Origin of the sequence: Streptomyces tateyamensis, from assembly GCF_003205575.1 — a bacterium.
In the GTDB taxonomy this organism is placed as follows: domain Bacteria; phylum Actinomycetota; class Actinomycetes; order Streptomycetales; family Streptomycetaceae; genus Kitasatospora; species Kitasatospora tateyamensis.
In genome coordinates, this window is the sequence record NZ_PYBW01000033.1 from 1 (window position 1) to 42,816 (window position 42,816).

At 73.5% G+C, this 42,816-nt stretch carries 33 protein-coding genes; 8 read left to right on the plus strand and 25 right to left on the minus strand.

Annotated elements, in window-relative coordinates; genetic code table 11:
- A partial coding sequence (locus tag C7C46_RS35880) for a hypothetical protein (protein WP_220040593.1) occupies positions 1 to 183 on the plus strand: 183 nt, incomplete at its 5' end.
- A 145-nt stretch (positions 184 to 328) separates the two neighbouring features.
- On the opposite strand, the gene C7C46_RS10875 is transcribed toward C7C46_RS35880, so the two are convergent.
- The 9 genes from C7C46_RS10875 to eccD form a co-directional block, all read right to left on the minus strand.
- Entirely contained in the window at positions 329 to 2,014 is a 1,686-nt protein-coding gene (locus C7C46_RS10875) for a ribonuclease J (RefSeq protein WP_110668304.1), read from the minus strand.
- 210 nt (positions 2,015 to 2,224) lie between these two features.
- Entirely contained in the window at positions 2,225 to 3,124 is a 900-nt protein-coding gene (gene dapA / locus C7C46_RS10880; RefSeq protein ID WP_110668305.1) for a 4-hydroxy-tetrahydrodipicolinate synthase, read from the minus strand.
- Positions 3,125 to 3,352: 228 nt separating this feature from the next.
- Positions 3,353 to 4,081 (minus strand): FAD-dependent thymidylate synthase, encoded by a 729-nt coding sequence (gene thyX / locus C7C46_RS10885; protein ID WP_110668306.1) that lies wholly within the window; start codon positions 4,079 to 4,081, stop codon positions 3,353 to 3,355.
- Positions 4,078 to 4,518, minus strand: a complete 441-nt coding sequence (locus C7C46_RS10890) for a tetratricopeptide repeat protein (protein WP_110668307.1) — start codon at positions 4,516 to 4,518, stop codon at positions 4,078 to 4,080. The genes thyX and C7C46_RS10890 overlap by 4 nt, the downstream gene beginning before the upstream one ends.
- A complete protein-coding gene (gene dapB / locus C7C46_RS10895; protein WP_110668308.1) occupies positions 4,518 to 5,279 on the minus strand; it encodes a 4-hydroxy-tetrahydrodipicolinate reductase in 762 nt (253 codons plus the stop codon). The genes C7C46_RS10890 and dapB overlap by 1 nt, the downstream gene beginning before the upstream one ends.
- A gap of 12 nt (positions 5,280 to 5,291) precedes the next feature.
- Positions 5,292 to 6,641, minus strand: coding sequence for a M16 family metallopeptidase (locus C7C46_RS10900; RefSeq protein ID WP_110668309.1), 1,350 nt, complete (start codon positions 6,639 to 6,641; stop codon positions 5,292 to 5,294).
- An 88-nt stretch (positions 6,642 to 6,729) separates the two neighbouring features.
- Positions 6,730 to 8,937 carry a polyribonucleotide nucleotidyltransferase gene (locus C7C46_RS10905; RefSeq protein ID WP_110668310.1) on the minus strand — a complete coding sequence of 736 codons (2,208 nt, stop codon included), beginning with the start codon at positions 8,935 to 8,937 and terminating at the stop codon, positions 6,730 to 6,732.
- A gap of 437 nt (positions 8,938 to 9,374) precedes the next feature.
- Positions 9,375 to 9,665 (minus strand): 30S ribosomal protein S15, encoded by a 291-nt coding sequence (gene rpsO, locus C7C46_RS10910; protein WP_110668311.1) that lies wholly within the window; start codon positions 9,663 to 9,665, stop codon positions 9,375 to 9,377.
- A gap of 129 nt (positions 9,666 to 9,794) precedes the next feature.
- Positions 9,795 to 11,252 carry a type VII secretion integral membrane protein EccD gene (gene eccD, locus C7C46_RS10915; RefSeq protein WP_110668312.1) on the minus strand — a complete coding sequence of 486 codons (1,458 nt, stop codon included), beginning with the start codon at positions 11,250 to 11,252 and terminating at the stop codon, positions 9,795 to 9,797.
- Between the two features lie 160 nt (positions 11,253 to 11,412).
- On the opposite strand from eccD, the gene eccCa reads away from it, so the two are divergent.
- Both eccCa and C7C46_RS10925 read left to right on the plus strand, forming a co-directional pair.
- The gene (gene eccCa / locus C7C46_RS10920; protein WP_110668313.1) at positions 11,413 to 15,360 is read left to right on the plus strand and encodes a type VII secretion protein EccCa; all 3,948 of its coding nucleotides are present in this window, start codon (positions 11,413 to 11,415) and stop codon (positions 15,358 to 15,360) included.
- Between the two features lie 504 nt (positions 15,361 to 15,864).
- Positions 15,865 to 17,271 (plus strand): APC family permease, encoded by a 1,407-nt coding sequence (locus tag C7C46_RS10925; protein ID WP_110668314.1) that lies wholly within the window; start codon positions 15,865 to 15,867, stop codon positions 17,269 to 17,271.
- Between the two features lie 98 nt (positions 17,272 to 17,369).
- Here C7C46_RS10925 and mycP read toward each other — a convergent pair whose 3' ends face one another.
- The 4 genes from mycP to eccB form a co-directional block, all read right to left on the minus strand.
- Positions 17,370 to 18,620 carry a type VII secretion-associated serine protease mycosin gene (mycP, locus tag C7C46_RS10930; RefSeq protein WP_110668331.1) on the minus strand — a complete coding sequence of 417 codons (1,251 nt, stop codon included), beginning with the start codon at positions 18,618 to 18,620 and terminating at the stop codon, positions 17,370 to 17,372.
- A gap of 122 nt (positions 18,621 to 18,742) precedes the next feature.
- Positions 18,743 to 19,033, minus strand: a complete 291-nt coding sequence (locus C7C46_RS10935; protein WP_110668315.1) for a WXG100 family type VII secretion target — start codon at positions 19,031 to 19,033, stop codon at positions 18,743 to 18,745.
- Positions 19,034 to 19,123: 90 nt separating this feature from the next.
- Positions 19,124 to 19,429 carry a WXG100 family type VII secretion target gene (locus C7C46_RS10940; RefSeq protein WP_110668316.1) on the minus strand — a complete coding sequence of 102 codons (306 nt, stop codon included), beginning with the start codon at positions 19,427 to 19,429 and terminating at the stop codon, positions 19,124 to 19,126.
- Between the two features lie 201 nt (positions 19,430 to 19,630).
- A complete protein-coding gene (gene eccB, locus C7C46_RS10945) occupies positions 19,631 to 21,220 on the minus strand; it encodes a type VII secretion protein EccB (protein WP_110668317.1) in 1,590 nt (529 codons plus the stop codon).
- 154 nt (positions 21,221 to 21,374) lie between these two features.
- Between eccB and eccE the strand changes: the two genes are divergently transcribed.
- The 3 genes from eccE (at position 21,375) to C7C46_RS10960 (ending at position 25,614) form a co-directional block, all read left to right on the plus strand.
- A complete protein-coding gene (eccE, locus tag C7C46_RS10950) occupies positions 21,375 to 22,721 on the plus strand; it encodes a type VII secretion protein EccE (RefSeq protein WP_110668318.1) in 1,347 nt (448 codons plus the stop codon).
- 58 nt (positions 22,722 to 22,779) lie between these two features.
- Positions 22,780 to 23,550, plus strand: coding sequence for a hypothetical protein (locus tag C7C46_RS10955; RefSeq protein WP_181442294.1), 771 nt, complete (start codon positions 22,780 to 22,782; stop codon positions 23,548 to 23,550).
- A 99-nt stretch (positions 23,551 to 23,649) separates the two neighbouring features.
- Positions 23,650 to 25,614, plus strand: coding sequence for a MinD/ParA family ATP-binding protein (locus C7C46_RS10960; RefSeq protein ID WP_245984348.1), 1,965 nt, complete (start codon positions 23,650 to 23,652; stop codon positions 25,612 to 25,614).
- 51 nt (positions 25,615 to 25,665) lie between these two features.
- Here the strand turns inward: C7C46_RS10960 and C7C46_RS10965 are convergent, their stop codons facing one another.
- The 10 genes from C7C46_RS10965 to rimP all read right to left on the minus strand — a co-directional run bounded on the left by C7C46_RS10965 (position 25,666) and on the right by rimP (position 38,792).
- The gene (locus C7C46_RS10965) at positions 25,666 to 26,643 is read right to left on the minus strand and encodes a bifunctional riboflavin kinase/FAD synthetase (protein ID WP_110668319.1); all 978 of its coding nucleotides are present in this window, start codon (positions 26,641 to 26,643) and stop codon (positions 25,666 to 25,668) included.
- Positions 26,644 to 26,733: 90 nt separating this feature from the next.
- Complete coding sequence (locus C7C46_RS10970; RefSeq protein ID WP_110668320.1) at positions 26,734 to 30,096, minus strand: trypsin-like peptidase domain-containing protein; 3,363 nt, start codon at positions 30,094 to 30,096, stop codon at positions 26,734 to 26,736.
- Positions 30,097 to 30,286: 190 nt separating this feature from the next.
- A complete protein-coding gene (gene truB, locus C7C46_RS10975) occupies positions 30,287 to 31,192 on the minus strand; it encodes a tRNA pseudouridine(55) synthase TruB (RefSeq protein WP_110668321.1) in 906 nt (301 codons plus the stop codon).
- 61 nt (positions 31,193 to 31,253) lie between these two features.
- Positions 31,254 to 32,315, minus strand: a complete 1,062-nt coding sequence (locus tag C7C46_RS10980; RefSeq protein ID WP_245984349.1) for a DHH family phosphoesterase — start codon at positions 32,313 to 32,315, stop codon at positions 31,254 to 31,256.
- A gap of 173 nt (positions 32,316 to 32,488) precedes the next feature.
- On the minus strand, positions 32,489 to 32,938 hold the full coding sequence (gene rbfA, locus C7C46_RS10985) for a 30S ribosome-binding factor RbfA (RefSeq protein ID WP_110668323.1): 450 nt from the start codon (positions 32,936 to 32,938) through the stop codon (positions 32,489 to 32,491).
- Positions 32,939 to 33,091: 153 nt separating this feature from the next.
- The gene (locus tag C7C46_RS10990; protein WP_110668324.1) at positions 33,092 to 33,388 is read right to left on the minus strand and encodes a DUF503 domain-containing protein; all 297 of its coding nucleotides are present in this window, start codon (positions 33,386 to 33,388) and stop codon (positions 33,092 to 33,094) included.
- Positions 33,389 to 33,536: 148 nt separating this feature from the next.
- The gene (infB, locus tag C7C46_RS10995) at positions 33,537 to 36,647 is read right to left on the minus strand and encodes a translation initiation factor IF-2 (protein WP_110668325.1); all 3,111 of its coding nucleotides are present in this window, start codon (positions 36,645 to 36,647) and stop codon (positions 33,537 to 33,539) included.
- 192 nt (positions 36,648 to 36,839) lie between these two features.
- Positions 36,840 to 37,133, minus strand: a complete 294-nt coding sequence (locus C7C46_RS11000; RefSeq protein ID WP_110668334.1) for a YlxR family protein — start codon at positions 37,131 to 37,133, stop codon at positions 36,840 to 36,842.
- Positions 37,134 to 37,212: 79 nt separating this feature from the next.
- Entirely contained in the window at positions 37,213 to 38,226 is a 1,014-nt protein-coding gene (gene nusA / locus C7C46_RS11005) for a transcription termination factor NusA (RefSeq protein ID WP_110668326.1), read from the minus strand.
- Between the two features lie 2 nt (positions 38,227 to 38,228).
- Positions 38,229 to 38,792: a ribosome maturation factor RimP gene (gene rimP / locus C7C46_RS11010; protein WP_110668327.1), complete on the minus strand. Its 564-nt coding sequence runs from the start codon at positions 38,790 to 38,792 to the stop codon at positions 38,229 to 38,231.
- 249 nt (positions 38,793 to 39,041) lie between these two features.
- Here rimP and C7C46_RS36390 point away from each other — a divergent pair, with 249 nt between their 5' ends.
- Both C7C46_RS36390 and C7C46_RS11020 read left to right on the plus strand, forming a co-directional pair.
- On the plus strand, positions 39,042 to 40,184 hold the full coding sequence (locus C7C46_RS36390; protein ID WP_110668328.1) for a DUF4439 domain-containing protein: 1,143 nt from the start codon (positions 39,042 to 39,044) through the stop codon (positions 40,182 to 40,184).
- A 93-nt stretch (positions 40,185 to 40,277) separates the two neighbouring features.
- Entirely contained in the window at positions 40,278 to 41,201 is a 924-nt protein-coding gene (locus tag C7C46_RS11020) for an aminoglycoside phosphotransferase family protein (protein WP_110668329.1), read from the plus strand.
- A 13-nt stretch (positions 41,202 to 41,214) separates the two neighbouring features.
- Here C7C46_RS11020 and C7C46_RS11025 read toward each other — a convergent pair whose 3' ends face one another.
- Together C7C46_RS11025 and C7C46_RS11030 are read right to left on the minus strand one after the other, a co-directional pair.
- On the minus strand, positions 41,215 to 41,763 hold the full coding sequence (locus tag C7C46_RS11025; RefSeq protein ID WP_110668330.1) for a GNAT family N-acetyltransferase: 549 nt from the start codon (positions 41,761 to 41,763) through the stop codon (positions 41,215 to 41,217).
- 42 nt (positions 41,764 to 41,805) lie between these two features.
- On the minus strand, positions 41,806 to 42,681 hold the full coding sequence (locus tag C7C46_RS11030) for a GNAT family N-acetyltransferase (protein WP_181442295.1): 876 nt from the start codon (positions 42,679 to 42,681) through the stop codon (positions 41,806 to 41,808).
- Positions 42,682 to 42,816 lie beyond the last annotated feature (135 nt).

Here is a 42,816-nt window from a genome sequence, read left to right on the forward strand (position 1 = left end):
CTGGCGTTGACTTTTGGCACGCTGTTGAGTTCTCAAGGAACGGACGCTTCCTTTGCGCTGATCTCTCAGCTCTCCGGGCGCTTCGCTCTTTCGTGTTTCCAGCTTATCAGACGTTTTCCGTGCCGTTTCCGGCTCCGGATTTCATCGGATTTGCTTTCGCCTTTCGGCGCTCCCGAACTCTAGCAGAGTTCCTCGGTCCGTTTCCCCGCTCGAACGTCAATCGAAATTCTGAGCGGAGCCGCGCGACCGGAGCGGGGCAACTCGGAGAACCTTACGCACCGAGTCGCCCCGCGTCAAACCAGGTCGAGTGCCGCGGTCAGGTCCGGTCTCAGACCTCGACCACGACGGGCAGGATCATCGGCCGGCGACGGTAGTTGTCCGCCACCCACTTGCCGATGATGCGGCGCACCAGCTGCTGGACCTGGCGCACGTCCAGCACGCCGTTGTCGGCGGACTTGCGCAGCGCCTCCTCCAGCTTCTGCACCACGGGGCCGAAGGCGCCGTCGTCGATGCCGGAGCCGCGGGCCTGGATGGTCGGGCCGCTCACGATCTTGCCGCTGCTGGAGTCCACCACGACGAAGACCGAGATGAAGCCCTCCTCGCCGAGGATCCGACGGTCCTTCAGCGAGGACTCGGTGACGTCGCCGACCGAGGAGCCGTCGACGTACACGTAGCCCGCCTGGACCTTGCCGACGATCTTGGCGACACCGTTCTCCAGGTCGACCACCACGCCGTCCTCGGCGATGACCGTGCGGTTCTTCGGCACGCCGGTCTTGATGGCGAGGTCGGCGCAGGCGCGCAGGTGGCGCCACTCACCGTGCACCGGCATCAGGTTCTTCGGCTTGCAGATGTTGAAGAAGTACAGCAGCTCGCCGGCCGAGGCGTGCCCGGAGACGTGCACCTTGGCGTTGCCCTTGTGGACGACGTTCGCGCCCCAGCGGGTCAGGCCGTTGATGACCCGGTAGATCGCGGTCTCGTTGCCGGGGATCAGCGAGGAGGCCAGGATCACGGTGTCGCCCTCGACGATCCGGATCTGGTGGTCGCGGTTGGCCATCCGGGACAGCGCGGCCATCGGCTCGCCCTGCGAACCGGTGCAGACCAGCACGACCTCCTTGTCCGGCAGGTCGTCGAGCTGCTTCACGTCCACGATCAGGTTGCCGGGGACCTTCAGGTAGCCCAGGTCCCGGGCGATGCCCATGTTGCGGACCATCGAGCGGCCGACGAAGGCGACCTTGCGCTTGTACTCGTGCGCGGCGTCCAGCACCTGCTGGATGCGGTGCACGTGGCTGGCGAAGGAGGCCACGATGATGCGCTTGTCCGCGTTGGCGAAGACGTTGCGCAGCGCGGCGGAGATGTCCCGCTCGTGCGGGATGAAGCCGGGGACCTCGGCGTTGGTGGAGTCCACCAGTAGCAGGTCCATGCCCTCCTCGGCCAGCTTGGCGAAGGCGGGCAGGTCGGTCAGCCGGCCGTCCAGCGGGAGCTGGTCCATCTTGAAGTCGCCGGTGGCGACCACCATGCCCGCAGGGGTGCGGACCGCGACCGCCAGGGCGTCGGGGATGGAGTGGTTGACCGCGATGAACTCGCAGCTGAAGGGGCCGATCTGCTCCTTCTCGCCCTCCGCGACCTCGAGGACGTAGGGCCGGATCCGGTGCTCGGCGAGCTTGGCCTCGATCAGCGCCAGGGTCAGCTTCGAGCCGATCAGCGGGATGTCCGGGTTCTCCCGGAGCAGGTAGGGCACGGCGCCGATGTGGTCCTCGTGACCGTGCGTCAGGACGATGCCGTCGATCTTGTCGAGGCGGTCCCGGATCGAGGAGAAGTCCGGCAGGATCAGGTCGATGCCGGGCTGCTCGTCCTCGGGGAAGAGCACGCCGCAGTCGATGACCAGCAGCCGGCCCGCGTACTCCAGCAGCGTCATGTTGCGACCGATCTCCCCCAGACCGCCGAGCGGGGTGATCCGGATCGCGTTCGGCGCGAGTGCGGGCGGAGCGCCGAGTTCAGGGTGAGGATGACTCAAAAGATTCTCCGTTCACGCAGCACGCCATACACCGGGGGGTCTTCGCCCCACCGGCATATGGCGCGCGGCTTCGTCAGTACCTGTCAGGTCGGTCCGCTCGTCACCGAGCGGCTCGTTGCTGTGCCTCGCGCCGGTCGTCTCCGGTTCTGCGACGGACCCCGCTGGCGGTAGCGGGGCCCGGCGATCCGGGGGCGCGCACGTCGTGTGTTGTTACAGGTGTACCCCGCCCGCGGCGAGATCCTCCTTCAGGCGGGCGATCTCCTCCGGTGTGGCGTCGACCAGCGGCAGCCGGACCGGGCCGGCGGGCCGCCCGGCCAGCGCGAGCGCCGCCTTGGTGAGGATCAGGCCCTGGGTGCGGAACATGCCGGTGTAGACCGGCAGCAGGCTCTGGTGCACGGCGGTTGCCCGTGCGGTGTCACCCGCGGCGAAGGCCTCCGCCAGTTCCCGCAGCCGGTCGGCGACCAGGTGGCCGACCACGCTGACCATACCGACGGCTCCGACCGACAGCAGCGGCAGGTTCAGGATGTCGTCGCCGGAGTACCAGGCCAGCCCGGACCGGGCGATCGCCCAGGAGGCGGCGGCCAGGTCGCCCTTGGCGTCCTTGTTGGCCACGATCCGCGGGTGCTCGCCGAGCCGGACCAGGGTCTCGTGGCCGAGGGCCACACCGGCCCGGCCGGGGATGTCGTAGAGCATCACCGGCAGGCCGGTGGCGTCGGCCACCGCCACGTTGTGCCGGTAGAGACCCTCCTGCGGGGGCTTGCTGTAGTAGGGGGTGACCACCAGCAGGCCGTGGGCGCCGGCGGCCTCGGCCTGCCGGGCCAGCTCGACGCTGTGCGCGGTGTCGTTGGTGCCGCAGCCGGCGACCACGTGTGCCCGGTCCCCCACCGCCTCCACCACGGCGCGCACCAGCTGCGCCTTCTCGGCGTCGCTGGTGGTCGGGGACTCGCCGGTGGTGCCGTTCAGCACCAGGCCGTCGTTGCCCAGGTCCACCAGGTGGGAGGCCAGGCGCTGGGCGCCGTCGAGGTCGAGCCCGCCGTCGGCGGTGAACGGGGTCACCATCGCGGTCAGGACCCGGCCGAAGGGAGCGTGCGGAGTGGAGGTCGGAGCCATGGGTCCAAAAATACTCGTAGCCGATGAGGAGGCTGGGAGTCCGGTCCACGGTTCGGACAGCGGACCCCCTGACGAGGGGCCAGAAAGGCCGCAAATCATAGGATTCCGGTGCTACCTGCTCGGGGGTTCAAGCAGCACCGGAATCCGTGACCTGAGCCTAGGGAGCACCCGATTCTGTCGCAATCCAGACATGCCGGACCGATGCGCCCATATGGCAATCTGCCCAGGTCAGGGTGCGACCCGGCCGTGCGCGTTGAAGGCCGCATGGGTGAGCGGCATGAGCTTCGCCCACTGCTCCTCCATCTGCTCGGCCACCATCTCGATCTCGCGCTGCGGGAACGAGGGGACCTTGGCCCGCTCGTCCTTGGTCCGCAGCGAGAGGAAGTGCATCAGCGAGCGCGCGTTGCAGGTCGCGTACATCGAGGAGAAGAGCCCCACCGGCAGCACCGCCCGAGCCACCTCCCGGGCCACGCCCTCGGCCAGCATCTCCTGGTAGGCCGCGTAGGCCTCGCGGTAGGCCCGCTCCATCGCACCCGACACCGCCTCGTGCTGCTCGGGCGTGCCTTCGTGGAACTCGTACTTGCCGGGGCGGCCGACCTGCACCAGCTTGCGGTCCTGGCCCGGGACGTAGAAGACCGGCTGCAGCTCCCTGTAGCGGCCACTCTCCTCGTTGTAGGACCATCCGGCCCTGTGGCGTTGGAACTCACGGAAGACAAGAATCGGCGCGCTGACGAAGAAGGTCATCGAGTTGTGCTCGAAGGGGGTGCCGTGGCGGTCCCGCATCAGGAAGTTGATCAGGCCCTTGGACTTCTCCGGGTCGCGCTGGAGCTCCTCCAGGGACTGCTCGCCGGCGGTGGAGACCCGGGCCGCCCAGAGCACGTCGGTGTCGGTGGCGGCACTGCGGACCAGCTCCACGGTGACATCGCTGCGGAAGGTCGGGGAGGCGGCTTCGGTCACGGGGTACTCCTCAGCTTGATCGCGTGGTGCATGGTCTTGCGGGCCCGCGGGGTGTCCCCCGCGTCGGCGTAGGCGACGGCCAGGCGGAACCAGACCCGCCAGTCGCCCGGGGTGGCCTCGGCCTCGGCCTGGCGCTTGGCGAAGACCGCGTCGGCCGAGGCGCGGTCGATCCGGCCGCCCGCGGTGCGCTCGAGCTCGTCCACCGGCAGGCCGCCCTCGGCCGCCAGTTCGCGCGACATCTGCTCGGTGGTGCGCCCGAACCGGACGGTCTGGCGCAGGAACCAGATCCCGATGCCGGGGATGACGAAGGCGCACAGCCCGATGCCGATGCCGGCCGGCTTGCCGGTGGCGATCAGCTGCACCCCCTCCAGCACGCAGACCAGCGCGACGAAGAAGAGGAGGCCGGCCAGGACGAAGAAACCGGTGCGCGAGGTCATCACAGGTCCAGGAAGTGTTCGAGGCCGAAGGTGAGGCCGGGGGTCTGCACCACCTTGCGCACGCCCAGCAGGATGCCCGGCATGAAGCAGCTGTGGTGCAGCGAGTCGTGGCGGATCGTCAGGGTCTCGCCGGTGTCGCCGAACAGCACCTCCTGGTGGGCCAGCAGCCCGCGCAGCCGCACCGCGTGCACCGGAACCCCGTCCACGTCGGCGCCGCGGGCACCGGGGAGCTCGTGGGTGGTGGGGTCCTGCTGACGGGGGCGGCCGGCCGCGTCGCGGGCGGCCGCGATCAGCTGGGCGGTGCGGGTGGCGGTGCCGCTGGGGGCGTCGGCCTTGCGGTCGTGGTGCAGTTCGACCACCTCGACCGACTCGAAGTACTTGGCCGCCTGCTGGGCGAACTGCATGGTGAGCACGGCGCCGATGGAGAAGTTCGGCGCGATCAGGCAGCCGACCGGTCCGGTGGGGGTGCTGGGGGCCGCCTTGAGCCAGCCCTGCAGCAGCTCCAGCCGCTCGGGGTTCCAGCCGGTGGTGCCCACCACCGAGTGGATGCCGTTGGCGGTGCAGAACTCCAGGTTGCGCATCACCGAGTCGGGGTGGGTCAACTCGACCGCGACCTGGGCGCCGGCCTCGGTGAGCTCGCCCAGCTCGCTGTCGCGGCCGAGGGCGGCGACCAGCTCCATCCCCTCGGCGGCCCGTACCGCCTTGACGGCCTCGGAGCCGATCCGTCCGGTGGCGCCGATGACGGCGACGCGCAGGGTCATCCCAGTCCTCACTTAAAGGAAGTCGGCGAGCGTGGCCGCCCGCTTGTCGGTGATCGGGCCGATCACGGCCAGCGAGGGCTGGTGCGCCCCCAGCACGTCCCGGGCGACCGCGTGCACGTCGTCGAGGGTGACGGCGGCGATCTTCGCCAGCATCTCGTCCACCGACAGGTGCTGCCCGTAGGCCAGCTCGGCCTTGCCGATCCGGTTCATCAGCGAGCCGGTGTCCTCCATGCCCAGCACGGTGGAGCCGGAGATCTGGCCGATCGCCCGGGTCAGCTCCTCCTCGGTGATCCCCTCGGTGACCACCTTGTCGAGCTCCTCGCGGCAGATTCGCAACACCTGCTCGACCCGCTTGGGCTGGCAGCCGGCGTAGATGCCGAACAGGCCGGTGTCGGCGTAGGAGGAGGAGTACGAGTAGACCGAGTAGGCCAGGCCGCGCTTCTCCCGGACCTCCTGGAAGAGCCGCGAGCTCATCCCGCCGCCGAGCGCGGCGTTGAGTACGCCGAGCGCCCAGCGCCGCTCGTCGTGCCGGGGCACGCCGGGCACGCCCAGGACCAGGTGGGCCTGCTCGGTGGGCCGGTTCAGCACCGCCAGCCGTCCCGCGGTGCGCACCGCGCGGACCCCGCGGCGGGGCTCGGCGGGCGCGGCCTCGGACTTGGCCAGCAGCGGGGCGAAGGCCGCCCTGACCTGCTTGACGACGGCCGCGTGGTCCAGGTTGCCGGCCGCCGCGACCACCAGCTGCTCGGGCTTGTAGCGGCGCTTGAAGAAGCCCGCGATCTGATCCCGGGTCAGCCCGGTGACGGTCTCCTGGGTGCCCAGGATCGGGCGGCCGAGCGGGCCGTCGCCGAAGATCACCTTGGCGAACAGGTCGTGCACCACGTCGCCCGGGTCGTCCTCGGCCATCGCCATCTCCTCGAGGATGACGCCGCGCTCGGCCTCCACGTCCTCGGGGCGGATCAGCGAGCCGGTGAGCATGTCGCAGACCACGTCGATGGCCAGCGGCAGGTCGGTGTCCAGCACCCGCGCGTAGTAGCAGGTGTTCTCCTTGGCGGTGAAGGCGTTCATCTCACCGCCGACCGCGTCCAGCGCGGCCGAGATCTCCAGCGCCGAGCGCCGGGCCGTGCCCTTGAAGAGCAGGTGCTCCAGGTAGTGGGTCGCGCCGTTGAGCTGCGGGGTCTCGTCCCGGGAGCCGACGCCGACCCAGATCCCGAAGGTGGCCGACCGCACCGTCGGCAGGGTTTCGGTGACCACCCGCAGGCCGCCGGGCAGGACGGTGCGGCGCACCGTGCCGGCGCCGTCCACGCCCTTGAGGAGGGTGCGGGTACTGCCGGGACGCTGCTTCGTCGCCGGGGCCTGGGCCACGGGCTTCCTTCTTTCACAGGAGCAGACAGAACAGGAGGCGGCCCGTACGCCGCGAGGGCGTACGGGCCGCGGGGTTGCTAGCGGCGCGTCACTCGGACGCGGCCTCGTCACCCTCTTCGCCCTCGACGACCGGGATCAGCGAGAGCTTGCCGCGCGGGTCGATCTCGGCGATCTCGACCTGCACCTTGGCGCCGACGCCCAGCACGTCCTCGACGTTCTCCACGCGCTTGCCACCGGCGAGCTTGCGGATCTGCGAGATGTGCAGCAGGCCGTCCTTGCCCGGCATGAGCGAGACGAACGCGCCGAACGTCGTGGTCTTCACCACGGTGCCCAGGTAGCGCTCGCCGACCTCCGGCATGGTCGGGTTGGCGATCTGGTTGATCGTCGTACGGGCAGCCTCCGCCGAGGGACCGTCGACCGCACCGATGTAGATGGTGCCGTCGTCCTCGATGGTGATGTCCGCGCCGGTGTCCTCCTGGATCTGGTTGATCATCTTGCCCTTGGGGCCGATGACCTCACCGATCTTGTCCACCGGGATCTTGATGGTGATGATGCGCGGCGCGTTCGGCGACATCTCGTCGGGCGCGTCGATCGCCTCGTTCATCACGTCCAGGATGTGCAGGCGGGCGTCCTTGGCCTGCTTCAGCGCGGCGGCCAGCACCGAGGCCGGGATGCCGTTGAGCTTGGTGTCCAGCTGCAGCGCGGTGATGAAGTTGCGGGTACCGGCGACCTTGAAGTCCATGTCGCCGTACGCGTCCTCGGCGCCCAGGATGTCGGTCAGCGCGACGTAGTGGGTTTCGCCGTCGATGTCCTGCGAGATCAGGCCCATCGCGATGCCCGCGACGGCGGCCTTCAGCGGCACACCGGCGTTCAGCAGCGACATGGTCGAGGCGCAGACCGAGCCCATCGAGGTGGAGCCGTTGGAGCCCAGCGCCTCGGAGACCTGGCGGATCGCGTAGGGGAACTCCTCGCGGGTCGGCAGCACGGGCAGGATCGCCCGCTCGGCCAGCGCGCCGTGGCCGATCTCGCGGCGCTTGGGCGAGCCGACCCGGCCGGTCTCACCGACCGAGTAGGGCGGGAAGTTGTAGTTGTGCATGTAGCGGCGGCGGGTCTCCGGGGAGAGCGTGTCCAGCTGCTGCTCCATGCGGAGCATGTTCAGCGTGGTGACACCCAGGATCTGGGTCTCGCCGCGCTCGAACAGCGCCGAGCCGTGCACCCGCGGGATCGCCTCGACCTCGGCGGCCAGGGTGCGGATGTCGGTCAGGCCACGGCCGTCGATGCGGACCTTGTCCTTGATGACGCGCTCGCGCACGATCTTCTTGGTCAGCGCGTTGTAGGCGGCGCTGATCTCCTTCTCGCGGCCCTCGAACTCCGGGAGCAGCTTCTCGGCGGCGACCGCCTTGACCCGGTCCAGCTCGTTCTGGCGCTCCTGCTTGCCGGCGATGGTCAGCGCCTTGGCCAGCTCGTCCTTGACGGCGGCGGACAGCGCGGCCAGCACGTCGTCCTGGTAGTCCAGGAAGACCGGGAACTCGCCGGTGGGCTTGGCGGCCTGGGCGGCCAGGCGGGCCTGGGCGTCGCAGAGCACCTTGATGAACGGCTTGGCGGCGTCCAGACCGCCCGCCACGACCTCCTCGGAGGGCGCCTCGGCGCCGCCCGCGACCAGGGTGATGGTCTTGTCGGTGGCCTCGGCCTCGACCATCATGATCGCCACATCGCCGTCCGGCAGCACCCGGCCGGCCACGACCATGTCGAAGACGGCCTCCTCCAGCTCGGAGTGGGTCGGGAAGGCCACCCACTGACCCTTGATCAGCGCGACGCGGACGCCGCCGATCGGGCCGGAGAACGGCAGGCCGGCCAGCTGGGTCGAGGCGGAGGCGGCGTTGATCGCGACCACGTCGTACAGGTGGTCGGGGTTGAGCGCCATGACCGTCACGACGACCTGGACCTCGTTGCGCAGGCCCTTGACGAAGGACGGGCGCAGCGGGCGGTCGATCAGACGGCAGGTCAGGATGGCGTCCTCGGAGGGGCGGCCCTCACGACGGAAGAACGAGCCGGGGATCCGGCCCGCGGCGTACATCCGCTCCTCGACGTCCACCGTCAGCGGGAAGAAGTCGAAGTGCTCCTTCGGCTGCTTGGAGGCGCTGGTGGCCGACAGCACCATGGTGTCGTCGTCCAGGTAGGCCACGGCGGAGCCGGCGGCCTGACGGGCCAGGCGGCCGGTCTCGAAGCGGATGGTACGGGTGCCGAAGGAACCGTTGTCGATCACGGCCTCGGCGTAGAACACGTTCTCTTCCACCTGGAAGATCTCCTCTTTCGTACGTTTCCGGGAGGGCGCCCCCGCGTGTGCCACCGTCGGCCCTGACCTGCCGGGCCGGTCTTCGATCGAAGCCCCCGGGCGCTCCCGCTTCGGTCTGCGGGACTCCCGGCGGCCACTACCGAGGACCGGCGCCTCGCGGCGGTCCGGCCTGGCGGCGGCTCTACCCGCGCTGCGGACGGTTCGTCCGCCCGGCGCACGGGCGCTCCTCCTGGATGCGGGCGGCTTCCGTTTGAAGCCTGGAGCCCGCTGCTGGTTGTGGTGCGTCTGGGTGCGGCGCTGGTTGGCGCCACCACCCGGCATGCCCACAACCCTACGGTGCGAATCTCGGCCACCTCGGGAGGCGAACCGGGAATGTACTGCGGTCGGGTAAGCGCGAGGGGCGGCTCCCCTGAAGGGGAGCCGCCCCAGGGGCGCTGCTAGCGGATGCCGCCGGCGGCACCGCGACGGATGCCCAGGCGGTCGACGAGCGCACGGAAGCGCTCGATGTCCTTCTTGGCCAGGTACTGCAGCAGACGACGGCGCTGACCGACCAGGATCAGCAGGCCACGACGGCTGTGGTGGTCGTGCTTGTGGAACTTCAGGTGCTCGGTCAGGTCCGAGATGCGGCGGGAGAGCATGGCCACCTGAACCTCGGGGGAGCCGGTGTCGCCCTCCTTCTGGCCGAACTCGGCGATGATCTGCTTCTTGACGTCGGCAGCGAGAGCCACGCGAACTCCTTCGGGGTTTCCGAGCGTCCCTGGTTTACGGCACAGGAAGCTTCCACTACTCGGACAGCCAAGGGTACCAGCCGGTTCCTGCCGGGCCGACCGGGATTTCCCGGGCCCGTCAAGGGGTGCTCAGCCGGTGGTGCCGCGGACCCGGGCGTAGACGTCCAGGACGCCCAGCGCCAGCGGGACCAGCGACATCAGCAGCAGGCTGTCCACCAGGTCCAGCACCCGGCCCCAGAACGGCGAGACGCCCAGCCGCGGCACCACCAGCGCGATGGCGGTGAGCAGTGCGGCGCCGGCCGCGACCGAACCGGCCAGCCAGAGCGTGCGCAGGTCGACCGCGGTGCTGCCGGCGGCCTCGACGATGAACAGCGGGGTGTGCAGCGACAGGCCCACGATCAGCAGGGCCAGGCCCAGCAGGCCGGCCACGGTCAGGCTGAACACCTGCGCGGTGTAGCGGAACAGCCGGGCCCGCAGCATGGTCGACACGCCGAGGGCCAGCGCCAGCAGCTGGGTGAAGACGGCGTCGGTGAAGCCCAGCACGGCGCAGCTGCCGACGATCACCGCAGCTGCTCCGCCGACCAGGCCGACCAGCACCTCGTGGCCACGCCGGGCCTGGTGGGCGATCCGCTCGTACTGCACCGCCTCGGCCCGGGTCTGCTCCTCGCCGAGCCGGCCGGAGCGGGTGCGGGTCTGGCCGGGGGCGCTGTACCCGACCGGCAGCCGGGCGAACCGGGCCGACAGTGCGGGCAGGAAGCCGATCGAGGCGAGCGCGGCCACCCCGGCCACCGCGGCGATGTGGCCGGCGGGGGTGGCGGGCAGCAGCACCGCGCCGAAGGTGGCCAGGGTGCCGGCGGTGCCGAGCACCGCGGCGCCCACGAAGACCGAGTCCCGCTCCGGCAGCAGCCCGACCAGCAGCACCGAGACCACCAGCACCGACACGCAGCCGACCAGGAACTGCAGTCGGCCCGGGCCGGCCCCGGCATGCGCCACCGCGATCACGCCGGTGCCGGCGATCAACGCGTGCGGCAGCGCGCCGACGCCCAGCGCCAGGGCGGCGGCGTGGTCCTGGTAGACCCGGGCGCGCACCCCGGCGAAGCCGACCAGCACCACCGCGGTGACGCCGGCCAGCACGCCGGGCAGGCCGTGCATGTCGTGGCGCAGGTCGGCGAACCAGAGCGCGAAGCCGAGCAGCACGATCAGCACGGCGGCGCCGACCAGGCCGAAGGCCCGCATCAGGTCCGGGCTCCAGAACCGGCGGTCGGCCTCGACCGCGCTGGCGATCGCGTCGGCGACGTCGTCGTAGACGGCCGGCGGCAGCGACTCGGCGAACGGACGCAGGCTCAGCAGGTCGCCGTCGCGCACCTGCTGGGCGTTGAGCGGCAGGCCGCTGTCCAGCACGGTGCCGTCCCGGCGGACCAGGTGGAAGCCGGTGGGGGCGCCCTCGCCCTGGGTCTGGCCGGACAGCCGCAGCACCTCGGGGTAGATGTCCGCAAGCGGGACGTCCTCCGGCAGCGCCACGTCGATCCGGCTGTCCGGCGCCACCACGGTGACCCGGCAGAAGCCGGTCGCTGCATTGGTACTCAACGGTGCTCCCCCTGACTGCTGTTGGTGCTGCGTCACCCTACCGTCCGCCCGTCTGCGCCGACCGGGGGTGCCCTGGGTAGGATCGCCCGGTCGGCGACGGGGGCGAGGCAGTCACAGGGGCGCCACCTGCGCGATGCGACCGGTCAGTCGAGGGCGGTAGATGAGTGTCGTAACGGTCAAGCGTCCGGCCCGGGTCTATCCGCCCGCGGTGCCGGAGGAGCCGGTGGAGCTGGCCTCCCCGCCCGAGCTGGCCCGCGGCGGCGGTGACGACTGGATGATGAGCCTGCTGCCGATGCTGGGCATGGGCGGCTCGGCGGCCTTCTTCTTCATGCCGGGCGCGGCGCCGATGATGAAGGTCATGGGCGTGCTGATGCTGGCCTCCACGGCCGGCATGGGCGTGGCCCAGGTGGTGCGGGCCCGCAAGGGCGGCGGCACCGGCCTGGCCGACGAGCGCCGCGACTACCTGAAGTACCTGCAGCAGATGCGCCGTCAGGTCCGGCGCACCGCCGAGCGCCAGCGCGGTGCGCAGCTCTACCTGCACCCGGAGCCGGACCAGCTCTGGTCGATCGTGGCCGAGGGCCGCCGGCTGTGGGAGCGCCGCCCCAGCGACCCGGACTTCGCCCAGATCCGGCTGGGCCGCGGCCCGCAGCAGCTGAGCACCCCGCTGGTGGCACCGCAGACCGCGCCGATGGACGAGCTGGAGCCGCTCTCGGCGGACGCCATGCGCTCCTTCCTGCAGGCCCACGGCACGCTGGCGGACCTGCCGCTGGCGGTCTCGCTGCGCGCCTTCTACCACCTCACGGTCTGCGGCGACCCGGACACCGTGTACGGCACGGTGCGTGCCATGATCGCCCAACTGACCACCCTGCACTCCCCCGACGACCTGCTGGTCGCGGTGGCCGCCGCGCCCGGTGCGCTGGAGGAGTGGGAGTGGATGAAGTGGCTGCCGCACAGCCAGCACCGCAAGCAGAACGACGGCGCGGGCTCGCGCCGGCTGATCGCGGCCGGCCTGGGCGAGCTGGAGCAGCTGCTGGCCGACGAGCTGGCGGGCCGGCCGCGGTTCGTCCGCGACGCCCAGCCGACCGCGGACCAGCCGCACCTGGTGGTGGTGCTGGACGGGGCCTCGGTGCCGCACGACTCGGTGCTGGCGGGGTTGGAGGGCGTGCACGGGGTGACCGTGATCGAGGTGGTGCCGGGCGAGCTGGACGAGCCGACCGGGCACCTGCTGGTCACCGTCTCGCCGACCGAGCTGCTGCTGCAGTCCGCCTCCGGCGCCTCCTACTCCGGTGCCCCCGACACGCTGACCGCCTGGCAGTCCGAGGCGCTGGCCCGCCAGCTGGCCCCGTACCGGATCTCGGCCGGCGGCGACGACGAGCCACTGCTGTCCAACCTGGACTTCACCGACCTGATGGGCGTGGGCGACGCCGGCTCGGTGGACGTCGCGCGCACCTGGCGCCCGCGGGCCCAGCACGAGAAGCTGCGGGTGCCGATCGGGGTGGGCGCGGGCGGCGAGCTGGTCCACCTGGACATCAAGGAGGCCGCGCTGGAGGGCATGGGCCCGCACGGACTGTGCGTCGGCGCGACCGGTTCGGGCAAGTCGGAGCTGCTGCGCACGCTGGTGCTGGGCCTGGCGATGACCCACTCCTCCGAGACCCTCAACTTCGTGCTCGCCGACTTCAAGGGCGGGGCGACCTTCGCTGGCATGGCGGACATGCCGCACACCTCCGCGGTGATCACCAACCTGGAGGGCGAGCTCACCCTGGTCGACCGGATGCGCGACGCGATCGAGGGCGAGCTGAACCGCCGTCAGGAGCTGCTGCGGTCGGCCGGCAACTACGCCAACCTCAACGAGTACGAGCGGGCCCGGGCGGCCGGCGCGGCGCTGGACCCGCTGCCCTCGCTGGTACTGATCATCGACGAGTTCTCCGAGCTGCTCACCGCCAAGCCGGACTTCATCGACATGTTCATCCAGATCGGCCGGATCGGCCGGTCGCTGGGCGTGCACCTGCTGCTGGCCTCGCAGCGCCTGGAGGAGGGCAAGCTGCGCGGACTGGACACCTTCCTCTCCTACCGGATCGGTCTGCGCACCTTCTCGGCCGCCGAGTCGCGGGCCGCGATCGGCGTGCCCGACGCCTACCACCTGCCGCCGGTGCCGGGCGTCGGCTACCTGAAGTTCGGCACCGACGTGATGGACCGGTTCAAGGCGGCCTACGTCTCCGGGCCGTACCGGGCGCCGGGCCAGCAGCGCACCAGCGGCCGGGTGGCCGGTGTGCAGCCGGTGCTGTTCACCGCAGCCGAGGTACCGGTGCTGGAGCTGCCGCCGGCCCAGCTGGAGCCGGAGCCGGAGCAGTTGGACGACGCGCTGGCGGACACCGTGCTGGACGTGATCGTGCAGCGGATGGCCGGGCAGGGTCCGGCCGCGCACCAGGTCTGGCTGCCGCCGCTGGATCTGCCGCCGAGCCTGGACCAGTTGCTGCCGCCGCTGCAGGCCACCGCCGAGCGCGGGCTGACCTCGCCGGAGTTCGGGGCGCTGGGCCGGCTGGTGGTGCCGGTCGGGATCGTGGACCGGCCGCGCGAGCAGCGCCGCGACGTGCTCTACCAGGACTACTCGGGCGCGGCCGGCCACGGCCTGGTGGTCGGCGGTCCGCGGTCGGGCAAGTCGACGCTGATCCGCACCATGGTGGCCGGCTTCGGCCTGACCCATACCGCGGCCGAGGCGCAGTTCTACCTGCTGGACTTCGGTGGCGGCGGCTTCCAGTCGCTGCAGGAGCTGCCGCACGTGGGCGGGGTGGCGGGCCGGCTGGACCTGGACAAGGTGCGCCGCACGGTCAGTGAGGTGCACGGGGTGCTGAACCGGCGCGAGGAGCTGTTCCGGGCCACCGGGATCGACTCGATCGCCACCTACCGCACCCGCCGGGCGGCCGGACAGCTGCCAGAGGAGCAGTTCGGCGACGTCTTCCTGGTGATCGACGGCTGGCTCACCTTCCGCCAGGAGTTCGAGGCGCTGGAGCCGGTGGTCAACGACATCGCCCAGCGCGGCCTGGGGTACGGCGTGCACGTGGTGCTCACCGCGGCCCGCTACGCCGAGGTCCGCCCGGCGCTGAAGGACCTGCTGCAGAACCGCACCGAGCTGCGCCTGGGCGACTCGATGGAGTCGGAGATCGACCGCAAGGTGGCGCAGAACGTGCCGGTGGGCGCGCCCGGGCGCGGGCTGACCGGGGCCAAGCTGCACTTCCTGGCCGCGCTGCCGCGAGTGGACGGCTCGACCAGCGCGGACGACCTGGTGACCGGGGTGGCCGGTCTGGTGGAGGCGGTGAACGCGGCCTGGAGCGGGCCGCGCGCGCCGCAGGTGCGGATGCTGCCCGCGGTGCTGGACGGCCACACGCTGCCCAAGGGCTTCGAGCACCCCGGGCGCGGGATCGCGTTCGGGGTGGACGAGGTCGAGATGGCGCCGGTCTTCGTCAACTTCGAGACCGACCCGCTGTTCATCGTCTTCGGGGAGAGCGAGTCGGGGAAGTCGGCGCTGCTGCGGATGCTGGTCAAGCAGATCACCGAGCGGTACACCCCGGACCAGGCCGGCATCGTGGTCGGCGACTACCGGCGCGCGCTGCTGGGCGCGGTGCCGCCGGAGTACCTGGTGGAGTACGCGGCCGCGCAGCCGGCCATGGCGGCGATCGTGGACATGCTGCGCGGGGCCTGCGCGCGCCGGCTGCCGGGCCCGGACGTGACGGCCGAGCAACTGCGCAACCGCAGCTGGTACAGCGGCAAGGACATGTTCGTGGTGGTGGACGACTACGAGCTGGTGGCCACCAGCTCGGGCAACCCGCTGGCGCCGCTGGCCGAGTTCCTGCCGTTCGCCCGGGACATCGGCCTGCGGGTGATCATCGCGCGCAGCGCCGGCGGGGCCGGGCGCTCGCTGTTCGAGCCGGTGATGCAGCGGATGCGGGAGCTGGGCGGCCAGGGCGTGCTGCTCTCCGGGCCGCGGGACGAGGGCGCGCTGCTGGGCACCGCCAAGCCGCAGGCGCTGCCGCCGGGCCGGGGGCTGTTCGTGTCGCGCCGGATCGGCGGCGGTCAGATGGTGCAGACCGGATGGCTGCCGCCGCAGTAGTGACAGTGGGTGACCAGCAGGGGCCGGGTGCGTGCGACGCACCCGGCCCTGCTGCTGCGGGTGTCCGCTGGCCGGAATGTTATCGAGCATTTTTCCGGCCGCGGCTGCGGATGTCGTCGCGCCCCCAGGGCCTGGTCAGGGCCCTCGAGGGCTGATTGCGGGCCTGGGCGAGGGATAGGAAGGGCCGGATTTGACCTTCGATTTCAAGCCAGGCAACGGCCGTTAACCTTCGATTCATCCTGGCTTGGCCAAAGCTAACAGTTCGGACATCCGCCCTCGTGACCGTTCGTGAGCATCGGATTGGATGGTCATGCGTTCCACCGCAACGGATTCCGAAGGCCGAGCGGCATTGACGCGACCCATACGCCCCCGCACCATTGGCCACTCGGGAGCGACACCGAGCAAACCCCCAGGCGAGACCCCCTCCGGAGGCGATAGCCGCTCCCGATCCCCCAGTACCGCACAGGACCGCGCCTCCCGGCGCTGAGCCGATCGGACCTCCCCATGACCGACACGCTTCGCCCGCCCACTGCCGCCCCCACGGCAGTGGTCACCAGCACCGAGGCCCCGCGCAAGCTCAACCGCTCGCTGGGCATCGTGGGCGGAACGCTGCTCACGCTCTCCTGCGTGACGCCGGCCTCCTCGCTCTTCGTCATCGTGCCCACCCTGTTCAACTCGCTGGGCACCGCGACCGCGCTGACCATCGGCATCGGCGCGATCATCTGCGTGGCGGTCGCGTTCGCCTACTCCGAGCTGGGCACCCTGATCCCCAGCGCGGGCGGCGAGTACGCGATGGTCGGCACGCTGGCCGGGCGGTTCGCCGGCTGGCTGGTCTTCATCCAGTCGCTGCTGGTCGTGATGATCGTCCCCGCGGTCATCGCCATGGGCACCTCGGCCTACCTGGCCCCGATCGTGCACCTCAACCCCTCGGTCGCCGGCGCGGGCGTGATGCTCGCCGCCACCGTGGCCGGCCTGCTGGACCTGCGCGCCAACGCCTGGATCACCGGCATCTTCCTGGTGCTGGAGGTGATCGCGGCCGGCGTGGTCTCCTTCCTCGGCTTCGCGCACAGCCAGCGCGGCGCCGGCTCGCTGGTGCACGGCGTGGTGGCCGACACCAGCGGTGCCACCAGCGGCGTGGGCCTGACCGCGATGATGGCCGCGATGGGCACCGCGCTCTTCGTCACCCAGGGCTTCTCCACCGCGATCTACCTCTCCGAGGAGCTGGAGAACCCGCGCAAGAACGTGGCCCGCACCGTGCTGTGGACGCTGGGCCTGTCCGCTGTGGTGATCATGGTTCCGACCATCGCCATCACCCTGGGCGCCCCCGACGTGGCCAGCCTGACCGGCGGCGACATCTCCTCGATGGTGACCGGCTGGAGCAACTCGGCGGTCGGCACCTTCATCAGCCTGTGCATCGCGCTGGCGATCATCAACGCCGGCATCGTCATGGTGATCCAGAACTCCCGGGTGCTCTTCGCCTCGGGCCGCGACAAGGCCTGGCCGGAGCCGGTCAACAAGGCCTTCGGCACGCTGAACCGGTTCAACGCCCCGTGGATCTCCACCCTGGCGGTCGGCGTGCCCGGCGCGGCGCTGTGCTTCGTCCCGCTCACCCAGCTGACCAACATCACCGGCGTCTCGGTCGCCGCGCTCTACCTGCTGGTCGCCGTCGCCGCGCTGTTCTCCCGCCGCGGCGCCCACAAGGACGCCCCCGCCTGGCGCCAGCCGCTGTGGCCGGTGCTGCCCGCGCTGCTGGTCGTCGCGCTGCTCTACGTACTGACGCAGCTGGACACCACCGCGCTGATCTGGACCGGCGCGATCACCGCCGTCGCCTCGCTCTACTGGGTCCTGTACCTGCGCCCGCGCCAGGAGAGCCGCTGGGTGATCACCCTGCCCGAGGACGAGCGCGCCTGACCCCCGTGCCGAACGGCCCGGACACCCACTGGGGAGTGTCCGGGCCGTTCGGTTTCCTGCTGGCGGGCCGCGTTCGGTCTCCGCCGCCGCGTCAGCGCTCAGCCGGCCCGGCGGCGGCGCAGGTCGCGCAGCACCACCGAGCCGCCGAACAGCGCCGCGACCAGCAGCACGCCGGTGCCCAGCACGTAGGCCGCGGTACGCCGGTCCCGGTCGGCCTGGGTCTCGCCGAGCCCGAGCGGCTGCGCCACGATCGGGGCGCCGGCCAGCTCGACCGCCGGGTCGGGCACCGGATCGGCGGCCGGCGGGTCGGTGTCGGTGACCGCCTTGACCGGGTCCACCACGCCCCAGCCGAGGTACTTGTCGGGCCCGCGCTGGATCCGCTGCGCGGTCTGCTCGATCCGGGCCCGGATCTGCCGGGCGGACCAGTCCTTGTGCTCACCGCGCAGCAGTGCGGCCACCCCGGCCACGTAGGGGGCGGCGAAGCTGGTGCCGTTGTCCACGCACTGGCCACCGGCCGGGACGGTGGAGAGCATGTCGACGCCGGGGGCCGCGACCTTCACGAAGTCGCCGTACTCGGAGAACGCGGCCCGCTCGTTGTTGCGGTCGGAGGCGCCCACCGCGAGCACCGAGGGGTAGGCGGCCGGATAGGTGGCGCCCTCCTGGCCGTCGTTGCCGGAGGCCGCGACCACCACCACGTTGGCCGCCTCGGCCGCCTCGACCGCGCGGCGCAGTCCCCCGCCGTCGCCGAAATCGCCGCTGTTGCCGGCGGCCCGCACGTCCTGCGAGATGTTGATCACCTGGGCGCCCTTGGCCACCGCGCTGTTGACCGCCTTGGCCAGGGTGTCGACGTCGCCGTTACCCGCGTCGTCGTTCTGCCGGATCGTCAGGATCCGCGCGTCGGGTGCCAGCCCCACGAAGCCGACGCCGTCGCGGTGGGACGCGGCGATGATCCCGGCCACCTTGGTGCCGTGGCCGACCGGGTCGGTCCTGGCTCCGCCCTGGACGGGCTGCGGCGGGTTGACGCTCTTGTCCGCCAGCAGGGTCCCGCCGTCCAGCACCTTGCCCTGCAGCTGCGGGTTGCGGTCGTCCACCCCGGTGTCGATCACCGCCACCAGCACGTCCTTGCCGGTGCTCCGCCCGCCCTGCCAGAGCTGGTCCAGCAGCACCCGCTGGAGCGCCCAGGGGGTGGCGGCCACGTCCTTGGCGGGGAAGGTGCAGTTGCCCGCGGCGGAGATGCTCAGCGGGGACCAGTGCAGGCCCGCCGGGTCGTCCGCGAAGGCCGGCGTACCGGCCGCGAGCACGCCCAGTGCCGCCGTGACCGCCCCGGCCCGCCCCAGTTGGCGCTTCAACCCCACTGCCCGCCCTCCCGCTCGCCCGACATGCCCGGAGCGGGCGTCCCGGGGGACGCCCGCTCGTTCAGGGCCTGTCTCACACTTCCCACCACCGCGCCCCGGTCACCGGGGCTGCGGGGTCACCCCTCCCAGAGCGCCCGGTTGGCGTTCTCGGTGTGGGTGTAGCTCTGGTGGGCGTTGTCCAGCGCCGAGGCGATCTGCAGCAGCGTGGTGTGCAGGTCCGCCGCCTTCTGGTCCCAGACCCGCTGGCGGGCCTGGTAGCCCTCCTGCGCCGCACCGCTCCAGGAGGCGGCGATCTTGGCGACGCCGGCCTTCAGGTCGTCCAGCTGCTGCTGGATGGTGGTGGCGGTCTGGCGGACGGTGGTGCCCGCGTTCTCGATGGTCGAGAACGTGACCTTGATCTCTGGCATGGTGGCTCCTAGCGATGGATGAGGTGGTCCGGGCGCACCCCCGTGCCGGCTGCCCGGGAACTTCGCGTTACCGACCGGAGGTCGGGGCGATCAGCCGCCCTGGACGCCGCTGATCGACGAGCGCTGGTTGTCCTCGGTCGCGGAGTACTGCTTGGTGGTGGCGTCGATCGCCTGCCGGATCTCGTCCAGCACCTTGTTGAGCGCCTGGGCGTCGTCGTTCCAACGCTGCTGGAGCTGGTGGTAGGCGGTCGCGGCATCGCCCGTCCAGCCGCCGGCCACCTCGCCGATCAGGCCGTTGAGCGACTGGATCTCCTTCTGGACCTGCTCGTTGACCTGGACGATCTTCGCCGAGAAGGCCGTCATCTCCTCGGCGGTCGTCGTGAACTGACCAGCCATATGCCACCGTCCCCCATGAGACAGACCATCATCGGGCCCGAACCGGTCACCCAGCCGACCCGAAGGACACCACGGCGTGATGCCTGCGGAGCACTTTATCCGTCGCCACCGAACCACCCAACACCGGGCAGCTGATGGTTACCAAGCCCTGACGTTGCCACCGCCGGGTGCTGACCGATCGTCAGAAGTCGGCGTCCGGGCTCAGGAGTTCTGCGCCTGGGTGGCGGTCCTGGTGTTCAGCACCGGGCCCGCCGGGACCAGGTCGGACCAGGCCTTGGGGACCGCGACCGGCTGGTCGTCCTTGTACCCGAGCCTGGCCTGGGCCTCGTTGGTCGAGGGCGGGGCCGCCGCGGCGCCGGCCTGTGCCGGATCGGCGGACGGGTCGGGCGAGGGGCCCGCCCCCGCACCGGCCGCCTGGCCGTCGTTGTTGGCCGGCACCGCGTAGCGCAGCCCGGTCTCGGTGATCAGGAAGTCGCTGCCGGAGGCCTGCGCGCTGCTGTCCATCGCCCGGTAGAACAGCCCGTGCCCCGGGCTGACGTGCGCGGTCGCGGTGCCCGGGGTGTACGGGGCCGGGAAGTCGGTGCCGGCCCAGACCGAGCGCTGCACCCCGCCGGCCGCCATTCCCTCGAAGGTGGAGCAGACCACCGCCCGGGCACCGGTGGCGTCACCCCCGTTGACCGCGTCGCCCGGCTTGGCGGCGGGCCAGTCCGGCACCTTGGCCAGCGGGCCGGAGCTGTCGTAGTCGCGGGTGTAACTCGCGTTGTCCGCCGGGGAGATGGTGGCGACGGTGGGCGGCTTGTGGTCGTAGGCCACCGCGGTCAGCGGGTTCATCTGGATCAACTGGGCGGCGAACGCCGTCACCTGGTACAGCCGGTCGGCCCCCACCACGTAGTAGGCGTCCCCCGAGGTGACCAGCCGGCCCACGAACCGCTCGGCCGGGTCGGCCAGTTGCACGCTGGACGGGGACTTGGCAGCGGTCAGCCCCGGCACCGCGGGGAACACGATCGGGCTGCCCTCGGCCAGCGTGTCCAGCCACTGCCGGGTGACGTGCTCGGGCTTGCTCTGGGTGCCGAACAGCGCCAGCCGCAGCGCCCGCATGTCCGCCTCGCCCATCCCGGCGGTGCCCAACTGGTGCTTGCGGCCCTGTGGATCGACCAGGTACTGGGGTCCGTCCGCGCCGTTCGCCCGCGGCGCCTGGACGTAGAGCGCCTGCCCGCCGCCGAGCATCCGGTCCTTGCGGGCCAGCGTCTGCGCCTCGGCGCCGGCCGCGATGAAGACGCCCTGGTTGGGGTGGTCGTCGTCGGCGCCCGGGCGGTCGCAGACCGACCACTTCTTGGCCTGCCCGGCGTCCCCCGCGCTGGGCAGCTTGTCGGGCGCGTACGGGATGCCGATGGTCGGGCCGTGGTCCTTGTAGTTGTCCAGCACCGAGTCGGCGACGAAGACGACCTTGGAGTCGGCCGGCAGCACCAGCTTGGCCGAGGCCATGTTGATCACCGGGTGCAGCACCTTGCCGCCGTCCGGACCGGGCAGCACCACGTAACGGGTCGTCGAGTCCTTGCCGACGATGACGTTCTTGCCGTCGTCCCAGCCCACCGGCGCACTGGGCTTGATCATCCCCCAGACCCCGAACCCCGCCAGCACCACCGCGCCCAGCACCAGCGAGGGCACCACGGCCCGGATCGGGCGCGGCGCGTCCTCGTCGCTGCCGCCGCCGGCCGGCTGCAGGAAGGCGCCCACCATGCGCTTGCGCGCGAAGGTGTAGGCGTTGAGCTCGTCGCGCCGTGATGCCATCTCTACCCCGTCTCCCCGTTCCCGCTGCCCCGCCCGCCGGGCCCCCGCTGGCCCCAACCCTCTACGATGCCGCAGACGGTGAGTACGGTACGGGTACTGTTCTGCACCCGGCCAGCCGGGCCGTGACAGCCGATCAGAGAGGGTCACGCGGGGGATGCGAAGCCAGACGGCTCCAGGGCGGCGCCGGGCCGAACACGGCGGAGAACCGGCGGCGGGTCCGAGCGGCACGGTGGCGGTGAAGCTGCACCCGCGCCCCGGCCTGCTGGGCGGGCGGCTGCGGCTGCAGCACCTGGTCCTGGTACAGGTGGCGGTGGCACTGGTCGCGGTCGGCTGGACGGTCGGCAAGGTGGCCACCGGCCTGCTCGCGGTCCCGGCCGTGCTGCTGCTGGCGCTCGCCCTGGTCCCGGTGCGCGGGCGCAGCCTGCCGGACGCGCTGCGGATCCGCGCCGCGCTGCGGACCCGCCGCCGCACGCCGCTGGGCGTGCCGCCGGGCACCGACCCCGGTCTGGCCCCGGCCCTGGAGCTGGACCCGGCCCTGCGCACCTGCACCCACGCCACCGAGACCGACCTGGGCGCCGGCCGCCCGATCCGGCGCGAGACCGGGATGGTCGGCGACGGCACCTTCCTCACCTCGGTGCTGCTGGTGCAGGCCAAGGACCAGCCGCTGCGCCCGATGCGCACCGCGCGGCCGCTGCCGCTGGACCTGCTCTGCTCGGCGCTGCGGGTGGACGACATCGCGCTGGAGTCCGTCCAGTTGGTCCAGCACACCCAGCCCGCCCCGGCACCGCACCTGCCTGAGCAGTCGCTGGCCGCCCGCGGCTACCAGCAGCTGCCGGCCGGCCCCAGTACCCCCGCGCTGCGGCTGACCTGGGTGGCGCTCAAGCTCGACCCGGAGCGCGCGGCCACCGCCGTGCTGGCCCGCGGCGGCGGCGAGGAGGGCGCCCGCAAGGCGCTGCAGCGGGTCACCGACCAGCTGGCCGGCCGCCTCGACGGGGCCGGCTTCACCGCCAGCGTGCTGGACGAGCGCGAGCTGATCGCCGCGCTGGCCATCGCCAGCTGCGCCAACCCGCTGGCCACGGCGGGCCGCCAGGGCAGCGCAGGCGGCGCCGGCACCGGTCAGCTGCCCCGGCGGACCCAGGAGAGCCGGCGCTTCGTGCGGGTCGACGACCGCTTCCACACCACCTACTGGATCTCCCGCTGGCCGCAACTGGGCCGCCCGGCCGGGCCGCCCGGCCGGGTCTCGGCCCCGGAGCTGGTCAACCTGCTCACCGGCACCCCGGCGCTGGCCAGCGCGTTCAGTCTGACCGCCCGCCCCGGCACCGGTGACTCGGTGGCGCTCAGCGGGTACCTGCGGGTGGTCGCCCGCAGCGAGCACGACGCCGACCGGTTCGGCCGCCAGCTGGAGCAGCGCGCCCAGGGCGTCGGGCTCGGGCTGGCCCGGCTGGACCAGGAGCAGGTGCCCGGCGTGCTGGCCACGCTGCCGCTGGGCGGCACGGCGTGACGGGCCGTCGGCTGACGCACCGTCCGTCGACCGCCGAGCCCTTCGGAGGGAACAGCTGATGGCCTACCAGACCTACTCCGGGGGCGCCGCCGCATCCGGCACCGCCCCCGGCGCCCGGCCCGCCGGGCGGATCCGGCCCGGCTTCGGGCTGCGCGGGCCGCGCCGGGAGCGGCACGTGCTGGAGCCCGCCGACCTGGCGGCGCTCTCCTTCCCGGTCGGCGACGACGGGGTGCTGATCGGCGAGGACCCGGAACAGCGGCCCGCCGTGCTCGGGCTGTTCCGGCCCACCGCCTACGACGTGGTGCTGGTCGGCGGCGTGTGGACAGCGCAGCTGATCGCGCTGCGGGCGGCCGCCACCGGGGCCCGGGTCGCGGTGGAGACCGCCCGCCCGCAGCTGTGGGCCACCCTGGCGCAGGCCGCGGGCGGCGGGCAGCCGTGCGTGACGGTGCACCAGATCGGGCGGCTCGGGGCGCAGGGGCCCTCGGTGGCCGCGCCGGTGCTGGTGGTGCGGGACCTGGGGCCGCGGCCGCCGCGCAGCCGGCTCTCGGCCACCGGGTGGCAGTCCACCGTGACCGTGCTGCCCTACCTGGGGCCGAACGCCTCCCGGGTGCTGAACGCGGCCGACCTGGTGGGCGTGCAGCGGGTCTCGCCGCAGGAGGCGGAGCTGGTCGGCCGGGTGCTGGGCCTCGCCCCGGCGGACGTGGCGGCGCTGCCGACGCTGGGCGACGACATCACCCTGTGGGCCTCGCGGATGCGGCGCCAGTACGTCCGGTTGGAGGCCGGTCCGGACGAGTACCAGGTCCTCGGCCCGGCCCGCCGGGTGGACTGAACACCGCTGCGAAGGTGTGGTGAACCTGGCAAGGGCGACGTTCTAGGCTGGTGCCCACGGCACCGCGGACAGCGGCGGCGAACACGAGGGAGCCCAAAGGTGAGTAGCGATCGGGACGGCGTCTACGTCGGCGACAACCCGCCAGAGGACGACGACGACTGGTCGGACGCGCCGGACTACACTCCCCCGGCCTGGTACACCCAGAGCGAGCCGGCCGCGCCGGTGAGCCCCGGGCCGGCTCCGGCCGCCGAGGCGGTGCCCGCTGCTGAGGCGGCGTCGGCCGAGGCCGCCTCCGTGGAGGCGGTGCCGGCTGAGGCGGCGTCGGCTGAGCAGGCGTCGGTTCCGGAGCCCGTTCCCTCCCCGCCCCCGGTGGCCGAGCAGCCGTCCCCCGCCGGCCCTGCCCGGACCGATGCCGAGCCGGGCACCTTCCTGATGGCCGCGCCGGTGCCGGCCCCGGCCCCCACTCCCGCGCCCGCGCCCGCGCCCGCCGAACAGCCCGCCCCCGCCGCCCCGTACCCCGGCTACCCCTACCCGACCGGGCCGCAGCACCCCGGCCAGCCCCAACCGCACTTCCAGCCGCAGCACCCGCAGCCCGCCCCCGCCGCCCCATGGCCCCCGCAGGCCGGTGCCCCGCAGCCCGCGCACCCACAGCAACAGGCCCAGCCCTACCCGTACCCGCCGCAGGCCGCCCAGCCCCCCGCACCGCAGCCGGCTCCCGCCGCACAGCCCGTGCACCCGGTCGACCCGCGCCAGGGCGGCTGGCCGCAGCCCGTCCCGGGGCACCAGGCCCCGCCGCTGCCCTACCCGGCCCCCGGCTACGCCCAGCCGCAGCCGCCGGCCGCCTTCCAGCAGCCCGCCGCCCAGCAGGCCCCGGCGCCGGGCGCCCCGCTCGGCTACACCGCCGCCGTCGAGCTCAACTCGGACCGCCTGCTGCGCACCCAGCCCAAGCAGCAGCGCCAGGCCCCGCGGCTGCGGTTCGGCGGCAAGGCCGCGCAGGCCGAGCGCGAGCGCCGGCTGACGCTGATCCGCACCCCGGTGCTCAGCTGCTACAAGATCGCGGTGATCAGCCTCAAGGGCGGGGTCGGCAAGACCACGACCACCACCTCGCTCGGCGCCACCCTGGCCAGCGAGCGCCAGGACAAGGTGATCGCGATCGACGCCAACCCGGACGCGGGCACCCTGGGCCGCCGGATCAAGCGGCAGACCGGCGCGACCATCCGCGACCTGGTGACGGCCATCCCGCACCTGCACAGCTACATGGACATCCGTCAGTTCACCTCGCAGGACCAGAACTCCGGCCTGGAGATCCTGGCCAACGACGTGGACCCGGCGGTCTCCACCACCTTCAACGACTCGGACTACCGCCAGGTGATCGACGTGCTGGGCCGCCAGTACCCGATCATCCTGACCGACTCCGGCACCGGCCTGCTTTACAGCGCGATGCGCGGGGTGCTGGACCTGGCGGACCAGCTGATCGTCGTCGCCACCCCGAGCGTGGACGGCGCCAGCAGTGCCAGCACCACGCTGGACTGGCTCTCCGCGCACGGCTACGCCGACCTGGTCCAGCGCAGCATCACGGTGATCTCCGGGGTCCGCGAGACCAGCAAGCTGATCCGCACCGAGGACATCGTGGCCCACTTCCAGACCCGCTGCCGCGGCGTGGTGGTGGTGCCGTTCGACGAGAGCCTGGCGGCCGGCGCCGAGGTCAACCTGGACATGATGCGGCCCAAGGTCCGCGAGGCCTACTTCGAGCTGGCCACCCTGGTCGGCGAGGACCTGGTCCGGGCCCAGCAGGCGGCCGCCCAGGGCGGCTGGCAGCAGGCGGTCCACCACGGTGCGCAACAGCAGCAGTGGGCGGCCCAGCCGCCGGCCGGCTACGGCTATCCGCAGCCGGAAGCCGCTCCCGGCCAGCCCTGGGGCGGCGCGCCGGCGCCGGGCCAGCCGTGGCCGCAGCAGCAGGGCCAGGCCCCGGCGGGCTACGGCTACCCGGCCCCGGGGCAGGCTGCACCGCAGCAGCAACAGCAGTTGCCGCAGGAGTGGACCCAGCAGCCGCCGCAGCAGTGAACGCGACAGGGCGCCCGCACCGGACGGTGCGGGCGCCCTGTCGTCGGCCGGCTAATCCGCCGTCAGTTCCCGGGCCTGCTTGACGTCGTCGGCCATCCGCTCCAGCAGCGCCTCGATCGAGTCGAACTTCTCCATCCCGCGCAGGTAGGCCAGGAAGTCCACGGCCACGTGCAGGCCGTACAGGTCCAGGCCGACCCGGTCGATGGCGTACGCCTCCACGGTGCGGGCGGTGCCGTCGAAGGTCGGGTTGGTGCCCACCGAGATCGCCGCCGGCATCCTCCCTCCTTGCCCGGCATCGGGCGGGAGGGGCCCGTGCCCGCCGAAAACGGTCAGCCAGCCCGCGTACACCCCGTCGGCCGGGACCGCGCTGTGCGCCACGGTGTCCACGTTGGCCGTCGGGTAGCCCAGGTCGCGGCCGCGCTGGGCCCCGCGTACCACCACGCCCTCGACCCGGTGCGGCCGGCCGAGCACCTCGGCGGCGCCGGTCATGTCCCCCTCGGTGACCAGGCGGCGGATCAGCGTGGAGGAGAACAGCTCGCCGCCCCCGGCCGCGCCGCGCACCTGCAGGTCCACCACCTCGACCGCGAAGTCGGCCGCCCGGCCGAGCTCCTGCAGCAGCGCGACGTTGCCGGCCGCCTTGTGGCCGAACCGGAAGTTCGGGCCCTCGATCACCAGTTGCGCGTGCAGCGCGTCCACCAGCACCTGCTGCACGAAGGTCTCGGGCGACTCCTTGGAGAACTCCGCGGTGAACGGCAGCACCAGCACCGCGTCCACCCCGAGCTCGGCCAGCAGCTCCGCCCGGCGCGGGTGCGGGGCGAGCAGCGCCGGGTGGCTGCCGGGGCGGACCACCTCGCTCGGGTGCGGGTCGAAGGTCACCACCACGGCCTTGGCGCCCAGCTCACCGGCCCGCGCCACCGCCCGGTTGACGATCAGCTGGTGCCCCAGGTGCACACCGTCGAAGGATCCGATGGTGACGACGCTGCGTCCCCAGTCGCCGGGAATCTCCTCCAGGCCACGCCAGCGCTGCACCCTGACCGCTCCTTCTCTCCCCAGGGCTCTTGTGGGATCCCTGCTCCGAGCCCCCGGTCCCCGGGTGCTCACATGCTCGAACGCGAACCCCTATAGCGTGCCATGCGCCCGCTCCCGCTCCGGCACCGGAACACCTGCGGGACGCACCGGCCCGGGTGTGACGGTGCGCACCGGGGTCCGTTCGGCCTCGGCCGCGGCGTACTGCGGGTCGCCGCCGCGGGCCACCTGGGCCCGCATCCGCTCCAGCAGCGGGCCGGCCGCGAGCGGGCGGACCCGGTCCGGCCAGTCGGCGAGCAGCAGCGCGAAGGCGGCGCTGCGGCCCGCGCACCGCACCAGCAGCGCGTCCAGCCCGGCCACCCCGCCGTCACCGGGGAGCCAGGCGTCGGCGATCCGGCGCACCAGCGCCCGGGCCCGCTCGCCCTCGCGCCGCTCCACCGTGACGGCCACCCGCTCCAGCACCGCCGCCAGCACCTGCGGATCCCGCTCGACCGCCAGCAGCCGGTCCAGGAACTGCTCGCGCAGCTCCTCCCCGGGCCCCTCGCCCGGGGTGGCCAGCACCAGCGCGAAGGCCTGCCGGATCGGCGCCGGCCGCTCGGTGGGGCCGGCGCCGAGCAGCGCGGTCAGGTCCCCGGGGCCGGCCGTGCCCAGCAGCAGCCGCCGGCCCAGGTACTCGGCCACCAGCTCGGCCCGCTCCGGGCGCGCCCGCAGCAGCCGCCCGGCCAGCCGGGTGGCCGGGTCCGCCAACCCGGCCGGCGCCCCGCCCGCCGCGGGGCGCGCGTCGGCCAGCACCCGCAGCACCGCCGCGGCACCGCCACCGGGCCGGGCCAACCGCTGCTCGAAGGCGAGCAGCACGGCGGGCTGATCCGTCGTCAGTGCGGTGCCGAGCACCTGGGCGGTGACGAACGGATCGTCGGCCGCGTACGCCGACAGCGCCGCCGGCAGGTGCGCCGCGCGGGTCTGCGGGTCGCGCACCAGCAGGGCCAGCGCCGCGCCGTGCAGCGCGGGTTCGTCCTCCCGGGCCAGCAGGGCCAGCGCGGTGAAGCGCAGCAGTTCGGCGCCGGTGGCGGTGGCGTAGGGGGCGACCCGCAGGCCGTGCACGGCGGCGGCCACGTGCCGCTCGGGGCGCACGTCGTGGCTCCACCGGTCCACCGCCCGGCAGAGCGCGGACGGCTCCTCGACGGCCAGCACGGTCAGCAGCGCGTCCGCCCGGGGGTGGGCGGCGGCCACCAGCGCCTCGGTCAGCTCGTCCACGGCCAGCGCGCGGTGCGCGTAGAGCAGGTCCTGGGCCAGGTCGGCCACGGTGGCACCGGGGCGGGCGGGCAGACCGCTGGTGTCCTCGAACCACGCGCAGAGCGGGGCGAACGCGGCCGCGCCCGCCGCCCGCAGCCGGGCCACCGCCAGGGCGCGGAAGCCCTGGTCCGTGCCGTCGGCCCGGACCAGCACCCGCAGCAGCTCCCAGCGGGCCTCCTCGCCCAGCGGCAGCCGGTCCCAGAAGGCGGGCCCGAACCGGTCGGCCGGCCCGCCCGGCTGACCGGCCAGCCGCTCGGCCAGCTCGGCCAGCAGCTGTCGGTGGGCCGCCGGCTCGGGCGAGTCGCGCAGTCCCGCGGCCAGCAGCCGGGCCGCCCACCAGCCGGTCTGCGGCCCGGCCGCCGGGTCGGCGAGCGCCCGGGCCAGCCGGCCCAGGCGCCGGTCCAGCTCGGCGGCGCCGCGCAGGCGTCCCAGCACCCGCAGCCCGGCCTCCACCACGCCGACCCGGTGCCGCGGCACCGGGCGCGGCCCGCTCGCCGCGAGCAGTTGGTCCAGCGCCGCGTCCAGGTCCAGGTGCAGGCCCTGCAGCCAGTCGCCGAGCTCCTCGTGGGCCAGCCGGTAGCCGTCGCCGACCGGCACGAACAGGCCCTCGGCCAGCACCGCCCGCCGCCAGCCGCCGGCGGCCGGGAACAGCTCGCCGAAGGCCTGCGGCCCGAGCCCGCCCTGCCCGGGCCCGAGCATCCGGCGGGCCGCCTCGTGCACCCGGCCGGTCACCGTGCGGGCCAGTCGGCGCACGGTGACCGGGGCCACCGGCTGCGGCGCGGCGGGCACCGTGCCCTTGCGGTGCGAGGCGGGGCGGTCGGCCTCATCGGCCAGCCGCTCGGCGATCCGCAGGCAGCTCAGGTCCAGCCAGGCGGTGAGCAGTTCGCCCTGCTCGGCGCCCGCCGGCACCGGCACGCCCGCCGCGGTCAGCTCGCCGGCCAACCGCAGCCGCAGCGGGCCGACCGGCCCGGGCGGCACCTCGACCCCGTACCGGCGCGCGGCGCGCTCCAGCTCCGCCGCCCGCAGCGGGCCCAGCCGGTGCAGCCGGACCTGATCGGCGCCGAACTCCGGCTGCCAGCTCTCCGGGCGGCAGCCCACCAGCAGCCGGACCCCGGTCTCGGCCAGCCAGCGCACCGTCCGCGCCCACCAGGCGGCGTCCAGCGGGCCGGGCGCCTCTTCGGGACCGTCCAGCAGCACCAGCAGCGGGCGCCCGGCCGCCTCGCAGACCCGGGCCACGGCAGCCGGCTCCAGGCCTGACGCATCGTCACCGGCCAGCGCCCGCCGCACGGCCGGGGCCACCGACTCGTCCGCCGCCGCCAGGTCGGCGCCGCGCAGCCACAGGGTGGGCAGCGCCCGGGCGCCACCGGCCCGGCGGACCGCGACGGCGGCCAGCTCGGTGGTGCGCCCGCTGCCCGGCTCGCCGACCAGCACGGTCAGCGCGACACCCGGCTCCTCACCGGCCAGCCCGTCCTCGCGCGCCACCCGGTCGGCCGCCAGGTCGGTGATCCGGCCCGGGCCGGCCGAGGCGGCGGCCAGCTGGCGGGCGGTGGCCCGCAGCACCCCGCCGAGGTTGAGCGCGGCGCCGTAGGCCGGGGCGGTGAGCGCGTTGCGGGCCAGCAGCTCGGCCAGCTCGGCGGGGGTGTCCAGCAGGGTCCCGGCCACCGGGACGGCCGGCAGCAGGCCGGCGGGCAGGCCGCGCAGGCCGGGGGCGGTCAGGGCCAGCAGGGTGCCGTCCGCGGCGTCCAGCACCGGGACGCCGGCCGACAGGTCGACGGCGCCGGGCAGGTCGAGCAGCAGCACCCCCGACAGCAGGCGGGCCGGGCCCACCCAGTCGCTCAGGGCGGTGCCGGTGCCGAGCAGGGTGCCGGTGCACGGGGCTCCGGGGCCGGGGAGCAGCACGGCGGCGCCGGCCTGCGCCGGGCCGGGACGGATCGGCAGCGGGGCCCGGCCGGGCGGCAGCTGATCGGTCGTCAGCAGGGCCAGCCCGAGCTCCGGGCAGGCCAGCACCAGCCTGGCCGGCTCACCGTCGGCGGTCAGGCCGGGCCCGGCCTCGGCCACGGTCCGGTAGGCCGTCAACAGGCTGCCGCGCGCATCCGCCCAACAGGCGTACCCGAGCTCGCGCACCTCGTGGTCGCACAGCCGTACCAGCGCACTCCGGTCCATCGTGCTGCCCTCCCCGGCGGCCCGGGCGGGCTCCCGTCGGGCCCGTCACCGCTGCCGTGCTCGCCGCGGTGAGCCTGCCCACCCGCCGGGGCGGGCGACCGCGCCCGCGCCGTTCACCACGTCCCTTCACCCCGCGCGCTCGCCCGCAGGAGTGAACCTGCGGACCGCACCGGGTGACCGGACCGGGTCGCTACCCCACGAAGACCGCGACCGGCCGCGCCTGGCCGTCCTGCTCCTCGACCAGCGCGAGGAAGGTCCCGTCCGGGCCGAAGGCCGCGATCGGGCCGCCCGCGTCCAGGCCCGGGGCCTTCAGCCGGGCGCCGGTGGCGAGCTTGCGGGCGTCCTGTTCGTCCAGGTCCCAGCGCGGGAAGGCGGCCGCGGCCGCCTCGGCGATCGGCAGCACGGTGAGCTGCTCCTCCAGCTGCTCCAGGGTGTGCGCGCCGGCCACCTCGTACGGGCCCACCCGGGTGCGGCGCAGCGCGGTCAGGTGGCCGCCGACGCCCAGCGCGGCGCCCAGGTCCCGGGCCAGTGCGCGGATGTAGGTGCCGGAGGAGCACTCCACGGTGACGTCCAGGTCGAGCACCGCCGTGCCGTCCTCGGCCGTGGCCGCCCGCTGCCCGTGCACCGTGAAGGAGTGCACCGTGGTGGGCCGGGCCGGGATCTCGAAGTCCTCGCCCTCGCGCACCCGGTGGTAGGACCGCTTCCCGTCGATCTTGATCGCGCTGACCTTCGACGGCACCTGCATGATCTCGCCGGTCAGCCGGGCGATCTCGGTGTCCACCGCCTCCCGGGTCACTCCGGTGGCCGGCGTCGACGCGGTCACCTCGCCCTCGCGGTCGTCGGTGATCGTGCTCTGGCCCAGCCGGATCGTCGCCTCGTAGGTCTTGGCGGTCAGCATCAGGTGCCCGAGCAGCCGGGTGGCCCGCTCGACCCCGATCACCAGCACGCCGGTGGCCATCGGGTCCAGCGTGCCGGCGTGGCCGACCTTCCTGGTCCCGGCCAGCCGCCGCATCCGGGCGACCACGCCGTGCGAGGTGATGCCTTCGGGCTTGTCCACGATGACCAGCCCGTCGGGACCGGTGCCTTTGCGCTTCATCGGTTCTTTCTCTGCGAGGTGTGCGGAACGGACGGGGCTACGGCCTGTCGTGGAGCACCCGCTACTGGCCCAGCGCCGCCCGGAACAGGGCGACCGTGCTGAGCACGTCGTCCCGGGCCGAGAAACCGGCAGCGTACGGGTGTCCGCCGCCGCCCAGCGCGGCGCAGGCCGCGGCCACGTCGACGGCGCCCTTGGAACGGCAGGAGCCGCGCAGCGTCCCGTCCGGGTCCTGCTTGAGCACCAGCGCCACCTCGGCCTCGGCCGGGCGGCGCAGGATGTCGATCAGCCCTTCGATCTCCTCCATCGTGACGCTGAACAGCGCCAGGTCCTGGTAGGGCACCCAGGTCCACACCAGCCCGCGCCCGCCGACCGCGGCCGGCTCGTAGACCGCCCGGTCCAGCGCGGCGCCCAGCACCTTGAGGTAGCCGAACGAGGAGGTGTCCCACAGCTGGCGGGAGATCAGGTCGTGCCGGATTCCGGTGGCCAGCAGCCGCCCGGCCAGCTCGTGGGTCTGCGGCGTGGTGACCGCGTACTTGAAGGAGCCGGTGTCGGTGGCGACCCCGGTGTACAGGCAGGTGGCCAGCTCCTGGTCCAGCCGCACCCCGAGCCGGCGCAGCAGCTCGTCCACCAGGACGGCGGTGGCCGGGGCGCTCGGGTCGATCAGCCGGTGGGTGCCGAAGCCGGGGTTGGAGGCGTGGTGGTCGATCACCACCAGGGTGCGGGCGGCGAAGGCCTTGGGGTGCAGCAGGCCGAGCCGGCCCTCGGAGGCCACGTCGAAGCAGAGCACCAGGTCCGGCTCGGCGGGCACCGCCGCGGCCGGCACGATCAGCTCCTGGCCCGGCAGGAAGGAGAGCGACTCCGGGATCACCTGCGGGTCGTCGCCGAAGGAGACCCGCACCGGGTGCCCGAGCGCCCGCAGCGCCAGGCCGGCGGCCAGCGCCGAGCCGAGCGCGTCGCCGTCCGGGCTGATGTGGCAGATCAGGTCGATCTCGCGGGCCCGGCCGATCTCGTCGAGCACCTGCTGCCAGACCGGCTCGAACCCGCCCGGCGGTGGCGGGTACCCGGCGCCGCCGGCCGGTGACTGCGCGCGCTGGCCCGGGAGCACGGCGAGGGCGTCCGCCACCTCCGGGGGGACCGACGCCCTGGGCGAACCGGCCCCCCCCGGCCCACCCCCCCNNCCGGCGCCGCCGGCCGGTGACTGCGCGCGCGGGCCCGGGAGCACGGCGAGGGCGCCCGCCACCTCGGTGGTGACGGACGCCCTGGTCGAACCGGCCGCCGCCGGCTCACCCGCCATGACTACTCGTCCTCGTCCGCGTCGTCGCCCTCGGCGGCCGGGGACCGGTACGGGTCGGCCTCGCCCGCGTACTGCGCGCCGGCCGCCGCGGTGCGCACCGCCGCGTCCGAGAGCCGGACCTTGTCGAGCAGGTCGTCGATCTGCCGCGCGTTGTCCGGCAGCGCGTCCGCCACGAAGGTCAGCGACGGAGTGAAGCGCACCCCGGTCTGCTTGCCGACCTCGGAGCGGAGCACGCCCTTGGCGCTCTCCAGCGCGGCGGCGGTCGCCTCCCGCTCGGTCTCGTCCCCGAAGACCGTGTAGAAGACGGTGGCCTCGCGCAGGTCCCCGGTGACCCGGGTGTCGGTGATGGTCACGAAGCCCAGCCGCGGGTCCTTGATGCGGCGCTCCAGGGTCTGGGCGACGACCACCTGGATACGGTCGGCGAGCTTGCGCGCCCTTGCGGTGTCGGTCACGTTGCCTCCTCGTGCAGTGGGCACGGTACTCGGGTCGGTTCTGCACCCGGCGGGGCCCAAGCCCCAAAGTACCGGCCCGCGCCCAGCCTTGTGGGCGCTCTCGGTCCTCGTCGGTGTGACGGTGGCGACGTTGCGCCCCGTGCACCCCCGCTCTCAATCATCGTCGTCGCCGTAGTAGCGCCTCCTCGCGGAGAGCAGCTGTACCTCGGGGCGGCCGGCGACCAGCCGCTCGCAGTTGTCCAGGACCTCGGTGACGAAGCGGTGCTCGTCCGAGACCACCGCCAGCCCGATCTCGGCCCGGCGGTGCAGCTCCTGGTTCCCTACCTCCGCAGCGCACACGCTGTACTTGCGCTGCAGTTCGGCCACGATGGGCCGCACGATCGAACGCTTCTCCTTGAGCGAGTGCACGTCGCCCAGCAGCAGGTCGAAGGTGAGTGTTCCGACGAACATGTGTGACAGGTCAAGCCGACCTGGGGGCCTAGGAGTCACCCCGAACGGCCGCGGCCGTCGGGGTCGGTGCCCTGGACCCTACACAGCGAGACCGGGGCCGGTCGACGGGAAATAATCCCGTCGACCGGCCCCGGGCCGCTGACAGCGACTACGAGCGCGGCTTCTCGCGCATCTCGTAGGTCTCGATGGTGTCCTCCACCTTGATGTCGTTGTACGACCCCAGGGTGACACCGGCCTCGAAGCCCTCGCGGACCTCGGTCGCGTCGTCCTTGAAGCGGCGCAGACCCTCGATGGTGAGGCTCTCCGCCACGACCTTGCCGTCGCGGATGAGGCGGGCCTTCGCGTTGCGGCGAAGGATGCCCTCGCGCACCAGGACACCGGCGATGTTGCCGAACTTGGAGCTGCGGAAGACCTCGCGGATCTCCGCGGAGCCGAGGCGCACCTCCTCGTACTCCGGCTTGAGCAGGCCCTTGAGCGCGGCCTCGATCTCCTCGATCGCCTGGTAGATGACCGAGTAGTACCGGACGTCGACGCCCTCGCGCTCGGCCGCCGTGCGAGCACGGCCCTCGGCGCGGACGTTGAAGCCCAGGATGATCGCGTCCGAGCCCATCGCCAGGTCCACGTCGGACTCGGTGATCGCACCCACACCGCGGTGCAGGATCCGGAGCTCGACCTCCTCGCCCACGTCCAGCTTGACCAGCGCGTCCTCGAGGGCCTCGACCGAACCGGAGACGTCACCCTTGATGATCAGGTTCAGCTGCTGGATGCTGCCGGCCGCGATCGCCTGGTCGATGTTCTCCAGCGAGATCCGCATCGGCCGCTTGGCGAACATGGCGTTGCGGTCGCGGGCCGAGCGCTTCTCGGCGATCTGGCGGGCGGTGCGGTCGTCGTCGACGACGATGAAGCTGTCGCCGGCGCGCGGCACCGAGGTCAGACCGAGGAGCAGGACCGGACGCGACGGACCGGCCTCCTCCACGTTCTTGCCGTTCTCGTCGAGCATGGCGCGGACGCGGCCGTGCGCGTCGCCCACCGCGATCGAGTCGCCGACGCGGAGGGTACCGCGCTGCACGAGCACGGTGGCCATGGCGCCGCGGCCCTTGTCGAGGTGCGCCTCGATGGCGATACCCTGCGCGTCCTGCTCCGGGTTGGCCCGCAGGTCCAGCGAGGCGTCCGCGGTCAGGACCACGGCCTCCAGCAGCTGGTCGATGTGCAGGCCCTGGCGCGCCGAGATGTCGACGAACATGGTGTCGCCGCCGTACTCCTCGGCCACCAGACCGAACTCGGTCAGCTGTCCGCGGACCTTGACCGGGTCGGCACCCTCGACGTCGATCTTGTTGACCGCGACCACGATCGGGACACCCGCGGCCTTGGCGTGGTTGAGCGCCTCGACCGTCTGCGGCATGACACCGTCGTTGGCCGCGACCACCAGGATCGCGATGTCGGTGGACTTGGCACCACGGGCACGCATGGCGGAGAACGCCTCGTGACCCGGGGTGTCGAGGAAGGTGATCTTCCGGTCCTCGCCGTTGACCTCGGCGGTGACCTGGTAGGCACCGATGTGCTGGGTGATGCCACCGGCCTCGCCCGCGACCACGTTGGACTTGCGGATCGCGTCCAGCAGTCGGGTCTTACCGTGGTCGACGTGACCCATGACGGTCACCACCGGCGGACGCGGCAGCAGTTCGCTCTCCTCGCCCTCGTCGGCACCGAAGTCGATGTCGAAGGACTCGAGCAGCTCGCGGTCCTCGTCGTCACGGCTGACGATCTCCAGCAGGAAGCCCATCTCCTGGGCCAGCATCAGGAGCGTGTCGTCCGAGACCGACTGGGTCGCGGTGACCATCTCGCCGAGGTTGAACATCACCGAGACGAGCGCGGCCGGGTTGGCGTTGATCTTCTCCGCGAAGTCCATCAGCGAAGCGCCGCGCGACAGCCGGACCGTCTGGCCGTTGCCACGGGGCAGCATCACACCGCCGACGGACGGGGCCTGCATGGCCTCGTACTCCTGGCGCTTCGCCCGCTTCGACTTGCGACCACGGGCCGGGCGACCGCCCGGGCCACGGCCGAAGGCGCCCTGCGTGCCACCACGGGCACCCGGGCCGCCGGGACGACCGCCGAAGCCACCGGGACGGGCACCGCCGCCACCGAAGCCGCCGCCGCCACCGGCACCGCCACCCGGGCGGGGACCGCCGAAGCCGCCGCCACCGGCCGGGCGCGAGCCCGGACCGGCCGGACGACCGGTGAAGCCCGGACGGGCGCCACCGGCACCCGGGGCACCGCCCGGACGGCCGCCGGGGCCACCCGGACCACGGCCACCGGGGCCCGGACGCGCACCGGTACCCGGGCCGGGACGCTGCGGCATCATGCCCGGGTTCGGGCGCGGCATGCCGGACGGGCTCGGCCCACCGGGGCGCGGCGCGGCCGGACGGGGCATGCCGTCGGGACGGGGAGCACCACCGGGACGCGGAGCACCGGCACCCGGGGCACCGCCCGGACGCGGGGCACCGGCACCGGGACCACCCGGACGCGGCGCGCCGCCACCCGGACGGGGACGGTCGCCGGCACCCGGGGCACCGCCCGGACGCGGACGGTCGCCCTGGCGCGGCGGACGCTCACCGGCACCCGGGGCACCGCCCGGACGCGGACGGTCGCCCGGCGCGGCCGCACGGCGGTCGCCGGGACGGCCCATGCCGGTGGCGCCACCGGAGGTGAAGGGGTTGTTGCCCGGACGCGGGCCGGCCGGACGCGGGCCCGGACGGGCACCGCCCTGGGCCTGCTGGGCCGGACGTGCGGCAGCCGGACGGGCCGCCGGCTCCTCGGCCGGAGCCGGGGAGGAGAACTCGGCCGCCGGAGCGGCCGGGGCGGCCGGACGGGCCGGGCGCGGACCCGGGGTGGGTGCACCGGCCGGACGGGGCGCAGCCGGCGCGGGCGCGGCGGGAGCCGCAGCCGCGGGGGCGGCCGCCGGAGTCGGACGGGGGGCCGCGGGACGCGGACCCGGAGTGGGTGCACCCGGCCTGGGTGCGGCCGCACCGGCACCGCCGGCGGGCTGGGGCGCCGCGGGCTTCCGCGGGCCGGGCTTGGCGGACGCGCCGCCGGACGGCGGCGTCGTTCCCAAAGCATCAGTCAACTTGCGCACAACCGGCGCCTCGATCGTCGAGGACGCCGAACGGACGAACTCGCCCAGCTCGGTCAGCTTGGCCATCACAGCCTTGCTCTCCAAGCCGAGTTCCTTGGCAAGTTCGTATACCCGGACCTTAGCCACTTTGCTCCTGTCTAATAAGTCCGGGGTCGTTGTCCGCCGGACCGTCGCTACTTCATGGGCGTACTCATCGCGTACTCATCGAGTGCTCATCGCAATCTCGACCTACTTCCATCTCGCGAGGTACCTGACTGGTGGCGCGGTACACCGAGGTGCGCGCGCCGTGCTCTGTACGGTGGTTCTCCCCCGGGGTCCTCAGGACGCCGGGGCGCTGTCCGGACCGGCCGTGACCTGCTCGCGCAGGGCCTCGGTGTCCAGCGTCCCCGTGAGCCGGAAGGCCCTCGGGAACGCCCGGCGGCGGACCGCCAGATCGAGACAGCCGGAGTCGGGGTGCAGGTACGCGCCCCGACCGGGGAGCGAGCTGCGCGGATCGGGGACGCAGGCGCCCGCCACCGCGATGACTCGCAACAGCTCGTGCTTGGCCGCTCGCTTTCGGCAGCCCACGCAAGTGCGTTCTGGGCATGCACGGACATGCGTCCGGCCGGACACCTTCAAGTCTACCCTCCGCAGGGACTGACCGCGGCCCCGCCGATCTCGGCGGGGCCGCGATTATCGGATGACAACGCCGCTACCGGGCGGTGGATTCCCCGCCGACCGGCTCTTCGGCGCCCTCGGTGTCCGGCCGGATGTCGATCCGCCAACCGGTGAGACGGGCCGCCAGACGGGCGTTCTGGCCCTCCTTGCCGATCGCCAGCGACAGCTGGTAGTCCGGCACGATCACCCGGGCGGAGCGCTGCTGCATGTCCACGATCTCGACCTTGGTCACCCGGGCGGGGGACAGCGCGTTGGCCACCATCTCGGCCGGGTCGTCCGACCAGTCCACGATGTCGATCTTCTCGCCGTGCAGCTCGCTCATCACGTTGCGCACCCGGCCGCCCATCGGGCCGATGCAGGCGCCCTTGGCGTTCAGTCCGGCCCGGCGCGAGTGCACCGCGATCTTGGTGCGGTGGCCGGCCTCGCGGGCGATGGCGGCGATCTCCACCGACCCGTCGGCGATCTCCGGCACCTCCAGGGCGAACAGCTTCTTCACCAGGTTGGGGTGGGTGCGCGAGAGGGTGACCGAGGCACCGCGGACGCCGCGGCGCACCGCCACCACGTAGCTGCGCAGCCGGGTCCCGTGGCGGTAGTCCTCGCCGGGCACCTGCTCCTGCGGGGGCAGGATCGCCTCCAGCTTGCCGATGTCCACCAGCACGTTCTTCGGGTCGTTGCCCTGCTGGACGACACCCATCACGATGTCGCCCTCCTTGCCCGCGTACTCCCCGAAGGTCTGGTCGTCGGCCGCGTCGCGCAGTCGCTGCAGGATGACCTGCTTGGCGGTGCTGGCGGCGATCCGGCCGAAGCCGCTGGGGGTGTCGTCGAACTCGCGCGGCTCGGCACCCTCCTCCAGCTCGCTCTGGTCCTCCAGCGCCCACACCGTGACGTGGCCGCTCTTGCGGTTCAGCTCCACCCGGGCCCGGCGGCGCGAGCCCTCGGTGCGGTGGTAGGCGATGAGGAGCGCCGACTCGATCGACTCGACCAACAGGTCGAACGGGATGTTCTTCTCGGTCACCAGCCCACGCAGGGCACTCATGTCGATGTCCACGGCTACGCCTCCTCTTCTTCCTCGGCGAGCTCCAGCTCGTCCGGGTCTTCCTCGGACAGCAGTTGCTCGTCCTCCTTGCGGTTGAACTCCACCTGGATCCGCGCCTTGGCCACCTCGGTGAACTCCAGGCGGCGCTCCTTGGGCCTGCCGCGGCCCTTCACCGGCTGCACCTCGACCAGCGCGCCGGTCTCGTCGCTCTGCAGGCTGAGAATCTCCAGGATGCGCGCGACCAGCTCACTGCCGTCGGTCAGCTGGATCTTGACCAGCCGGCCGATGTTGCGGCGCCAGTGGCGGGGTTCGGTGAGCGGGCGGTCCACGCCCGGGGAGCCGACCTCGAGGACGTAGGCGGCGCTGCCCAGCAGGTCGCTCTCGTCCAGGGCCTGCCCGACCTCGCGGCTGAACTCGGCGATCGCGTCCAGATCCACGCCGCCGTCGGCGTCCACGTCGATCTGCACCTGACGGCGGCTGCCGGCCTGGGTCACCTTGACGTCCTCAAGGTCCAGGCCCGCCTGCGCGGCCAGCGGCTCCAACAGGGCACGCAACCGATCGGTGGGGGTGGTGCTCATCCGGGTGACTCCTCGGCCGCGTCTGCTGTTGTCAGAAGGTCGTAACTCGCCCCAAAGCCTATCGGGTCGACCCGGCAACCGCCGATTCCGGTTGCGGGCACCGCCCGGTGTCCCCCGGCCTCGGCCGGTCCCGGCCCGGGCGGTAGCGTCACCACGGCGGGCACAACCCTTTCACGTTCCCGACCACTGTCATTTCCATCCGCGCGGGGGGCCGAGGGAGCCGCCCGCCGTACTCCTGGGAGCACCTCGATGCAGTCCACCGGGCGGCGGACCTTCCTGGCCACCGGGGCGCTGGCCGCCGCCGGGCTGCTGGCCGCCTGCACCTCGGGCTCGAACGGCTCGGGCGGCTCCGGGGGCAAGGGCCGGGCCGACACGGACAAGCCGCTGCGCACCCGGGCGGTGGCCGCCACCGACGCGCTGCTGGCCCAGTACGCGGCGCTGCCGGCCGGGGGCGCCGCGGTGGCCGGCCCGCTGCAGGCTGAGCTGGTGCAGCAGCGGGCCGCGCTGGCGGCAGGACTGCCCGCGGCCGGCTCGCCGGGCGCGGGGTCGCCCGCGGCCGCGGGGAGCGGCTCGCCGGGCGACGGCGGGCCCGCGGTGACGGCGGCGGTGCTGGCTGCGGCCGAGCGGACCACGGCGCAGGGCCGACTGGCCGACCTGGCGGCCGCCTCGCCGGAGCTGGCCCGGCTGCTCGCCTCGGTGGCGGCAGCGGGGGCGCTGCACGCGGTGCGGCTCGGCGACCGGACCCCGCTGACCGTGCCGGCGGACGGATCGTCAGGTGCGGCCCCGGCCGACGGCGCGTCAGCCGATCCGTCGTCAACCGGCGCAGCGTCAGCCAACCCTCCGTCAGCCGCCGTCCCCACGGCCAAGAGCCTGCCCTCCAGGAGCCAGCCGGCCAAGGGCCCCGCCGCGCCGCCCTCGGCGGCCCCGCTGGGGTCCGCCGCCGCGACCGCGCTGCAGGCGGCGCTGGCCGCCGAGCACGCGGCGGTGTACGCCTTCGGCGTGGTCGGCGCCAAGACCCCGCCCGGCCCCAGGCGGGACGACGCGCTCGCCTGCTACGCCGTGCACCAGGCCCGCCGGGACAACTGGCAGCGGCTGCTCGCCGGCGGGGCCACCCCGACGGCCGCCGCCCCCGGCTACCGGCTGCCGTTCGCCGTCCCGGAGGCGGGCGCCGCCGCCAAGCTGGCCGCCGAGGTGGAGAGCCGACTGCTCGCGGTCTACGCCGACCTGGTGGCCTGCACCACCGACACGCTGCGGATGACCGCCGCCACCGCGCTGCGCGAGTGCGTGCTGCAGTGCGACCACTGGGGCGGCACGCCCGGCGCGCTGCCCGGGCTGGCCGCCCCCGACACCGCCGGCAGCGCCTCGCCGAGCACCGCCGTGAGCCCGCACTGAGGCGCTGACCAGCGCGGCTGCCCGGCCCGGGCGGGTCGGATGGCCGACAATGGGCGGGTAACAGCACGGGGGAAGCACCGAGGAAGGGCCGCCATGTCGTCAGCAGCTGGGCAGTGGAAGGTTCCCGACCGACTGCGCGAGGGGGTGACCGCCCGGCAGGGCAAGGCCGGTGAACAGTGGCTGGCCGGACTGCCCGAGCGGCTGGCCGGGCAGTTGACCCACTGGCAGCTGACGCTGGACCGGATCGCCGACCCGGGCGGCCGGTTGAGCCTGGTGGCGTACGTGCGCCGGGCCGACGACTCGCCCGCCGTGCTCAAGGCCGGCCTGGTCGCCCCCGAGACCGCGCAGGAGCACGCGGCGCTCGCGCACTGGGCCGGGCGCGGCGCGGTGCTGCTGCTGGACGCCGACCCCGCGGCCGGGTTCCTGCTGCTGGAGCGGCTGCACGGGGACATCCCGCTGCGCTCGCTGGCCGAGGCCAAGGCGATGCTGGAGGCCACCAGCCTGCTGCGGAGGCTGTGGACGGCGCCGCCGACGGGCCATCGGTTCACCACCGTGGCCGACCGGGTGGGCGGCCAGCTGGCCTGGCTGGCCACCCGGCCGGAGCTGGCCGCCGCGGTGGACGCCGGGCGGCTGCTGGAGGAGGCGGTGGCGGTGGCCGGCGGGCTGCTCGACTCCGCCGACGAGGAACTGCTGCTGCACGGGGACTTCCACCACGGGAACGTGATGGCCGCCGACCGGGCACCGTGGCTGGCCATCGACCCGCAGCCGCTGGTCGGTGAGCGGGCCTACGACCTGGCCTGGCTGGCCCAGGACCGCAAGGAGACGCTGACCGCCGCCCCCGGCCCGCAGGGCGCGGCCCGCCGCCGGCTGCACCAGCTCTCCGAGTCCGTCGAGGTCGACCTGGACCGCCTGCGCGGCTGGACGCTGTTCCGCACCGTCGCCGCCGGCCTCGGCGCCCTGGCCGCCGGCGAGCGGACCAACGCCGAGCTGTACCTGGAGTTCGCCGGCGGGTTGTAGGGCAGCGGGCCGGCTATCGCGCCGGCCGGTGCAGCGGGAGCTGGGCGCCCATCACGGCGTACGGGCGGTCGGTGGCCGGGAAGCGGACGGCGCGGGCCAGGTCGTGGTAGCCGAGGGCGCGGTAGAGGCGGCGGGCCGGGGTCTCGGCGTCGATCGCGGACAGGATGCTGCGCGGCTGTCCCGAGCGCTCGCACAGGCTGCGGATCAGCGAGCTGCCCAGGCCCTGCCCCTGGTACTCGGGCAGCACGTGCAGCTCGGTCACCGCGAACACGTCGTCCAGCCAGTCCCCGTAGCCGCGGGCCTCCAGGTGCGGCTCGATCACCGTGCTCCACCACTGGCTGCGCTGGTTGGGCATCCCGTAGCCGAAGCCGACCAGCCGGCCGCCCGCCAGCGCGCCCAGCGCCAGGACCCCGGGCTGCAGCGCGTGCCGTGCGACGATGTGCAGCCGCACCGCGACCTCCTCGGCGGACAGCCCGAAGGCCTGGGCCTGCACCTCCAGCGCGTACGGCGCCCAGGCGGCCAGGTCGATCGGCTGGACGGTGACCTCGGTGAGCTGCTCCATGCCCGGGACGTTACTCCTTGCCCGCCCAGCTGACCGGGGAAGTCAGAAGAGCACCGACATGAATGCGCCCACTTCCCGGAACCCGACCCGGCGGTAGGCCGCCCGGGCCGGCAGGTTGAAGTCGTTGACGTACAGACTGACCACCGGCGCCACCTCGCGCAGCGCGAAGTCCAGCACCGCCGCCATGCCGCTCTCGGAGAGCCGCTTGCCCCGGTGTGCGGGGGCCACCCAGACCCCCTGGATCTGGCAGGCGCCCTTGGTCACCGCCCCGATCTCGGCCTTGAAGACCACCTCGCCCCGCTCCGAGATCCGGGCGAACGAGCGGCCGGTGCTGACCAGTTCGGCCACCCGGGCCTGGTAGAGCAGGCCGCCGTCACCGGCCAGCGGGGAGATGCCCACCTCCTCGGTGAACATCGCCACACAGGCCGGCAGCAGCAGGTCGATCTCGTCCCGGCGGACCCGGCGGACCAGCGGGTCCGGGGTGACCGCGGCGGCCGGCTCGCTGGTGGCCATCAGCGGCTGGTGGCCGCGCACCTCGCGGGCCGGGCCCCAGCTGCGCTCCAGCAGGGCCCAGAGCCCGGCGGTCGCCGCGGCCGGCCCGACGATCGAGGAACAGCGCCGGCCCTGCCGCCGGGCCCGCTCGGCGAAGGCGTGCACCGCCACCGGCCCGGCGTTGATCGGCACCAGGTTGGCCCCGGCGTAGCAGAGCGACTCCAGCCGGCCGTCCTGGTCGAACCAGCCCCACATCTCCCCGCCCAGCCGCCACGGGTCCAGGCCCACGGCCTCCACCCGGGTGGCGACGAAGGCGTTGGCCACCGGGTCCCGGTGCAGCACCGCCAGGGTGTCGGCCAGGTCGGCGGCCTCCAGCACCCTGGTGGACGCCAGGCTGCGGGCAGCCTGCAGCGCGCTGGGGAGAATCACGCCTCGATCGAGCACTGTGCCTCACTCACCGTCAGCCGGCTCAGTCGGCGGCGATCACGGTGGGCGAGCCGGCCTCGACGCCGTCCGCCTGCATCTCCTCGGCCAGCTTGAGCGCCTCCTCGATCAGGGTCT

Coding starts and splice junctions, on each gene's coding strand:
- C7C46_RS10925 (WP_110668314.1), top strand. CDS start 15,865: ATGACCGACACGCTTCGCCCGCCCACTGCCGCCCCCACGGCAGTGGTC.
- C7C46_RS11025 (WP_110668330.1), bottom strand. CDS start 41,763: ATGGAGCAGCTCACCGAGGTCACCGTCCAGCCGATCGACCTGGCCGCC.
- dapA (WP_110668305.1), bottom strand. CDS start 3,124: ATGGCTCCGACCTCCACTCCGCACGCTCCCTTCGGCCGGGTCCTGACC.
- C7C46_RS10970 (WP_110668320.1), bottom strand. CDS start 30,096: ATGGACCGGAGTGCGCTGGTACGGCTGTGCGACCACGAGGTGCGCGAG.
- C7C46_RS36390 (WP_110668328.1), top strand. CDS start 39,042: ATGCAGTCCACCGGGCGGCGGACCTTCCTGGCCACCGGGGCGCTGGCC.
- eccE (WP_110668318.1), top strand. CDS start 21,375: ATGCGAAGCCAGACGGCTCCAGGGCGGCGCCGGGCCGAACACGGCGGA.
- dapB (WP_110668308.1), bottom strand. CDS start 5,279: ATGACCCTGCGCGTCGCCGTCATCGGCGCCACCGGACGGATCGGCTCC.
- C7C46_RS10935 (WP_110668315.1), bottom strand. CDS start 19,033: ATGCCAGAGATCAAGGTCACGTTCTCGACCATCGAGAACGCGGGCACC.
- eccCa (WP_110668313.1), top strand. CDS start 11,413: ATGAGTGTCGTAACGGTCAAGCGTCCGGCCCGGGTCTATCCGCCCGCG.
- C7C46_RS10890 (WP_110668307.1), bottom strand. CDS start 4,518: ATGACCTCGCGCACCGGTTTCTTCGTCCTGGCCGGCCTCCTCTTCTTC.
- C7C46_RS10990 (WP_110668324.1), bottom strand. CDS start 33,388: ATGTTCGTCGGAACACTCACCTTCGACCTGCTGCTGGGCGACGTGCAC.
- rimP (WP_110668327.1), bottom strand. CDS start 38,792: ATGAGCACCACCCCCACCGATCGGTTGCGTGCCCTGTTGGAGCCGCTG.
- C7C46_RS11020 (WP_110668329.1), top strand. CDS start 40,278: ATGTCGTCAGCAGCTGGGCAGTGGAAGGTTCCCGACCGACTGCGCGAG.
- eccB (WP_110668317.1), bottom strand. CDS start 21,220: ATGGCATCACGGCGCGACGAGCTCAACGCCTACACCTTCGCGCGCAAG.
- C7C46_RS10940 (WP_110668316.1), bottom strand. CDS start 19,429: ATGGCTGGTCAGTTCACGACGACCGCCGAGGAGATGACGGCCTTCTCG.
- C7C46_RS10955 (WP_181442294.1), top strand. CDS start 22,780: ATGGCCTACCAGACCTACTCCGGGGGCGCCGCCGCATCCGGCACCGCC.
- truB (WP_110668321.1), bottom strand. CDS start 31,192: ATGAAGCGCAAAGGCACCGGTCCCGACGGGCTGGTCATCGTGGACAAG.